Annotated in this window: 53 protein-coding genes and 4 tRNA genes (1 of these 57 cut by a window edge); 18 read left to right on the top strand and 39 right to left on the bottom strand. The window is 72.9% G+C overall.

Annotation, left to right across the window (positions count from 1 at the left end):
* From ACFT5B_RS15465 to ACFT5B_RS15455, 3 genes are all read right to left on the bottom strand, one after another.
* Positions 1–256, bottom strand: partial view of an Rv2578c family radical SAM protein gene (locus ACFT5B_RS15465; RefSeq protein WP_386799791.1) — the 5' portion only. The gene continues 791 nt to the left of window position 1, outside the view; the window shows 256 of its 1,047 coding nt (coding positions 1–256); its start codon is at positions 254–256; the stop codon falls past the left edge of the window.
* Between the two features lie 58 nt (positions 257–314).
* Positions 315–1,718, bottom strand: coding sequence for a histidine--tRNA ligase (hisS, locus tag ACFT5B_RS15460; RefSeq protein ID WP_386799789.1), 1,404 nt, complete (start codon positions 1,716–1,718; stop codon positions 315–317).
* Positions 1,719–1,791: 73 nt separating this feature from the next.
* Positions 1,792–2,499, bottom strand: coding sequence for an MBL fold metallo-hydrolase (locus tag ACFT5B_RS15455; RefSeq protein WP_386799787.1), 708 nt, complete (start codon positions 2,497–2,499; stop codon positions 1,792–1,794).
* A 220-nt stretch (positions 2,500–2,719) separates the two neighbouring features.
* Between ACFT5B_RS15455 and ACFT5B_RS15450 the strand changes: the two genes are divergently transcribed.
* The gene (locus tag ACFT5B_RS15450) at positions 2,720–4,147 is read left to right on the top strand and encodes a DUF349 domain-containing protein (protein WP_386799785.1); all 1,428 of its coding nucleotides are present in this window, start codon (positions 2,720–2,722) and stop codon (positions 4,145–4,147) included.
* A gap of 110 nt (positions 4,148–4,257) precedes the next feature.
* Positions 4,258–4,848, top strand: coding sequence for a hypothetical protein (locus ACFT5B_RS15445; RefSeq protein ID WP_386799784.1), 591 nt, complete (start codon positions 4,258–4,260; stop codon positions 4,846–4,848).
* Here ACFT5B_RS15445 and ACFT5B_RS15440 read toward each other — a convergent pair.
* From ACFT5B_RS15440 to ACFT5B_RS15340, 21 genes are all read right to left on the bottom strand, one after another.
* On the bottom strand, positions 4,805–7,117 hold the full coding sequence (locus ACFT5B_RS15440; protein ID WP_386799782.1) for a RelA/SpoT family protein: 2,313 nt from the start codon (positions 7,115–7,117) through the stop codon (positions 4,805–4,807). The two genes, ACFT5B_RS15445 and ACFT5B_RS15440, sit on opposite strands and share 44 nt — an antisense overlap.
* Before the next feature lie 80 nt (positions 7,118–7,197).
* Entirely contained in the window at positions 7,198–7,746 is a 549-nt protein-coding gene (locus ACFT5B_RS15435; RefSeq protein ID WP_386799780.1) for an adenine phosphoribosyltransferase, read from the bottom strand.
* On the bottom strand, positions 7,743–8,831 hold the full coding sequence (gene secF, locus ACFT5B_RS15430; protein ID WP_386799778.1) for a protein translocase subunit SecF: 1,089 nt from the start codon (positions 8,829–8,831) through the stop codon (positions 7,743–7,745). Before secF ends, ACFT5B_RS15435 begins: the two co-directional genes overlap by 4 nt.
* Complete coding sequence (gene secD, locus ACFT5B_RS15425; protein ID WP_386799775.1) at positions 8,831–10,885, bottom strand: protein translocase subunit SecD; 2,055 nt, start codon at positions 10,883–10,885, stop codon at positions 8,831–8,833. Before secD ends, secF begins: the two co-directional genes overlap by 1 nt.
* 99 nt (positions 10,886–10,984) lie before the next feature.
* Positions 10,985–11,449 (bottom strand): preprotein translocase subunit YajC, encoded by a 465-nt coding sequence (gene yajC / locus ACFT5B_RS15420; protein ID WP_386799773.1) that lies wholly within the window; start codon positions 11,447–11,449, stop codon positions 10,985–10,987.
* A 157-nt stretch (positions 11,450–11,606) separates the two neighbouring features.
* Entirely contained in the window at positions 11,607–12,665 is a 1,059-nt protein-coding gene (ruvB, locus tag ACFT5B_RS15415) for a Holliday junction branch migration DNA helicase RuvB (RefSeq protein ID WP_386799771.1), read from the bottom strand.
* Positions 12,658–13,305: a Holliday junction branch migration protein RuvA gene (gene ruvA / locus ACFT5B_RS15410; RefSeq protein ID WP_386799769.1), complete on the bottom strand. Its 648-nt coding sequence runs from the start codon at positions 13,303–13,305 to the stop codon at positions 12,658–12,660. Before ruvA ends, ruvB begins: the two co-directional genes overlap by 8 nt.
* Positions 13,306–13,350: 45 nt before the next feature.
* Positions 13,351–13,929 (bottom strand): crossover junction endodeoxyribonuclease RuvC, encoded by a 579-nt coding sequence (gene ruvC / locus ACFT5B_RS15405; protein ID WP_386799767.1) that lies wholly within the window; start codon positions 13,927–13,929, stop codon positions 13,351–13,353.
* Between the two features lie 327 nt (positions 13,930–14,256).
* On the bottom strand, positions 14,257–15,015 hold the full coding sequence (locus tag ACFT5B_RS15400) for a YebC/PmpR family DNA-binding transcriptional regulator (RefSeq protein WP_386799765.1): 759 nt from the start codon (positions 15,013–15,015) through the stop codon (positions 14,257–14,259).
* Between the two features lie 3 nt (positions 15,016–15,018).
* Positions 15,019–15,633, bottom strand: a complete 615-nt coding sequence (pdxT, locus tag ACFT5B_RS15395; RefSeq protein WP_386799763.1) for a pyridoxal 5'-phosphate synthase glutaminase subunit PdxT — start codon at positions 15,631–15,633, stop codon at positions 15,019–15,021.
* Between the two features lie 35 nt (positions 15,634–15,668).
* Complete coding sequence (locus ACFT5B_RS15390) at positions 15,669–16,235, bottom strand: NUDIX hydrolase (protein WP_386799761.1); 567 nt, start codon at positions 16,233–16,235, stop codon at positions 15,669–15,671.
* Positions 16,232–17,173, bottom strand: a complete 942-nt coding sequence (gene pdxS / locus ACFT5B_RS15385) for a pyridoxal 5'-phosphate synthase lyase subunit PdxS (protein WP_386799804.1) — start codon at positions 17,171–17,173, stop codon at positions 16,232–16,234. The genes ACFT5B_RS15390 and pdxS overlap by 4 nt, the downstream gene beginning before the upstream one ends.
* A 56-nt stretch (positions 17,174–17,229) precedes the next feature.
* Positions 17,230–17,811, bottom strand: a complete 582-nt coding sequence (locus tag ACFT5B_RS15380; RefSeq protein WP_386799759.1) for a hypothetical protein — start codon at positions 17,809–17,811, stop codon at positions 17,230–17,232.
* Positions 17,812–17,822: 11 nt separating this feature from the next.
* A complete protein-coding gene (locus ACFT5B_RS15375; protein WP_386799757.1) occupies positions 17,823–19,043 on the bottom strand; it encodes a glycosyltransferase family 4 protein in 1,221 nt (406 codons plus the stop codon).
* A complete protein-coding gene (locus tag ACFT5B_RS15370; protein WP_386799755.1) occupies positions 19,040–20,029 on the bottom strand; it encodes a phosphatidylinositol mannoside acyltransferase in 990 nt (329 codons plus the stop codon). The genes ACFT5B_RS15375 and ACFT5B_RS15370 overlap by 4 nt, the downstream gene beginning before the upstream one ends.
* Positions 20,026–20,685 carry a phosphatidylinositol phosphate synthase gene (gene pgsA / locus ACFT5B_RS15365; protein ID WP_386799753.1) on the bottom strand — a complete coding sequence of 220 codons (660 nt, stop codon included), beginning with the start codon at positions 20,683–20,685 and terminating at the stop codon, positions 20,026–20,028. Before pgsA ends, ACFT5B_RS15370 begins: the two co-directional genes overlap by 4 nt.
* Complete coding sequence (locus tag ACFT5B_RS15360; protein ID WP_386799751.1) at positions 20,682–21,266, bottom strand: HIT family protein; 585 nt, start codon at positions 21,264–21,266, stop codon at positions 20,682–20,684. The genes pgsA and ACFT5B_RS15360 overlap by 4 nt, the downstream gene beginning before the upstream one ends.
* 3 nt (positions 21,267–21,269) lie before the next feature.
* Positions 21,270–23,282 (bottom strand): threonine--tRNA ligase, encoded by a 2,013-nt coding sequence (gene thrS / locus ACFT5B_RS15355; RefSeq protein WP_386799802.1) that lies wholly within the window; start codon positions 23,280–23,282, stop codon positions 21,270–21,272.
* A gap of 158 nt (positions 23,283–23,440) precedes the next feature.
* A complete protein-coding gene (locus ACFT5B_RS15350) occupies positions 23,441–23,650 on the bottom strand; it encodes a hypothetical protein (protein WP_386799749.1) in 210 nt (69 codons plus the stop codon).
* A 108-nt stretch (positions 23,651–23,758) separates the two neighbouring features.
* Positions 23,759–24,850: an aromatic acid exporter family protein gene (locus tag ACFT5B_RS15345; RefSeq protein ID WP_386799747.1), complete on the bottom strand. Its 1,092-nt coding sequence runs from the start codon at positions 24,848–24,850 to the stop codon at positions 23,759–23,761.
* Between the two features lie 229 nt (positions 24,851–25,079).
* Positions 25,080–25,859, bottom strand: coding sequence for an SDR family NAD(P)-dependent oxidoreductase (locus ACFT5B_RS15340; RefSeq protein WP_386799745.1), 780 nt, complete (start codon positions 25,857–25,859; stop codon positions 25,080–25,082).
* 165 nt (positions 25,860–26,024) lie between these two features.
* Here ACFT5B_RS15340 and ACFT5B_RS15335 point away from each other — a divergent pair, with 165 nt between their 5' ends.
* Positions 26,025–26,609, top strand: coding sequence for a TetR/AcrR family transcriptional regulator (locus ACFT5B_RS15335; RefSeq protein WP_386799743.1), 585 nt, complete (start codon positions 26,025–26,027; stop codon positions 26,607–26,609).
* A 36-nt stretch (positions 26,610–26,645) separates the two neighbouring features.
* Here ACFT5B_RS15335 and ACFT5B_RS15330 read toward each other — a convergent pair whose 3' ends face one another.
* From ACFT5B_RS15330 to ACFT5B_RS15315, 4 genes are all read right to left on the bottom strand, one after another.
* On the bottom strand, positions 26,646–27,368 hold the full coding sequence (locus ACFT5B_RS15330) for a hemerythrin domain-containing protein (RefSeq protein WP_386799741.1): 723 nt from the start codon (positions 27,366–27,368) through the stop codon (positions 26,646–26,648).
* 142 nt (positions 27,369–27,510) lie between these two features.
* Positions 27,511–27,582: transfer RNA gene (locus ACFT5B_RS15325), tRNA-Val, on the bottom strand.
* A gap of 92 nt (positions 27,583–27,674) precedes the next feature.
* Positions 27,675–28,529: an aminotransferase class IV gene (locus tag ACFT5B_RS15320; protein ID WP_386799739.1), complete on the bottom strand. Its 855-nt coding sequence runs from the start codon at positions 28,527–28,529 to the stop codon at positions 27,675–27,677.
* Positions 28,526–29,611, bottom strand: a complete 1,086-nt coding sequence (locus ACFT5B_RS15315) for a chorismate-binding protein (protein WP_386799737.1) — start codon at positions 29,609–29,611, stop codon at positions 28,526–28,528. Before ACFT5B_RS15315 ends, ACFT5B_RS15320 begins: the two co-directional genes overlap by 4 nt.
* Positions 29,612–29,804: 193 nt before the next feature.
* On the opposite strand from ACFT5B_RS15315, the gene ACFT5B_RS15310 reads away from it, so the two are divergent.
* From ACFT5B_RS15310 to ACFT5B_RS15300, 3 genes are all read left to right on the top strand, one after another.
* A tRNA-Gly gene (locus ACFT5B_RS15310) sits at positions 29,805–29,877 on the top strand.
* 49 nt (positions 29,878–29,926) lie between these two features.
* Positions 29,927–29,997 (top strand) — tRNA-Cys (locus ACFT5B_RS15305).
* A 27-nt stretch (positions 29,998–30,024) separates the two neighbouring features.
* A tRNA-Val gene (locus ACFT5B_RS15300) sits at positions 30,025–30,099 on the top strand.
* Between the two features lie 56 nt (positions 30,100–30,155).
* Here the strand turns inward: ACFT5B_RS15300 and ACFT5B_RS15295 are convergent.
* Positions 30,156–31,367, bottom strand: coding sequence for a glycoside hydrolase family 76 protein (locus ACFT5B_RS15295; protein ID WP_386799735.1), 1,212 nt, complete (start codon positions 31,365–31,367; stop codon positions 30,156–30,158).
* Positions 31,368–31,502: 135 nt separating this feature from the next.
* On the opposite strand from ACFT5B_RS15295, the gene ACFT5B_RS15290 reads away from it, so the two are divergent.
* Entirely contained in the window at positions 31,503–32,600 is a 1,098-nt protein-coding gene (locus tag ACFT5B_RS15290; RefSeq protein ID WP_386799733.1) for a substrate-binding domain-containing protein, read from the top strand.
* Between the two features lie 111 nt (positions 32,601–32,711).
* Here the strand turns inward: ACFT5B_RS15290 and ACFT5B_RS15285 are convergent, their stop codons facing one another.
* Positions 32,712–33,560 carry a sigma-70 family RNA polymerase sigma factor gene (locus ACFT5B_RS15285; RefSeq protein WP_386799731.1) on the bottom strand — a complete coding sequence of 283 codons (849 nt, stop codon included), beginning with the start codon at positions 33,558–33,560 and terminating at the stop codon, positions 32,712–32,714.
* 86 nt (positions 33,561–33,646) lie between these two features.
* Here ACFT5B_RS15285 and ACFT5B_RS15280 point away from each other — a divergent pair, with 86 nt between their 5' ends.
* Entirely contained in the window at positions 33,647–33,985 is a 339-nt protein-coding gene (locus tag ACFT5B_RS15280) for a hypothetical protein (RefSeq protein ID WP_386799729.1), read from the top strand.
* Positions 33,986–34,013: 28 nt separating this feature from the next.
* Here ACFT5B_RS15280 and ACFT5B_RS15275 read toward each other — a convergent pair whose 3' ends face one another.
* From ACFT5B_RS15275 to ACFT5B_RS15265, 3 genes are all read right to left on the bottom strand, one after another.
* Entirely contained in the window at positions 34,014–34,256 is a 243-nt protein-coding gene (locus ACFT5B_RS15275) for a hypothetical protein (RefSeq protein WP_386799727.1), read from the bottom strand.
* 47 nt (positions 34,257–34,303) lie between these two features.
* Positions 34,304–35,272: a sensor domain-containing protein gene (locus ACFT5B_RS15270; protein WP_386799725.1), complete on the bottom strand. Its 969-nt coding sequence runs from the start codon at positions 35,270–35,272 to the stop codon at positions 34,304–34,306.
* Positions 35,273–35,404: 132 nt separating this feature from the next.
* Positions 35,405–35,632: a hypothetical protein gene (locus tag ACFT5B_RS15265; RefSeq protein ID WP_386799723.1), complete on the bottom strand. Its 228-nt coding sequence runs from the start codon at positions 35,630–35,632 to the stop codon at positions 35,405–35,407.
* A gap of 172 nt (positions 35,633–35,804) precedes the next feature.
* Between ACFT5B_RS15265 and glgX the strand changes: the two genes are divergently transcribed.
* Genes glgX through ACFT5B_RS15245 form a run of 4 tightly spaced genes read left to right on the top strand, consistent with a single transcriptional unit; the run spans position 35,805 to position 43,233 of the window.
* Positions 35,805–37,994 (top strand): glycogen debranching protein GlgX, encoded by a 2,190-nt coding sequence (gene glgX, locus ACFT5B_RS15260; protein WP_386799721.1) that lies wholly within the window; start codon positions 35,805–35,807, stop codon positions 37,992–37,994.
* A complete protein-coding gene (gene treY / locus ACFT5B_RS15255) occupies positions 37,991–40,534 on the top strand; it encodes a malto-oligosyltrehalose synthase (protein WP_386799719.1) in 2,544 nt (847 codons plus the stop codon). Before glgX ends, treY begins: the two co-directional genes overlap by 4 nt.
* Positions 40,531–42,348: a malto-oligosyltrehalose trehalohydrolase gene (gene treZ / locus ACFT5B_RS15250; RefSeq protein ID WP_386799717.1), complete on the top strand. Its 1,818-nt coding sequence runs from the start codon at positions 40,531–40,533 to the stop codon at positions 42,346–42,348. The genes treY and treZ overlap by 4 nt, the downstream gene beginning before the upstream one ends.
* 9 nt (positions 42,349–42,357) lie before the next feature.
* Positions 42,358–43,233, top strand: coding sequence for a PPK2 family polyphosphate kinase (locus ACFT5B_RS15245; RefSeq protein WP_386799714.1), 876 nt, complete (start codon positions 42,358–42,360; stop codon positions 43,231–43,233).
* 48 nt (positions 43,234–43,281) lie between these two features.
* On the opposite strand, the gene zapE is transcribed toward ACFT5B_RS15245, so the two are convergent.
* Complete coding sequence (gene zapE, locus ACFT5B_RS15240) at positions 43,282–44,313, bottom strand: cell division protein ZapE (RefSeq protein ID WP_386799712.1); 1,032 nt, start codon at positions 44,311–44,313, stop codon at positions 43,282–43,284.
* A gap of 73 nt (positions 44,314–44,386) precedes the next feature.
* Complete coding sequence (locus tag ACFT5B_RS15235) at positions 44,387–45,079, bottom strand: NAD(P)-dependent oxidoreductase (RefSeq protein ID WP_386799710.1); 693 nt, start codon at positions 45,077–45,079, stop codon at positions 44,387–44,389.
* 51 nt (positions 45,080–45,130) lie between these two features.
* Here ACFT5B_RS15235 and ACFT5B_RS15230 point away from each other — a divergent pair, with 51 nt between their 5' ends.
* Positions 45,131–45,661, top strand: a complete 531-nt coding sequence (locus ACFT5B_RS15230; RefSeq protein ID WP_386799708.1) for a hypothetical protein — start codon at positions 45,131–45,133, stop codon at positions 45,659–45,661.
* Between the two features lie 63 nt (positions 45,662–45,724).
* Here the strand turns inward: ACFT5B_RS15230 and ACFT5B_RS15225 are convergent, their stop codons facing one another.
* Genes ACFT5B_RS15225 through gndA form a run of 3 tightly spaced genes read right to left on the bottom strand, consistent with a single transcriptional unit; the run spans position 45,725 to position 49,186 of the window.
* Positions 45,725–46,474 carry an aspartate/glutamate racemase family protein gene (locus ACFT5B_RS15225; protein ID WP_386799706.1) on the bottom strand — a complete coding sequence of 250 codons (750 nt, stop codon included), beginning with the start codon at positions 46,472–46,474 and terminating at the stop codon, positions 45,725–45,727.
* Entirely contained in the window at positions 46,467–47,753 is a 1,287-nt protein-coding gene (locus tag ACFT5B_RS15220) for a carboxylate--amine ligase (RefSeq protein WP_386799704.1), read from the bottom strand. Before ACFT5B_RS15220 ends, ACFT5B_RS15225 begins: the two co-directional genes overlap by 8 nt.
* On the bottom strand, positions 47,750–49,186 hold the full coding sequence (gene gndA / locus ACFT5B_RS15215; RefSeq protein ID WP_386799702.1) for an NADP-dependent phosphogluconate dehydrogenase: 1,437 nt from the start codon (positions 49,184–49,186) through the stop codon (positions 47,750–47,752). The genes ACFT5B_RS15220 and gndA overlap by 4 nt, the downstream gene beginning before the upstream one ends.
* Before the next feature lie 140 nt (positions 49,187–49,326).
* On the opposite strand from gndA, the gene ACFT5B_RS15210 reads away from it, so the two are divergent.
* From ACFT5B_RS15210 to ACFT5B_RS15200, 3 genes are read left to right on the top strand one after another with little or no spacing between them, the layout of a single operon-like run.
* Positions 49,327–49,920: a DUF3000 domain-containing protein gene (locus tag ACFT5B_RS15210; RefSeq protein ID WP_386799700.1), complete on the top strand. Its 594-nt coding sequence runs from the start codon at positions 49,327–49,329 to the stop codon at positions 49,918–49,920.
* The gene (locus ACFT5B_RS15205; protein ID WP_386799698.1) at positions 49,917–51,170 is read left to right on the top strand and encodes an HRDC domain-containing protein; all 1,254 of its coding nucleotides are present in this window, start codon (positions 49,917–49,919) and stop codon (positions 51,168–51,170) included. Before ACFT5B_RS15210 ends, ACFT5B_RS15205 begins: the two co-directional genes overlap by 4 nt.
* Positions 51,171–51,211: 41 nt before the next feature.
* Positions 51,212–52,210 (top strand): lipid II:glycine glycyltransferase FemX, encoded by a 999-nt coding sequence (locus tag ACFT5B_RS15200; RefSeq protein WP_386799695.1) that lies wholly within the window; start codon positions 51,212–51,214, stop codon positions 52,208–52,210.
* Between the two features lie 56 nt (positions 52,211–52,266).
* Here the strand turns inward: ACFT5B_RS15200 and ACFT5B_RS15195 are convergent, their stop codons facing one another.
* On the bottom strand, positions 52,267–52,728 hold the full coding sequence (locus tag ACFT5B_RS15195) for an SRPBCC domain-containing protein (protein WP_386799693.1): 462 nt from the start codon (positions 52,726–52,728) through the stop codon (positions 52,267–52,269).
* Positions 52,729–52,878: 150 nt separating this feature from the next.
* Between ACFT5B_RS15195 and ACFT5B_RS15190 the strand changes: the two genes are divergently transcribed.
* Positions 52,879–54,117 (top strand): thiolase family protein, encoded by a 1,239-nt coding sequence (locus tag ACFT5B_RS15190; protein WP_386799691.1) that lies wholly within the window; start codon positions 52,879–52,881, stop codon positions 54,115–54,117.
* 39 nt (positions 54,118–54,156) lie between these two features.
* Complete coding sequence (locus ACFT5B_RS15185) at positions 54,157–56,277, top strand: 3-hydroxyacyl-CoA dehydrogenase NAD-binding domain-containing protein (protein WP_386799689.1); 2,121 nt, start codon at positions 54,157–54,159, stop codon at positions 56,275–56,277.
* Positions 56,278–56,407 lie beyond the last annotated feature (130 nt).

Here is a 56,407-nt window from a genome sequence, read left to right as displayed (position 1 = left end):
TCAGGTCGAGGTACCGATGCGTTGCCCGAGCAAAGCAAAAACGACACTGGTGGCCACAGCCACGCACCGGGTTGATCGTCCACCGGAACGGCACGTGCGACGCGGCCGGGACGTGCGAGAGCGCACTCTTGCACAGCACCTCATGGAACGCCGTCCCCGCGAACTCCGGCGTCCGGACCGTGCGCACGAAGCCCGCGCGCTGCAGCCCGGGCAACGCGCCATCGTCGACGCCGAGCGCCTGACCGTCCCATCGCATGACTCGATTCGAACATGTGTTCGAACGAGGGTCAAGCGCTCGACGCTGCCCCGGCGGGTCAGTCCTGCTGCTCCCCCGCGACGACGGTCGCCCACCGGTCGGCGGCCGGCGGCTCCCAGGTCGCCGGCTCCGCCTCGACCTGCTCGCCGGACCGGATGTCCTTGACCTGGTGCGTGGTCGCGGTGCCGTCCGCCGTGACGCCGGCGGGGAACCACACGAACGGGATCCCCCGGCGGTCCGCGAACCGGATCTGCTTGCCGAACTTTGCGGCCGTCGGGGCGACGTCCGTCGGGATCCCCCGGGCGCGCAGCGCGGCCGCGACCCGGTCCGAGTCGCCGCGCGTGGCCTCGTCGGTCACCGCGACCAGGACGGCGGCCGGGACGGCCCGCGTCGCCCGCACGAGCCCCGCGGACAGCAGCCGCGACACGAGCCGCGAGACGCCGATCGAGAGCCCGACGCCCGGGTACGTGTTCGCACCGTCGGACGCGAGCGTGTCGTACCGGCCACCGGAGCAGATCGAGCCGAGGTGCTCGTGCCCGACGAGCACGGTCTCGTAGACCGAGCCCGTGTAGTAGTCGAGCCCGCGCGCGATCTTCAGGTCCGCGACGACGACGCCCGGCGCCCGCTCCGCCGCGGCGGAGATGAGCGCGCCCAGCTCCTCCAGACCGGTCTCGAGCAGCTCGGTCGACGCTCCGTGCGTCGCCGCCAGCGCGCGCACGCGCTCGACGACGCCTCCGTCCTCGCCGGAGATCGACGCCAGCTCGAGGCACGCCGCCGCCTGCTCGGGCGTCGCGCCCGACTCGGCGACGAGCAGCCGCGCGACCTCGTCGGGCCCGACCTTGTCGAGCTTGTCGATGCTGCGCAGCACCGCCTCGACGTCGTCGAGCCCGAGCCCACGGTAGAAGCCCTCGGCGACCTTGCGGTTGTTGACGAGGATCCGGACCGGCGGCACGCCGACCGACCGCAGCTCGCCGAGCGCCTCGGCCATGACGAGCGGCAGCTCGACCTCGTAGTGGTACGGCAGGTCGCCCGCTCCGACGACGTCGATGTCGGCCTGGACAAACTCCCGGAACCGGCCCTCCTGGGGACGCTCGCCGCGCCACACCTTCTGGATCTGGTAGCGCTTGAACGGGAACGCGAGGTGACCGGCGTTCTCGAGCACGTAGCGCGCGAACGGGACGGTGAGGTCGAAGTGGAGACCGAGCTGCTTCTCCGCACGGTCGCCGCGGGCCGCGCTCTCCGAGCCGTCGCCCTCCTCCTGCAGCCGGCGCAGGACGTAGACCTCCTTCGAGGTCTCGCCCTTGCGCAGCAGCTGGTCGAGCGGCTCGACGGCGCGCGTCTCGATGCCCGCGAACCCGTGGAGCTCGAACGTGCGCCGGAGCGAGTCGAGGACGTGCTGCTCGACGACGCGACCGTCCGGGAGCCACTCGGGGAAGCCGGAGAGAGGTGTGGGGCGTGCCATGTCCCGATCTTCCCAGATCCGGACCGGTCGACGGCGCCGCGCCCGGCTGACGGACCTCGCGTGGTGCCCGGCGTCAGCGCCGCGGCTGCAGGAACGGGTTGGTGCCGAGCTCCCGGGCGACCGTCGTGGCGGGCCCGTGGCCGGGCAGCACGGCCAGAGCGGGATCGAGACCCCCGACGACGTCGGCCAGCGTCCGCGCCATCGCCGCGGCGTCGCCGCCCGGCAGGTCCGTCCGCCCGACGCTGCCCGCGAACAGGACGTCACCGGTCAGCACGACGCCGTCCGTCAGGTACAGCGTCGACCCCGGTGTGTGCCCGGGCGCGTGCAGGGCGCGGATCCGCAGCCGCCCGTACTCCAGGACGGCCGCGCCGTCCGGTGTGGCGAAGGGTGCGACGTCGTCCGGCACGACGGCGGGCGCGACGCCGGACGCCTCGATCGCCGCTCGTAGGGCCGCACCGACCCCCGCCGACGCCGGGGTTCCACCGCTGAGCGCGTCGAGCACCGCACCGGGGTCCCCAGCCCACGCCGCATCCTCCTCGTGCACCACGAAGGGGACGCCCAGAGCCGCGCAGAGCCGCCCGGCGTCCCAGGTGTGGTCGGGGTGCCCGTGCGTCGCAAGCACGGCGTGGACGGTGAGGCCGCGCTCGGCCGCGTGCGCCACGACGGCCTCGGTCACCCCCGCGCCCGGGTCGACGACGACGGCGTGACCGGCCACCGCGAGGACGTGGCACGCCGCCCCGAACGCCGGGGAGAGGACGGTACGGGCGGTCGGATCAGGCATGCCGCCGAGACTAGTCGTGACCGGATCGTAATGACACGAACCGCCCCACGGCCCGAAATAGCCCGGGTCGAAGGTGTCACGGCTGCCTAGACTGGCAGACGACTACGCCTCAGCCCCTCGGGCCGGCGTCGTCGGGTCCCTGGTCCGGCACCGTCCGGACGGTCGTTGACGCGGGCCGGCTCCCCGCCGGACGCCACGTCACCATCGAAGGAGTTGAGTCGTGAGCGAGACGCCCCCGAGCACCCCGCCCGCACCGCGTCCCACGCCGCGCCCCGTGCCCCGCCCGGCACCACGGCCCGCGCCCCCGGCGGGCGCCGCCGCGCCGGCCCCCGCACCGGCCCCGACGACGCACGACGTCGCGCCCATCCCCGTCCCCGACGACGCCAAGGCCGTCGCCGAGGCGTCGACCTTCGGTCGCGTCGACGAGGAGGGCAACGTCTACGTCCGCGAGGCGTCCGGCGAGCGCGTCGTCGGCCAGTTCCCCGGTGTCCCGGACGAGCAGGCGCTGTCCCTCTACGTCCGCCGCTACCTCGACCTCCAGGCCAAGGTGGCGCTGTTCGAGGCCCGGCTCACCCAGACGGACCTGTCCGTCCGGGAGATCGACACGACGCTGACGCACCTGACCGAGGACCTCGCCGAGCCTGCCGCCGTCGGCGACCTCGACACGCTCCGCACGCGGCTCGAGTCCGCGCGCACCGCCGCGCAGGAGCAGCGCAACCGCATCGAGGCCGAGCGCGCGGCCGCCAAGGAACAGGCTCTGCAGGCCCGCACCCAGATCGTCGAGCGCGCCGAGGCGCTCGCCGCGACGGACCCGTCCCGCGTCCAGTGGAAGTCGGCCGGCGAGGAGCTCCGTTCCCTGCTCGACGAGTGGAAGAAGGCGCAGCACGACGGCCCGCGCCTCGACCGCCCGACCGAGGACTCCCTCTGGAAGCGGTTCAGCCACGCCCGCACGGCGTTCGACCGGGCGCGGCGGCACTTCTTCGCGGAGCTCGAGCAGCGCAACGCCGGGGCCCGCGCCGCGAAGGAGGCCATCGTCGTCGAGGCGGAGCAGCTCTCGGCCAGCACCGACTGGGGCGCCACCGCAGCCCAGTACCGGGACCTCATGACCCGGTGGAAGGCCGCCGGCCGCGCCAACCGCAAGGACGACGACGCCCTCTGGGCCCGCTTCCGTGCCGCCCAGGACCAGTTCTTCCACGCGCGCGACGAGGCGAACGCGGTCGTCGACGCGGAGTACGCGGCAAACCTCGAGGTCAAGGAGCAGATCCTCGCCGAGGCCGAGACTCTCGTCCCCGTCACCGACCTGGCACGGGCCAAGGCCGCGCTCCGGGACATCCAGGACCGCTGGGAGGCGGCGGGCAAGGTGCCGCGCGCCGACGTCCAGCGCGTCGAGGGCCGGCTCCGCGCCGTGGAGAACGCCGTCCGCGGCGCGGAGGACGCCGAGTGGCGCCGCTCCAACCCGGAGACCCGGGCGCGCGCGGAGGGTGCGCTGAGCCAGCTCGAGACGGCGATCGCGGGCCTCGAGTCCGAGCTCGCCGATGCCCAGGCCGCGGGTGACAACCGCAAGGCGTCCGAGCTCGAGGCCGCCCTCGACGCCCGCCGCGCATGGCTCGAGCAGGTCTCCCGCGCCGCCGAGGACGCGCGCGGCTGACGCACCAGCCCGACCAGGCCGTCTTCGTAGGCCGACGGGACGACGGCACGTCGTCCACAGCCTGAGCGCCGAGCGTGCGCGAACCACGCACGCTCGGCGAGGCTTGTCCCGTGCTGCCCGAGCTCCTCTCCCCCGCCGACGTCGGCGGCCTGGTTCCCTGGCGAGCGTTGTGCCGTGACGGCGCGCTCGTCCCCCTCTGGAACCTCGTCGCCCACCGCGCGACCGTGCCCGCCTCCCCGGAGCTGCGGGCGCGCGCGCTCGCGACGGTGCTCCGTGGTCACGTCGTCGTCGGCGGGACGTCGGCCGCCTGGGTGCACTGCGGCGGCCCGCCCCCGCGCCGCGTGACCGCCGTCCACCAGGCGCACGCCCACCGGCCGTGGCCCGATCCCGCCGTGCGCACCGTGCAGGCGTCGCTGCTCGCCGACGAGGTCGTCGACGTCGGCGGCGTGCGGGTCACCTCGGTCCGGCGGACCGGGCTGGACGTCGCCCGCGAGGACCCGTCGATCGCCCTGGCATGGCTGGCGCGTCTGACGCGCGCCGGGTTCGACGTGCGGTCGGCGCGGCTCGCGCTCGAGCGGCGTCCGCGCTGGCACGAGCGCAACCGGATCCGGGCCACGCTCGACGCGTTCGAGCGCGTGTACCCGCCGCGGGCCGACGTCAGACGGGCAGCTGCGGCGTCTGCTCTGCCCGGGCCCCGGTGATGCGGTAGACGTCGAAGACGCCGTCGACCTTACGGACCGCGGAGAGCACGGTCGCGAGGTGGGCGGGCTCCGCCATCTCGAAGACGAACCGCGACAACGCGACCCGGTCGTTCGACGTCGAGACCGTCGCCGACAGGATGTTCACGTGGTTGTCCGAGAGCACGCGCGTGACGTCGGACAGGAGACGCGACCGGTCGAGCGCCTCGACCTGGATCTGCACGAGGAACAGGGTGTTCGAACCGGTCGTCCACGACACGTCGACCATCCGCTCGGGCTGCGAGCGGAGGCTGCCGACGTTCGCGCAGTCGGTGCGGTGGACGCTCACGCCCTGGCCGCGGGTGATGAAGCCGACGATGTCGTCACCGGGGACGGGCGTGCAGCACTTCGCGAGCTTGACCCACACGTCCTCGACGCCCTTGACGATCACGCCCGGGTCACCGGTTCGCACGCGCCGGGCCGTGTGCCCGGGCAGAGCGACCTCCGCGACGTCCTCGGTGGTGCCGTCCTCGCCGCCGAGCGCGTGCACGAGCCGCTGCACGACGGTCGCGGCCGAGACCTGCCCCTCGCCGACGGCGGCGTAGAGCGCCGACACGTCGGGGTACCGCATCTCGGAGGCCAGCACGACGAGCGACTCGTGCGACAGGAGCCTCTGGATCGGAAGGTTCTGCTTGCGCATCGCCTTCGCGATCGCGTCCTTGCCGTGCTCGACGGCCTCCTCGCGGCGCTCCTTGGAGAACCACTGGCGGATCTTGTTGCGGGCACGCGGGCTCTTCACGAACGCGAGCCAGTCGCGGCTCGGGCCCGCGCCCTCGGCCTTCGAGGTGAGGACCTCGACGACGTCGCCGTTGTCGAGCTGGGAGTCGAGCGGGACGAGGCGCCCGTTGACGCGTGCGCCCATGGTCCGGTGCCCGACCTCGGTGTGCACGGAGTAGGCGAAGTCGACCGGCGTCGAACCGGACGGGAGCGCCTGGACCTCGCCCTTGGGCGTGAAGACGTAGACCTCGGACCCGGCGATCTCGAACCGGAGCGAGTCCAGGAACTCCGTGGGGTCCGCCGTCTCCTTCTGCCAGTCGACGAGCTGCCGGAGCCACTGCATCTCCGTGTTCTCGGAGGCGCCGCCGCCCGAGCCCTTGCCCATCTCCTTGTACTTCCAGTGCGCCGCGACGCCGTACTCGGCGCGACGGTGCATCTCGTGGGTCCGGATCTGGATCTCGACGGGCTTGCCGCCCGGGCCGATGACCGTCGTGTGGAGCGACTGGTACATGTTGAACTTCGGCATCGCGATGTAGTCCTTGAACCGGCCGGGGACCGGGTTCCACCGCGCGTGCAACGCACCGAGCGCCGCGTAGCAGTCGCGCACCGTCTCCACGAGGACGCGCGTGCCGACGAGGTCGTAGATGTCCGCGAAGTCGTGCCCGCGCACGATCATCTTCTGGTAGATCGAGTAGTAGTGCTTCGGCCGGCCGGTGACCGTGGCCTTGATCTTGGCGCTGCGCAGGTCGGACCCGATCTGCTCGCGGACCACGCCGAGATACTCCTCGCGCGCCGGGGCTCGCTCGGCCACGAGGTGCACGATCTCCTCGTAGACCTTCGGGTACAGCGTCGAGAACGAGAGGTCCTCGAGCTCCCACTTGATCGTGTTCATGCCCAGGCGGTGCGCCAGCGGGGCGTAGATCTCGAGGGTCTCGCGCGCCTTGCGCTCCGCCGACGACGACGGCACGAACTTCCACGTGCGCGCGTTGTGCAGGCGGTCGGCCAGCTTGATGACGAGGACCCGGATGTCGCGCGCCATCGCGACGATCATCTTGCGGACGGTCTCGGCCTGCGCGGCGTCGCCGTACGTCACCTTGTCGAGCTTCGTGACCCCGTCGACGAGCATCGCGATCTCGTCGCCGTAGTCCGCCCGGAGCTGGTCGAGCGAGTAGTCCGTGTCCTCGACCGTGTCGTGGAGGAGCGCAGCCGCGAGCGTCGACGGCGTCATGCCGAGCTCCGCGAGGATGGTCGCGACCGCGACGGGGTGCGTGATGTACGGGTCGCCGCTCTTGCGGAACTGACCGCGGTGGGCCTTCTCCGCCGTGACGTACGCCCGCTCGATCACGCCCACGTCGGCGCGCGGGTGGTTGGTGCGCACGGACTGCAGCAGGGGCTCGAGCGCTGGGACGCTACCGCCTCCGCGCGAGCCGAACCGGACCAGGCGCGACCGGACGCGGGCTCCCGCCGACTCCTCCGTCGTCTGCGCGCCGCGCGTCTCGGGGCTCGTGCTGCTCATGCGCGCCTCCCGTCCGCTCCGGAACCTCCCGGTCCGTCCCCCCGACCCCGCGTCGTGCGGGGCGGCAGGGTCCACCAATCCTACGACCCGGCGGTCAGCAGCGAGTCCACCACCAGGCCTGACAGCGCGTCACGACCACCCAGCCCGTCGAGCTCGAGCAGGAACGCGGCGCCGACGACGTCGCCCCCGCAGGCCTCTACGAGACGGACCGCCGCGGCGGCCGTCCCGCCCGTCGCGAGCACGTCGTCGACGATGAGAACACGCGAACCCGGGGTGACTGTTCCCGTCCGGACCTCGAGGGTCGCGGTCCCGTACTCGAGGTCGTAGGTCACCGACTCGACGGGTGGCGGAAGCTTGCCGGCCTTGCGCAGCGGGACGAAACCGACCCCCAGCCGGACAGCGAGGGCCGCGCCGAGCACGAAGCCACGCGCCTCCATCCCCGTCACGGTGTCGACCGGGCCGTGGTGGGCGACCAGGTCGGCCAGCGAGGCGACGGCCCCGTTGAACGCGGGGCCGTCCGCCAGGAGCGGCGTGATGTCACGGAACGTCACGCCGGGGGTCGGGTAGTCGGGCACGGCGCGCACGAGCGCGCCGAGCCCGTCCAGCTCCCCGGGGCCGGGCGTCGTCAACGCTTCCGCCGCGGCTGCGCCTTGATGCCCTGGTGCGCGCCCGGCTGGAGCTGCGCCGAACCGACGGTCGCGACGAGGTCGGGATCGTCGCCCTGCGCGGCAGCCTGGGCCCGCGCGGCCAGGATCTTGGCGGTGTTCGCCTTGATCGCGGGCTCACGCTCGCGCAGCGTGACCTCGAGCGGCGTCGCCAGGAAGATCGACGAGACCGTGCCGACGGCGATGCCGACGAACAGCGACAGGGCGATGTCGCGCAGCGTCCCGGCGCCGAGCAGGAAGCCACCGACGAAGAGGATGCCGCCGACCGGCAGCAGCGCCACGACACCGGTGTTGATCGACCGGACGAGCGTCTGGTTGACGGCGAGGTTCGCCCGCTCCGCGTACGTCGCGCGGGTCTGGTCGACGATGCCCGCGGTGTTCTCGCGGACCTTGTCGAAGACCACGACCTTGTCGTAGAGCGAGTAGCCGAGGATCGTCAGGAAGCCGATCACCGTGGACGGCGTGACCTCCCACCCGACGACGGCGTAGACGCCGGCCGAGATCACGAGGTCCGCCATGAGCGCGATGATCGCGGCGAGCGACATCCGCCAGTTGCGGAAGTAGATCGCCATGAACGCTGCCACGAGCAGGACGAACGCGATGACGCCCTGGATCGCCTTCTTGGAGACGTCCGAGCCCCAGGTCGGGCCGATGAACTCGGCGCCGACGTCCTTGGCGGGGTCGACGTCGAACGTCGTGGCGAGCTTCGTCTTGATCTCGTCCGTCTGGTCCTTGGACAGCGTCGAGGTGCGGATCTGCAGCGCGTTGCTGCCGACGTTGACGACCTCGGGCTGCTCGGACGGCGCGACGGACTGGACCGCGGTCACTGCCTTGTCCTGCGACGGGTCGGCGGCGTTCGTGACGGTGAACTCGGACCCGCCCTCGAAGTCGATGCCGAGGTTGAAGCCCTTGGTGCCGAGCACCAGGAGGGACAGCGCCACGAGGGCGCCGGTGATCCAGAACCACAGGGCGCGGCGCTGGACGATCTTGTACGAGCGTCGACCCGTGTACAGGTCGTTGCCCCACTGGGCCATGCTCCCCGCGGCCATCAGCGGTTCTCCTCGGTGGTCGAGTCCTGCGTGGGGGCGTCCGTGCCGGCCGCGGCCGCGCGCTCGGCGGCGCGTCGCTCGGCGATCGTCATGCGACGGCCGTCGGGCGTGGCCGCGGGGGCCGCGCTGCTCGCGGACCGCGTGCTGCGCTCGGGGCCGGCCGGCACGAGGGCGCCCTCGTCGGGCTCCTCCTCCACGTCCGCACCGGACTCGGGTGGCGGCGCCGTGGCCGCCGCCGCAGCGGCGGCGGTCTCGAACTTGCCGGCGCCCTTGTACCGCGCACCGCGCTGCACCTGGTACGTCTCGGGCGACAGGCCCGAGCCCTTGTGGCCGTCGCGGAAGTACGGCACGCGGGTGAGCAGCTCCATCATCGGGTGCGTGAACCAGAACACCACGATGACGTCGATGATCACCGTGAGCCCGAGGGTGAACGCGAAGCCCTGGACCCCACCGACCGCCAGGTAGTACAGCACCACGGCGGAGATCAGGTTGACGGTCTTCGCCGCCAGGACGGTGCGACGCGCGCGCTCCCAGCCACGCTCGACTGCGCCTACCAGGGGTCTGCCGTCACGCAGCTCGTCTCTGATGCGTTCGAAGTAGACGATGAACGAGTCGGCTGTGAAGCCGATCGCGACGATCAGACCAGCGACGCCGGGCAGCGAGAGCCGGTAGCCCATCCGCCACGACAGCAGCGTGATCACGCCGTAGGTCAGGACGCCGGCGACGACGAGGGACGCGATGGTCAGCAGCCCGAGCATGCGGTACTGGAACATCGAGTAGATGACGACGAGCACCATGCCGATGAGGCCGGCGAGCAGGCCCTTCTGGAGCTGCTCGGAGCCGAGCGTCGCGGAGATCTGCTCCTGGCTCTGCACCTCGAACGTCAGCGGCAGCGCGCCGAAGTTCAGCTGGTTCGCGAGGGTCGCCGCGCTCTGGCGCGTGAAGTTGCCGGAGATCTGAGACGAGTCGCCGGTGATGCCGGTGCTCGCGTACTGGGCGTCGACGCTCGGCGCCTCGATCACGAGACCGTCGAGGACCATGCCGAACTGGTTGCGCGGCGCCTGACCGGCCTGGTCGAGCTGGGCGAGACGCTTGGTCATCGCCGTCTGCTTCTTCGCGCCGTCGGACGTGAACTTGATGTTGACGACCCAGTTGTTGGTCGTGACGCCCTGCGACGTGGTCTCGAGACCCGAGGTCGCGCTCTTGATCTCGGTGCCCTCGATCTCGACCGGGCCGAGGATGTACTTGGCCGAGCCGTCCTGCGAGCAGGTCACGAGCGGCTTGTCGGGGTCGTCCCCGCCGCCGCCCTTGAGGTTCTTCTGGTCCGTGCAGTCGAGCTCGTCGTACTTCTTCTGGTCGGCGTCCGTGATCTGCGAGAGCGAGCTGAGACCGTCACCGCCGCTGAGCGAGTCCGAGCCGGAGCCGGAGTCCGACGTCGCCGTCGGGCTGGGGGTCGGCGTCGTGGCCGCGCCCACGACCTTCGCGCTGTTCTTCACGTACGTGGCGTTCCCGACGTGCGCCGTCGGGCCACCCTCGTAGGCCGAGTTCTTGTTCGTCGCGGTCGGCGTCGACTTCGGCGCGGACGTCGACGTGGGCGCCGGGGTGCTCGTCTCGGTGGGCGTCGTGGCCGCGGCGGTCTGCTGGGCGGCGGTGAGCGGGCTGCCGATCACGAGGACCGGGCGGATCCGCATCTGCGCGGACTTGCTCACGAGGTCGATCGTGTCCTGCGACGGGTTGCCCGGCATCGCGACGACGATCTGCTTGCTGCCCTGCTTGCTGATCTGCGCCTCGGACACGCCCGACGAGTCGACGCGCTGGCGGATCACGTCGATCGCCTGGTCGAGCGCCTCGGGCGTGACCTTCGAGCCGTCGGTCGTGGAGGCCTCGAGGGTGAGCTGCGTGCCGCCCTCGAGGTCGAGCGCCAGCTTGGGCGTCCACGACGCGTCCGAGACGGCCGCGCCGACGCCGATCGTGCCGAACAGCGCGGCGGTGAGGATCAGCAGGATCAGCAGGATGCGGCCCGGGTGGGACTTCGCGTGGTTGGTGGTGGCCAACGGTGTGTCTCTTCTCGTGCGCGCCGCCGGGGCGACGTCGATGGCGGGGAGTCGAGCGGGACGGCGCAGCCGCGCGGTCCGGTGGTGCTCCGGGGCGGGCTACTTGGCCCCGTCGCCCTTGCCGGAGTCGTCCGGGCGGGTGTCGTCCTTGAGCTTGCCGTCGTCGGTGAGGCCCGACAGGTCGTCCGGGACCTCGAGGACGTCGTCGCCCTGCGTGTCCGACGCGGCGGTCACCGCAGGCGCCTCGGTCGTGGCGGTCGGCTCGACGACCTTGGCGATCGCGGCGCGCACCCAGCGCGACCGGACGCCGGGGGTCGACTCGATGGTGATCTCGTCGCCGTCGACCTCGACGATCGTGCCGAGCATGCCCGACGCGGTCATGACGTCCTGGCCCGGGGTGAGGTTCGAGCGGAACGACTGGGCGTCCTTCTGGCGCTTCTGCGTGCGGCGCGAGAGGAAGAACAGGCCGACGAGCAGCACCAGGAGGATGATCAGGAACGTGTAGTTGCTGCCGCCGGACTTGGCGGGCTCAGCGGCGCTGACCGCTGCCTGGATGTGCTGCATGTGTCGCTGCTCCTCGCGGGCGTGCGGCTCTCACCGCACCAGGGTTTGGCCCGGCACCCCCGCGCGCTCACGCCGTCCGGCGCGGTCGTCGCCTCGAGGGGCGTACCGCAGCACGGTCGGCGCCGGCACGCGTCTGCGCCGACAGGTCCGGATCAGTCTAGGCCCTGAAAAGGGCAGGCTGGTCCGCCGGTGGCTCGAGGCCCAGATGACGCCAGGCCGCCGGGGTCGCGACCCGCCCGCGCGGCGTGCGCGCCACGTAGCCCTCGCGCACGAGGTACGGCTCCGCGACGGTCTCGACGGTCTCCGCCTCCTCGCCCACGGTCATGGCGAGCGTGCCGAGCCCCACCGGACCTCCCCCGAACCGGCGGCACAGGGCGTCGAGGACAGCCCGGTCGAGGCGGTCGAGGCCGACAGGATCGACCTCGTAGACCTCGAGCGCAGCACGCGCCGCGGGCAGGTCGAGCTGGCCGTCCCCGCGCACCTGCGCCCAGTCGCGCACGCGCCTGAGCAGCCGGTTCGCGATGCGGGGCGTGCCACGGGAGCGGCGGGCGATCTCCGCCGCCGCGTCGGCGGTGAGGGGGACGTCGAGCAGACGGGCCGAGCGGTGCAGCACCTTCTCGAGCTCGGTCGCGTCGTAGTAGTCGAGGTGCCCGGTGAAGCCGAAGCGGTCGCGCAGCGGCGCCGGCAGGAGCCCGGCGCGCGTCGTCGCACCGACGACCGTGAACGGCGGCAGCGCGAGCGGGATCGCGCTCGCGCCGGCGCCCTTGCCGACGACGACGTCGACCCGGAAGTCCTCCATCGCGACGTACAGGAGCTCCTCGGCGGGCCGTGCGAGCCGGTGGATCTCGTCGAGGAAGAGCACCTCCCCCTCCTCGAGGGAGCTGAGGACCGCGGCGAGGTCGCCGGCATGCTGGATCGCGGGGCCGCTCGTGACACGCAGCGACGAGCCGAGCTCCGCGGCCACGATCATCGCGAGGGTCGTCTTGCCGAGCCCGGGGGGTCCCGACAGGAGTACGTGGTCGGGTGGTGCCCCGCGCGAGGTCGCGGCCTCGAGCACGAGCGAGAGCTGCTCGCGCACGACGTGCTGCCCGACGAACTCGTCGAGCCGCCGTGGGCGGAGGGCGGCCTCCGCGGCGCGCTCGACGTCGTCGGCCGAGGCGGTGACGAGGCGCTCGGTGCCGAGGTCGCGCTCGTCGTCGCGAGCGAGCTCAGCCACGCCTGCCCCCGAGGAGCCTCAGCGCGGCACGGAGCGTCGACGCGACCTGCTCGGACGGGGTGCCGGCGGCCCCGGCGTCGGGGTCGGAGGTGGCTCCGCCCTCGCTGACCGTGTCGACTGCGTCTTCGGCGACCTTCTGGGTCCAGCCGAGGCCGACGAGCGCGGCGACGACCTCGTCGCGCCGCGCGTCCGCGCTGCCTGCCGTGGCTCCTGCCGCCGCCGCGGCGCCGGTCCCGACGGGGGCGCCGAGCTTGCCGCTGAGCTCGAGGACGATGCGCTGCGCGGACTTGCGGCCGATGCCGGGGACGCGCTCGAGGGCCTTGAGGTCCTCCCCCGCGACGGCGGCCCGCAGCGCCTCCGGGCTGTGCACGGCGAGCATCGCGAGGGCGAGCCGCGGGCCCACGCCGGAGACCGACTGCACGGTCTCGAAGACGGCGCGCTCGTCGTCGTCGGCGAACCCGAAGACGGTCATGGCGTCCTCACGGACGACGAGCGAGGTGAAGAGCGTGACGGTGGCGCCGTGGCGCAGCGTGCCGAGGGTCCCGGGGGTCGCGTGCACGAGGTAGCCGACGCCGTTCACGTCGAGGACGGCGGAGTCGAGGCGGATCCCTGCGACGGTCCCGGTCAGGTGTGCGATCACCGCTGGCTGGCCCCTCTACGAACAGGTGTACGAACGGCCACCACCCTAGCGTCCCTGCACCCCCGACGGTGCCCGACGCGCCGCCTGCTCGGCGGCGGCCCAGGCGCGCTGGGCGGGGGTGAGCTCGTGCCGGTCGCCGCCCTGCAGCGCGCCCGCGGGCCGCCACAGGTGGCAGATGGCGAGAGCGAGCGCGTCGGCGGCGTCGGCGGGCTTCGGCAGGTCCGCCAGCCCGAGCAGCCGCGCCACCATGCGCTGGACCTGCTCCTTGCCGGCCCGGCCGTTCCCGGTGACGGCGGCCTTCACCTCGCTGGGGGTGTGCAGGGCGACGGGGACCTTCCGCCGGGCGGCGGCCACCATGGCCAGACCGGCGACCTGCGCGGTCCCCATCACGGTCCCGACGTTGTGCTGCGCGAACACGCGCTCGATGGCGACCACGTCCGGTACGTGTGCGTCCATCCACCGGTCGAGCGAGTCGGCGACCTCGGCGAGCCTCAGGTCAACCGTCACTGTCGGCGCGGTCGTGATGACCCCGACGTCGACCAGCACGGCCTTCCGGCTGCCGGCGGAGTCGACCACGCCGATCCCGCACCGGGTCAGTCCAGGGTCCACTCCGAGTACGCGCACGCGCCCACCCTCTCACCGCCCACCGACGAACGGAGGGACCCACACCGCCGCGCACCGCAGGACTGGCCGCGCAGGCGAAGGGCCGCGCACCCCGGGGACTCGCCACGCTGGCGAAGGCCGGCACTGGACGTGACGCGGTGCAGCAGGGCGCGAGGGGACGCCCACGTCACGAAGGCAACGGCGACACGGTGCACTGAGGTGGCGCGGGCGGACGGACCCGACGTGTGCGAAGGTCGTGGCGGGCCTGGCGGGAGCGGCGCGAGGAACGAGCGACGCGGATGGTAGACCGAGCACACGTCGGGTCTGTCCGCCCGCGCCGCCGGACGACTACTCCTCGTCGAGCTCCGCCATGACCTCGTCGCTCGCGTCGAAGTTCGCGTAGACGTTCTGCACGTCGTCGCTGTCCTCGAGTGCGTCGATGAGCCGCATGATCTTCCGCGCACCTTCGACGTCGACCTCCACCTCCATGGAGGGGTGCCAGATCGAGTCGGCGGAGTCGTACTCGATGCCGGCCTCCTGGATGGCGGTGCGCACGGCGACGAGGTCAGTGGCCTCGCAGAGGACCTCGATGACCTCGCCGGCGTCGGTGACGTCCTCGGCGCCGGCGTCGAGCGCGGCGAGCATGACGTCGTCCTCGGTGACGCCGCCGGCCTTCGGCACGACGACGAGGCCCTTGCGGGAGAACAGGTACGACACCGAGCCCGGGTCGGCGAGGTTGCCGCCGTTGCGGGAGAACGCGAGGCGCACCTCGGAGGCGGCGCGGTTCTTGTTGTCGGTGAGGCACTCGACGAGGACGGCGATGCCGCCGACGCCGTAGCCCTCGTACATGATGGTCTGGTAGTCGACGGCGTCGGCGCCCTCACCGGAGCCGCGCTTGACGGCGCGGTCGATGTTGTCGTTGGGGACCGAGGTCTTCTTGGCCTTCTGGATGGCGTCGAAGAGCGTCGGGTTGCCTGCGGGGTCACCGCCGCCGGTGCGCGCGGCGACCTCGATGTTCTTGATGAGCTTGGCGAAGAGCTTGCCGCGCTTCGCGTCGATCACGGCCTTCTTGTGCTTGGTCGTGGCCCACTTGGAGTGACCTGACATCGACTACGACTCCTTGACGATCTGGACGAAGTGCTCGTGCACGCGCCGGTCCCCCGAGATCTCGGGATGGAACGAGGTCGCGAGCAGCGAACCTTGGCGAACTGCGACGATCTTACCGGCGACGGGTTCCGGGTAGTCGTCGGGGATGCGGGCGAGGACGTCGACGTCGTCGCCGACGTCCTCGATCCAGGGCGCCCGGATGAAGACGGCGTGCACGGGGGCACCGTCGAGGTGCGCGAACGGGAGGTCGGCCTCGAACGAGTCGACCTGCCGCCCGAAGGCGTTACGGCGGACGGTGGCGTGGAGCCCGCCGAGGGTCTGCTGGTCGCTGGTCCCCCCGAGCACGCGGTCGGCGAGGAGGATCATCCCGGCGCACGAGCCGTAGACGGGCAGCCCGTCGGCGATGCGCGCCTGCAACGGCTCGTACAGCTCGAAGATGCGCAGGAGCTTGTCGATGGTCGTCGACTCGCCACCGGGCAGGACGAGCCCGTCGACGGCCGCGAGCTCCGCGGCCCGGCGCACGGCGACGGTGCGCGCGCCCGACGCCTCGAGGGCTGCGCGGTGCTCGCGGACGTCGCCCTGGAGGGCGAGGACGCCGATGGTGGGGGTGCTGCTCACTGCGGGTGGTGCTCCTTCTGCTCGCGACGCCGAGCTCAGTCGTCGTGCTCGGTGCCGAGGTGGCGGACGGTCCCGTCCCAGCCGGTCGCGAGCTGCTCGACGACGTCGGGCAGGGCGGTCGGGAAGTACTCGAGGGGTTGGGCCCGGAGCTCGTCGGGGGTGAGCCAGGCGAGCTCGTCGAGGAGCTCGCGCTCGACGTCCGTCCAGCCGGCGGTGTCGGGCCCGACGTGCGGGACGACGGCCGCGTAGAACACCTCGTCCTGCCGGCAGGTCTCCTTGAAGAAGTCGAAGATCCCGACGCGGGTGAGCACGGGGCCCACGAGCTGGGCGGGCTCGAGCACGATGCCGGTCTCCTCGCGGACCTCGCGCAGCGCGGCCTCGGCGGGCGTCTCGTCACCGTCGATCCCGCCGCCCACGGTGAACCACCACGAGCGTTCGGGCTGGTCGGCGTCGTGCCCGCGGACGAGGAGGGCCCGCCCGGCGTCGTCGAGCAGGATGACCCGCGCGGCGCGACGGGAGCGGACGCCGTCGGGTCCGACGGTCCAGTCCGCACCCAGCGAGGACGCGCGCGGCGCGCCGGCCTCCTCGGCCCCGGAGATCACCAGCCGCGCTCGGCGAGGCGGTGCGGGACGGGGATGTCGTCGACGTTGATGCCGACCATGGCCTCGCCGAGGCCGCGGGACACGTTCGCGATGACGTCGGGGTCGTCGTAGAACGTGGTGGCCTTGACGATCGCGGCCGCCCGCTGGGCGGGGTTGCCGGACTTGAAGATGCCGGAGCCCACGAACACGCCCTCGGCGCCGAGCTGCATCATCATGGCGGCGTCCGCGGGCGTGGCGATGCCCCCCGCGGTGAACATGACGACGGGGAGCTTGCCGGTCGCGGCGATCTCCTTGACGAGCTCGTACGGCGCCTGCAGCTCCTTCGCGGCGACGAACAGCTCGTCCTCCGGGAGCGACGTGAGGCGCTTGATCTCCGCGCGGATGGTGCGCATGTGGGTCGTGGCGTTCGAGACGTCGCCGGTGCCGGCCTCGCCCTTGGAACGGATCATGGCAGCGCCCTCGGTGATGCGACGCAGGGCCTCGCCGAGGTTGGTCGCGCCGCACACGAAGGGCACGGTGAACTGCCACTTGTCGATGTGGTTCGCGTAGTCCGCAGGGGTGAGCACCTCGGACTCGTCGACGTAGTCGACGCCCAGGCTCTGGAGGACCTGCGCCTCGACGAAGTGGCCGATGCGAGCCTTCGCCATGACGGGGATGGAGACGGCCGCGATGATGCCGTCGATCATGTCGGGGTCGCTCATGCGGGACACGCCGCCCTGCGCGCGGATGTCCGCGGGGACGCGCTCGAGCGCCATGACGGCGACGGCGCCGGCGTCCTCGGCGATCTTGGCCTGCTCGGGGGTGACGACGTCCATGATGACGCCGCCCTTGAGCATCTCCGCCATGCCGCGCTTGACGCGGGCCGTCCCGACGGCGGCCGCGGGCGTGCCCTGCTGGTCGGTCTGCGGGGCGGAGGACGGGGAAGAAGAGGACGGCACAGACGACACGGTGGAACCTCGCGGTGTGGGGCGGGATGCGGCTGGACTGCCAGGGCTCACTCTACGCCGGGGACGCCCTCGGCCGACGCGGGCGTCTGCGTCTCGAGCGGACGCAACGTCGCAGGTGAGGCGTCGTCGAGCTCGGCCGTCTGCGGCATCGCCGCGTGCCCGGCGAGCCGCAGCAGGCGGACGTACCAGCGGCGCCGGCGACGTTGCGTCTGGTCGACGGCCTCGTTGTGGAACCGTCGCGCGAGCTGGGCCCGGTACCAGGCGCCCGCGAGCTCCCCGAGGACGACGTCGCCGTCGGGCTCCTGGCGCCACCGACGCACGTCGTCGGGGTCGTCGAGGACGGCGCGCAGCGTCGCGGACAGGTCGCTCTCGGCGCGCTCGCGGTCGAGGCCGGGCAGCTCCCCCGCCCCGAGCACCCGGTAGGCGGCGGTCGCGACGAGCACCGAGCTCGCGGGGTCGAGCAGCCCCGACGACGCGAGGTCCCGCGCGGCGGCGGCCCGGCGGACGAGCTGGGCGTCGAGCGCGAGACGCGACGAGTAGACCTTGCGGTGCAGCCGGTCGATGTGCGAGGCGCCGGCCCACGCGAGCCAGAGCACGAGGAACAGGACCAGCACGCCGATGATCAGCATGTCGCTCCACCTCATCGGGCACCTCCCTCACGCCGGGAGTCGCCGACGAGCCGGGGCCACAGCCCGGGTCGTCCGTCGTGCAGCGCCCCGGGGTCCTCGTGCACCCGGCCCGCGGCCGCCTCGGCGGCGAGGACCATGTCGTAGACGGCGAGCACCTGGCCGGTGACGGTCGCCCAGTCGTACTGGCGCACCCACTCGTGGGCGTGCGCGACGAGGCCCGACCGGCGCTCGGTGTCCTCGAGGACGCGGACCACCGCCCGCCCGAGGGCCTCCGGGTCGCCGACGGGGAAGAGCACGCCCGCGCGGCCGTCGTCGAGCACGCGACGGAACGCGCCCAGGTCGCTCGCGACCACGCACGAGCCTGCGCTCATGGCCTCGACGAGGACGATCCCGAAGCTCTCACCGCCGGTCTGGGGCGCGACGTACACGTCGGCGGAAGACAGCAGCGCGGCCTTCTCGTCGTCGGACACGCCCCCGAGGAACTCGAGCGCGGACGCCTGCGGGCCGAGCGTCTCGATCGCGTCCGCCCTGCCCTGGTCGCCGCGGCCGGCGACGAGGATCCGGGCGCCGGGGAAGCGCTCGAGGATCGTGGGTACCGCGCGCGCGAGGATCTGCAGGCCCTTGCGAGGCTCGTCGAGCCGGCCCAGGAACGCGACCGTCGGCGCCTCGGGCGTCCCCGTCCAGCGCGGGTCGGTCGGTGCCGACTCGAACGCGTCCACGTACACGCCGTTCGGGATCACGACGGCGTCCCCGCCGAGGTGCTCGGTGAGCGTCCGGCGGGCGTCCTCGGAGACCGCGATGCGTGCGGACACCTTCTCGAGGCTCTGCCGCACGAGCGGGTACGCGGCCTGGAGCGCGCGGGACCGGACGAGCGACGAGTGGAACGTCGCGACGATCGGGCCCTGCGCGAGCCACAGCGCCAGCATGCCGAGCGACGGCGTGACCGGCTCGTGCAGGTGCAGGACGTCGAAGTCCCCGCTCACGAGCCACCGCCGCGTCCGGGCAGCCGTCCGGGGGCCGAAGGTCATGCGGGCAACCGCGCCGTTGTACGGGACCGGGACGGCCTTGCCCGCCGGGGTGACGTACTCCGGGACGGGGGTGTCGTCGTCGGCGGGCGCGAGGACGGAGACCTCGTGACCCCGCGCCATGAGCGCCTCGGCGAGGTCGCGCACGTGGAACTGCACGCCGCCCGGCGCGTCGAACGAGTACGGACAGACGATCCCGACCCTCACCTGGTTCCCCCCTCGGCCGCCGTCGCCTTCTCCTTCGCGACCGTCCGCGCGTAGCGGTCGGCGTCGAGGTCGGCGACGAACAGCTTCTGCAGCATGTGCCAGTCCTCCGGCTTGCGCCGGATCTCCGACGCGACGAAGTCGACCCACTGCTGGGTGCCTTGGGCGATGCGCTCGCGCCGCGTCAGGGCCGGGTCCGTCTCGATCGGCGGCCCGAACGTGGCCACGATCCCCCACGGCGTCCCCGCGGCGCGACGCCGTTCCCCCTCCAGCCGCTCGTACGTGAGCGACGTCCCGAGCAGCGGAGCGCCCGTCATGACCGACAGCGCGGCCGGACCTGCGGCGACGCGCACCCGCTCCCCGAACATGTCGACCTCCACGCCCTGCGAGCTGAGGTCGCGGTCGGCGAGGAGCGGCACGAGCCTGCCGCCCTCCTGCGTGCCGCGGACCAGGGAGCGGAACACGCCGTCGTCCCCGAAGGCCAGGATCTTCATCCCCAACGACTCGCGGAACGAGACGAACTCCTCGAACAGGCTCGGTGGCTCGAGCCGCTCCGCGACGGTCAGGACGGGCGCGAGGTTCCGCGTGCCCCAGGCTCCGGCGAGGTCCCAGTTGCCGAGGTGCCCGAGCGCGAGCAGGACGGACCGTCCCTCGTCGAAGTACGGCTGGACGGCCTCACGGTTCGCCACCCGCATGCGCGCCTGGATCTGCTCCGGCGTCGCACCGCTGAGCGTGAACGCCTCCCGGAAATAGCGCATGTACGACCGCATCCCGGCGCGCGAGAGCCGCCGCAGGTCGCGTCGGTCGAGCCCCGGTGCGACGCGCTCGAGGTTCCGCTCGAGCTGGTCCACGCCGCCCTTGCGCAGCGCCCACGACGTGTCCGCGATCGCAGTGAACGCGCCGCGCAGCACGGGCTCGGGCACCTTCGGCGCGAGGCGCCACGCGGTGGCGTACAGCTTCCCGACGTCGATCCCCATGCGGCGCGTCACGCTCCTTCGTCTGGTCCGTCGGCCGGGGTTCCGGCGGTCGCCGCCTCGGCGCGCGTCTGGCGACGCACGGCGGCCATGCGCTGCACGACCGTCACCGCGCTGGCCGCGGCCAGCAGGTAGAGGACGACGACGAGCACGACCTGCGGCAGCCCGAGGCCGACGAGGCCGGCGGCCGTGAGCGAGACCACCAGCCGCTCGCCGCGCTCTGCGATCCCGACGTTGGCGTCGTAGCCGAGGGACTCGGCCTTGGCGCGCGCGTAGGGCACGACACCCCCGATGGCGAGGCAGGCCAGCGCCGCGACCACGCCCCACATCGACAGAGACGCGTCGGCGTGCCGGACGAACCAGATCGTCATGCCCGCGAAGATCGCACCGTCGACGACGCGGTCGAGCGTCGAGTCGAGGAACGCCCCCCAGGGCCCGACCCGGTTCGCGAGGCGCGCCATCGTGCCGTCGAGCGCGTCGGAGAGCGTGAGGATCCCGATGACGATGCCCGCGGCCACGAGGTGCCCGGTCGGGTAGAGCCAGAGGGCCGCGACGACGGCACCGAACGCACCCACGAACGTCACCGTGTCCGGGCTGACGCCGTGGTCCAGGAGGAACTGGGCGACGGGCCGGAACAGTCGTCCGAACCCGGCGCGAAGCTTGCTGATCACAGGGTGTCCCTCTCCTGGGGCTCGGCGGGCCACGCGGCCGCGAGCCGGGCACGGGTGTCGGCGAGCAGCTCGGGCACGGCCTTGGTCTGCGCGACGATCGGCAGGAAGTTGGCGTCGCCGACCCACCGCGGCACGACGTGCTGGTGCAGGTGCGCGGCGATCCCCGCACCCGCGGCGACGCCGAGGTTCGTCCCGAGGTTGAAGCCGCCCGGCCGGTAGACGGTGCGCAGCGTCTCGATCGCGGTCCGCGTCCACGCGCTCAGCTCGTCCTGCTCGTCGGCCGTGAGCTCCGTGTAGTCGGAGACGTGCCGGTACGGCAGCAGCATGAGGTGCCCCGCGTTGTACGGGTACAGGTTGAGGATCGCGAAGACCGTCCGGCCGCGCGCGACGATCAGGCCGTCCTCGTCGCTGCCCTGCTGGGCGCGGCAGAACGGGCACTCCTCGCTCGTGCCGTCGGCGGGCTTGTCCTGGCCGCCGATGTACACCATGCGGTGCGGCGTCCACAGGCGCTGGAAGCCGTCGGGGTCGCCCGGGTGCTCGGCGACGTCGTCGACGCGCGGGGCGTCGTCGGGGGTGCCCACGCCTCAGACCTGCGCGTGGTCGCGGACGGCCGCCACGATCCGTTCGACGGCTTCCGAGACGGGGATGCCGTTCTCCTGGTGACCGTCCCGGTACCGGAACGACACCGCGCCGGCCTCCGCGTCCTCGCCGCCGGCGATCAGCACGAACGGCACCTTCTGGGTGCTCGCGGTGCGGATCTTCTTGGCGAAGCGGTCCGAGGAGTCGTCGAGCTCGGCCCGGATTCCCTGCGCCTTCAGCTGCTCGACGACGCCCGCGAGGTAGTCGTTGAACGGCTCGGCGACGGGCACGGCCACGACCTGCACCGGGGCCAGCCACGCGGGGAACGCGCCCGCGTAGTGCTCGACGAGGATCCCGAAGAACCGCTCGATCGAGCCGAACAGCGCGCGGTGGATCATGACGGGGCGCTTGCGGGTGCCGTCGGAGGCCGTGTACTCGAGCTCGAACAGCTCGGGCTCGAAGAAGTCGAGCTGGATCGTCGACAGCTGCCAGGTGCGCCCGATCGCGTCCTTCACCTGGACGGAGATCTTCGGCCCGTAGAACGCCGCGCCGCCCGGGTCGGCCACGAGGTCGAGGCCCGACGCCGTCGCGACCTCGCGCAGGGTCTCGGTGGCGATCTCCCAGGTCGCGTCGTCGCCGACGGACTTCTCGGGGTCGCGCGTCGACAGCTCGAGGTAGAAGTCGTCGAGCCCGTAGTCGCGCAGCAGGTCGAGCACGAACGTCAGCAAGGACGCGAGCTCGTCGCGCATCTGCTCCTGGGTCGTGTAGATGTGCGCGTCGTCCTGGGTGAAGCCCCGGGCGCGGGTCAGGCCGTGCACCACACCGGACTTCTCGTACCGGTAGACGGTCCCGAACTCGAACAGCCGCAGCGGGAGCTCCCGGTAGGAGCGGCCGCGCGACCGGAAGATCAGGTTGTGCATCGGGCAGTTCATGGGCTTGAGGTAGTAGTCCTGCCCGGCCCGCTTGACGTTGCCCTCGTCGTCGAGCTCCTCGTCGAGGTGCATCGGCGGGTACATGCCGTCCTTGTACCACTCGAGGTGCTTGGAGGTCTCGAACAGGTTGGCCTTGGTGATGTGGGGGGTGCTCACGAACGAGTAGCCCGCCTCCACGTGCCGCTTGCGGGAGTAGTCCTCCATCTGCATGCGGATCATGGCGCCCTTGGGGTGGAACACCGGCAGGCCGGAGCCGATCTCGTCCGGGAACGAGAACAGGTCCAGCTCGTTGCCGAGGCGGCGGTGGTCGCGGCGCTCGGCCTCGGCCAGGCGCTCGGTGTAGGCGACGAGCTCGTCCTTGCTCGGCCACGCCGTGCCGTACACGCGCTGCAGCTGCGGGTTCTTCTCACTCCCCCGCCAGTACGCCGCGGCGGACCGCATGAGCTTGAACGCGTTCGGGACGATGTACCGGGTGCTCGGCACGTGCGGGCCGCGGCACAGGTCCTTCCAGGCGACGGTCCCGTCGCGCCGGACGTTGTCGTAGATCGTGAGCTCGCCCTCGCCGACCTCGACGGCCGCGCCCTCGGCCGCAGCAGCGGTCGCCTCGCCCTTGCCCTTGAGGCCGATCAGCTCGAGCTTGAACGGCTCGGTCGCGAGCTCGTCGCGGGCCTCGTCGTCGGTCACCACCCGGCGGCGGAAGGTCTGGCCCTCCTTGATGATCCGCTGCATCCCCTTCTCGAGGGCCTTGAGGTCCTCGGGGGTGAACGGGGTGTCGACGTCGAAGTCGTAGTAGAAGCCGTCGGTGATCGGCGGGCCGATGCCGAGCTTCGCGTCGGGGTTGACCTGCTGGACGGCCTGCGCGAGCACGTGCGCCGCCGAGTGCCGCAGCACCGACAGCCCGTCGGGCTCGGACACGGTCACGCCTTCGACGACGTCGCCCTCGACGACCTGTGCGGACAGGTCCTTGAGCGCGCCGTTGACGCGCTGCACGACGACGTCCCGGCGGTCCCCGAACAGGTCGAGGCCCGTCGTGCCCGTCGTGACCTCGCGCTGCTCCCCGTCGACGGTGATGGTCAGCTGCGACACGGGCACGGAGGTCACGTCAGGTCTCCTCTAAGGATCGGGGGGCCGCCGCCTGCTGGCAGCGACCCCCCGATGGTACCGACTGACCGCCGCACGTGACCGCCGCATTCTCGCGGGTCCTTCGTGTCGGCCGAGGTCCCGCACCCTCCAGGGCGGCGAGGTCAGCCGTTGAGCTTCTTGGCCTGCTCCGCGGCCTTGTCGACGAACGAGTCGACGGAGTCCGGCGTGAGGCCCTTGATCTTCTCCGCGGCGCTCTCGACGTTCTCGTCCGTCATGAACTCCTTGGCCTTGTCGAGCAGCCCCTCGATCCCGTCCTTGGCCTTCTCGGCGGCACCCTCGAGCCCGTCCTTGGCCTGGTCCTCGGTCCCCATGACTCACCCTCCTGCGTGGACGCGGTCGGCGCGGCTGCGCCCCTTCTCGACGCTACCGACCGAGGGGGGACCTGCAACCTCGGCCGGTCAGCGGTCCGCGGTCCGTGGTCAGCCGTCGCGAAGGAGCGCCAGCGAACCGCGCCGGAGGACCACGAGGATGGCGCTCGCGACGAGGTGGTCGTCCCCGGACGTGGTGCGCGCGTGCCGCACCTCGTCCCGCAGCCCGTCGACAGCGTCGCCGAACTGTTCCTCGGGGCTCGGGTCCGGGCCTTGGGCCGCGGCCCGCAGGTCGTCGTAGCCGGGGGCGCGCAGCGCGGCGACGAACGCGCGCAGCGCCGTGGCGAGCTCGGGACGGAGATCCGGACCCAGGGCGACGCGCTCACGGCCCTCCGACTCCCAGCCGACCAGCAGCCTCACAAGCTCGTCCACGACCTCCGCCGAGGTCACGACCACGTCGGCGCGGCGAGCCAAGGTGGTGACGCGCTGACCATGGTGCCGCGCCCGGAGGTTCCCGCGTCGGGCCTCATGGGTGCGCGCGACGGCCCGCCGCGCGCCCTCGACCGTCGGCCAGAGTGCCCGCCGTCGTCGCTCCCACTCGCCCGGATCGAGCGGCCCGCGGTGCTCGAGCCAGTCGGCGAGGTCGTCCACCTGTTCGACGAGCGCGTCGCGCAGGTCGTCGAGGGCCGCGTCCGAAGGTGTGAGCGGCAGCGGCGGCAGGAGGAAGTTGACCGCGATGCCGATCAGGGCCCCCACGAGCACCAGCCCGGCGTACGCCCCGATGTATTGCGTGCTGTCTCCCTGACCGAGGACGAGCACGAAGATGGCCGAGTTGGCCACCCACGCGCCCTTGTCGCCCAGCACGCGCCACCCCCCGCACAGCAGCGCCAGGCCGACGACGACGGCGACCGAGAGGGCGTCCGGCGCCAGCACGGCATCGGTCCCGACGGCGACGGCCGCGCCGAGCAGGAGGGCGCCGACCGTCTGCAGCGACTCGCGTACCGACCGGACGAGGGTGCTCGTCGTCGCGACCACCGCACCGAGCGGCGCGTAGTAGGGGAACTCGGACAACGGAGCAGGGGCCAGCATGCCCACCGCCCAGGCCAGGGCGGCGGCGATCGCACCCCGGAGCGCCAGGGACCAGCGGGGGTGAAGCAGCCACGCGCGCCGGAGCCGGTCGCGGACGTCCCGAGCCGCCGTCATGCGCGCACCCCGTGAACCGGTGGACGTGCCCGGCTCTGTCTCGTCCGCCGCGTGGGCGTGGTCCGTGTGCTGCTCTGGTCCATGGGCCTCCTCTCGCGGTCACTCGTCGCGCGTGCGCGAAGGGCGCCCCCCGGTCGGCCCGGAGAGCGCCCTGACGTGCGGTGACGCCGGTCGGCGCTACGCCGTCCTCGACGCTACCGACCCGGGATCCGCTCGCAACCGCGGCGGCTCAGCGGCTCGTGTAACCGGCGTCGACGTGCAGCGTCGTGCCGGTGACGTACGACGAGAGGTCGGACACGAGCCACAGGCTGGCCTGAGCGATCTCGCGCGGCTGACCGAACCGGTTGAGGAGGCTGAGCTGGGGTGCGTACTCGGCCGGGTCGAAGCCGAACTGCTCGAGCGCGCCCCGCAGCATCGGGGTGTCGATGGCTCCGGGCGCCACCGAGTTCACGCGGATGCCGTGCGGGCCGTTCTCCATCGCCGCGACCTTCGTCATGCCGACGACGCCGTGCTTCGCCGCGACGTACGCGATGTTCTCGGGCTGGGGTCGGAACCCGGACACCGACGAGATGTTGACGATCGAGCCGCCGTCGCCCTGCGCGAGGAGCTGGCGCAGCTCGTACTTCATGCTCAGGGCGGTGCCCTTGAGGTCGACGGCCATGAGCCGGTCCCAGTAGTCCTCGTCGAACTCGCTGGCGAGCTTGTCGTCCGGGGTGAGTGCGGCATTGTTGACGGCGCCGTCGAGCCGGCCGAAAGCCTCGACCGTCTGCGCCACCATGGCCTCGACCTGGTCCGCCTTCGAGATGTCGACCTTCACGAAGCGCGCCGCCTCGCCGATCGACTCCGCGACCGCACGGCCCTTCTCCTCGTTGAAGTCCGCGACGACCACGCGGGCTCCGGCCTCCGCGAACAGGCGGGCGGTCGCCTCCCCCATGCCCATCGCCGCGCCGGTCACGATGACGACCTTTTCGTCGAGCACGGGGAAGGTCGTGGGGTCTGTCGTCGTCATGGTGTGTCTCCGCTCTGCTGATGCGGTCCGGTGGGCCCGGACCGGGCTCCGGGCGTCGCTGCCGGCGCGAGAAGCACCTTCGAGGCTACACCTGTAGCGGCTACAGGTGTAGCAGAGCGCGCCCAGCCGCGAGACACTGAACCCTCACCACACCAGGGAGACGACATGGCGGACACCACCGACGACCCCGGCCCCACCCGGGACCGACTCCTCGCCGCCGTCCGGGCAGCCGTCCTCGAACGACCGCTCGCCGAGCTCACGCCCAGCGAGGTCGCACGGCGCGCCGGTGTCCACCGCGTCACCTTCTACCGCCACTGGCCCGACCTCGACGCCGCCACCCTCGACGCGTTCGCCGAAGAGCTCGACCGCCTCTCCGCCGTCGACGACGACGCCGTCGCCGGACGCACCGACCCCGCCGGGCTCGCCCAGGTCTACGACGGCACCCTCGAAGGCGCCCTCACCACGATCCTGCGCGAGCGCGCCGCCTACCGGCGCCTCTTCGCCTGGCCCGCCTTCGCCGAACGCGCCCGCACCACCCTGCGCGCCCGCGCCCAACGCATGGTCGACACCCTCACGGCCGCCGGGCACGACGTCCCCGGCGCCGACGGCGTCGCCGCCGACGTCCTCGCCGGCGCGTCCACCGCGGCGCTCGCGGGCTGGGCGGCGAGCGACGACGACGACGTGGCCCGGCGCCGGGACGAGATCGTCGCCCAGCTGCCGTCGTGGTGGCCGCGAGCGGGAACGCTCTGACGGCCCGCCGCGCGCCGAGCGTCGGGTGCGCCGTCGTCAGGGGGTCCGCGGCACCGGCTGTCCCGGGAACAGGAGCCGGTACTGCTTCTCGAACTGCCGCCGCCCGAACAGCCGGTACATCACCCGCACCGGCCTGGGCATCCCCTCGACGAACCCCGGGCGCTCCTGCGCCGGCGTGCTCGCGAGCAGCATCCCGAGCTGCGGCATGAGGCGGGAGCGCGGGATCGCGCCCAGCCCGTGCTCGGCGAGCTGCTCCCACTCCTGCTGCGACACGACCTTCTCGGCCACCGGGACCACCTCGACGACCTCGCGGCGCAGGTGCGTCGAGAGCACGCCGAGCAGCTCTTCGTACGCGGTCGCGAGGGCCTCGCCGATGTCGGGGTCGGCCGTCCGTGTCCAGGCGACGAGCATCGGAGCAGCCTGGCGAAGGAACTCCTGGACCTGGGCGTGCTGCGCGCGCATCTGCCCGACGTGCAGGGCGCACGCCGGCGCCCTCTGCTCGAGCTTGTCCCAGAGAAGCTGGTCCTCGCCCTCGTGGTGGACGTGCAGCGTCGCGTCGAGGTCGCCGAGCCAGCGCCCGACGAACGCGCTCCGAGCGGTGTCGCCCGGCGCGACGTCGCGGACGAGAACCGGAGCCTGCTGGTACCCCCACAGGAACGCGTTGTGCACGATGCGCATGTCACGCCCGTCGCACAGCATCGGGCCCCGGGGCACCGGCGGCGCGACCTCCCCGGGCGCCGTCACGTAGAAGTCGTTCATACCGTCCTCCGCTGGTCACGGCGACGGAACTGGCTCCCTCGCCCCTCCACGGAGAGCCCGAAGACGGGCGACGTGATACCCCGGCCGGGGAACAGAAAAGCCCCTGCCCAACATCTCCGCTGGTCAGGGGCATTTCTCGGGGTGGGCGATACTGGGTTCGAACCAGTGACCTCTTCGGTGTGAACGAAGCGCGCTACCACTGCGCCAATCGCCCAGGTCACACGCTGGACCTCACCGGCAAGGCCGGTGCACCAGGTGCGCGCTCAAGAATAGCGGCTCGCGCGCGTGGTGCGAAACCGACACCCCTCACGGATCGACGTGCTGCCCCCGACGGCGCACGAACAGCTCCGCCGCGCGCTCGCTGAGCGGCCCTGCGGCGACCTCGACACCGTCGAGACGGACCACGGGCGTCACGTTGCGCACGCTGCCCGTGACGAGGAGGTGCGCCCGGCCGGCCGTGACGTCGTCGAGCACGGAGAAGCGGAGCTCGCCCGGGTCGGCCTCGCGCACGGGCAGCCCCTCGGCGGCACCCCACTCGAGCAGGAGCTCGCGGGTGATGCCCGCGAGGCAACCGCTGCTGAGCGGCGGAGTGACCAGCTCGCCGGCGCACTCGACGAACACGTTCGCGCCCGTCCCCTCGCACAGCTCCCCCACGGTGTTCGCGAGGAGCGCCTCGTCGGCGCCCCGCGCCGTCGCGTGGGCGAGGGCGACGACGTTCTCGGCGTACGACGTCGTCTTGAGGCCGGCGACCGCCGAACGTTCGTTGCGCACCCAGGGCGACCGCACGACCGACGACGTCACGTGGTGCAGGCCCGGCGACGCGGCGACGATCACCGTCTGCGCCCCGGGCGTCCGGCCCGAGCCGAGCGGCCCGCGGCCCGCGGTGACCGTGATGCGCAGCCGGGCGGCCTCGGGCCCGGCGGCCTCCAGGACCTGCCCGACGGCGTCACGCACCAGAGCCTCGTCGGGCGCCTCCAGACCGAGTCCGGCCGCGGAGCGTGCGAGGCGGCGCAGGTGCCGGGTCAGCGCGAACGCCTGCCCGTCCTGCACGCCGCACGTCTCGAAGACCCCGTCACCGACCGTGAGCCCGTGGTCGAGCGCACCGATCGTCGCCTCGTCGGGGCCGACGAGCCTGCCGTCCACCCACACCGTCGTCGTCATCCGTCCTCCTTGCTCTGCCTCGTGCCCGACGACGCCAGCCCCACCAGGCGCCGCGCCTTCAGCTCCGTCTCGTCCCACTCGCGCGCGGGGTCGGAACCCCACGTGATCCCGGCCCCGGTCCCGAACCGCAGAACGCCGTCGGACCACCAGAACGTCCGGATCCCCACGGCGAGCTCCGCGCGACCTCGCGCCGGGTCGACCCAGCCGACCGCCCCGCAGTACGGACCACGCGGCGTGGGCTCGAGCCTACGGATCGCGCGGAGCGCGGACGACTTCGGCGCGCCCGACACCGAGGCCGGCGGGAACGTCGCCGCGAGCACGTCCGCCCAGCCCACGCCGGGCCGCACGCGCCCGGCCACGCGCGAGACGAGGTGCACGAGCCCCGGGTGCGCCTCCTCGGCGAGAAGGTCGACCACCTCGACCGTGCCCGGCTCGCACACGCGCTGCAGGTCGTTGCGGACAAGGTCGGTGATCATGACGTTCTCGGCCCGGTCCTTGGCCGTCAGACCGTCCGGCGTCGCGGCGGTCCCCTTGATCGGCCCGGACGTGAGCACGCCGTCGCGCAGCGACAGGAACAGCTCGGGCGACGCCGAGACCACCCACACCGGGTCGCACCCGCTGGTCGCCGGCACGTGCACGTAGCCCCCGTACGGCGCCGGGTTCCCCGCTGCGAGGACGCGCGCCAGTGCGCGGGCGTCGGGCTCGTGCGCACCGTCGGCTGGCAGCGGGGCCTCGAGGACCCGGCACACGTTCACCTGGTAGACCTCGCCCTCGCGGACCGACTGACGGACCTCTGCGACCGCGTCCTGGTAGGCGCGCTCGTCCAGGGACGTGCGCCAGGCACCCGGGAGCGGTCCCGCCCAGGACGCCGGGGCGTCGTCGGGCGCGGGCGACGGCGTGGTGCCGACGTCGCGGAAGCGCCACGCCCTCCCGCCGCCCTCGAAAGGCACGACGACGAACCAGGGGCCGCCCGTGTCGAGCGCGTCCGGGGCGGCCGCGAGGTCGACGGAGTCGACGACGTCGCGCCCCGCGAGGCCCGCGAAGGCGGCGGTCCCCCAGGTGTCGTGCTGGTCCTCGGTCACGGCGCCACCGTAGCCACGACGTCGCCGGAAGGGTGCACGAGGTCCAGGATCCGCAGGATTCCGGGCCGCAGAGGACTTCAGGCGTGTCACCTGCGGACACATCGGGGAGCCGGTTTGGCTCCGGGGCCCAAAGTCGTCTAAAGTTCTGAACGCGCCGAGAGGCCGGGGAAAACCCCCGGAGCTCAAGCAGCGTGCGGACGTGGCTCAGTTGGTAGAGCATCACCTTGCCAAGGTGAGGGTCGCGGGTTCGAGTCCCGTCGTCCGCTCGGAGGAACGAATCCTCGTGGCTCCAGGGCCTGTGGGTACGAGTCTCAAGGTGGAGTGGCCGAGAGGCGAGGCAGCGGCCTGCAAAGCCGTATACACGGGTTCGAATCCCGTCTCCACCTCGCAGCAATCGGATGCTCCGCATCCCTGGGCGATTGGCGCAGCGGTAGCGCGCTTCCCTGACACGGAAGAGGTCACTGGTTCGATCCCAGTATCGCCCACCAGCTTCACCACGAGAGGCGCTTCCCGGAAACGGGAAGCGCCTCTCGTGCTTATGAGCTCAGTAGAGGATCGTCGCCTTGCCCTTCGGCCAGGCGAGGGTCGCGTAGAGCTGCACGACCGCCGCCTGGTCGAGCAGCGTGGTGGCGGTCCCGCCGACGGGGAACAGGTCGGTCGCAGGGTCGCGCACGGCGGACCACAGGCCGTCCGCGTACGCCTGCTGGGCGTCGCGGTACACGTGCCCGCCGGTGACGGACTCGAGCAGCTGCAGGTTCTTGAAGTAGATCGAGTTGAAGTAGATGGGCTGGGCCTCGAGCCGCCCGTCCGCCTGGTAGTACGCGAGCGACGCAGCCGCGATCGCCTGCGCCTTCTTCAGGTACGAGCGGTCCCCGGTCGCCTCGTACAGCAGCGTGTACGTGCCGATCGGCGTGCCCTGGTTGTACGACCACTGGGTCTTGTCGATCGTGCCGTCGAGCTTGACGTTGTCCCAGTACAGGCCGTTGGGGGCCAGCAGGTTCGCATCGGTCCACGCGACGCTGCGCTTCGCCCACTCGAGGTACGACTGGTCCTTCGTGATGAGGTACAGCCGGACCGCGAGCTCGGCGCCCGGGATCGTCGAGACCGTGTTGCGGTCGGTGCTCCAGGGCGCCTGCGTCCAGAAGACCCCGCCAGGAGCGGCGTGCGTCGTGTCGGTGTCCCAGGCCGTCTCCACGAGCGAGAAGATCTGCTTCGCGCGCCCGAGCGCCGAGCGGTCACCGGTCTGCAGGTATTCCTGGACCTTGGCGAGAGCGACCCACTCGTTGTCGTCGTAGAACATGTCGCCCCCGTCGCCGTAGGGTGCGCGCGCGTAGGAGTCGTAGCCGGGCTTGCCCGTGGTCCCGCCCGCGGCGTTCCAGTACCGCTCCTGGCCGGCCTTCCGGTCGGCCAGGTCGTCCTCGAAGCTCCGCCCGACCCGACCCGGTATGCCCGTCAGGTCGAGCGTCGCGACGTGCGCCTGCGAGAACGGCCACTCGAACGAGTAGGTGCGGTCGTCCGCCGTGGGCACCGTCCGCTCGAGATAGAGCTGCGAGCCGTCGCCGGCGTACAGGTGCTCCTGCATCGCGCGGTAGGCGGCGACCGCGCGGTCGACGTCGCGCTGGCGAGTCTCGGCGTTGCGCGCGTCGGCGTGCCCCTCGCTGTGCTCGTGGGCGACCGCCGGGACTGCCCCGAGCGTCAGCGCGACTGCGGCGCTTGCGAGGACCGCGGTGGTCCGGGTGAGTCGTGTCAGCTTCATTGCTCCACTTCCGCTTGTGCTCCGATGGAGCTCTCAGCATATCGACCACGCTCAATATGCCAAGACCTCCGTCGCACGGATGTGCTAGGTATACCCAGGGAGGCGGCGCCGCCGCCGGGGCGAGGAGCCTGGATCGTGAATGCACCTTTGTACGCTCGGGTCTTCGACGGGCTCCGCGAACGGATCGAGCGCGGCGACCTCGGCGTCGGCACCCGGCTCCCCCGGCAGAACGACCTCGCCACGGAGTTCGGCGTCTCTGTGATCACCGTGAAGCACGCGCTCGGGATGCTTCAGGAGGCCGGCTACATCGAGCGGCGGCCGCGGATCGGCTCCGTGGTGACGAGCGCGACGGCCACGACGGGTCGCACCCGCGCCCTCCCGACGATCGGTTGCATCGTCACCAACTTCGACGACAGCTTCGGTACCCGGATGCTCCACGGGCTGCTCGACGCCGCCGTGGGCCGCGCCGACGTCGTCCTGTCGCGGAGCGAGGGACGGCACGACCGTGAGCAGCAGCTGCTCGACCAGTACCGCCAGCTGGGAGCCGACGGGCTCATCCTCCTGCCCGGCTCGTCGGGCTGGATCCCACCCGCCCTCTTCGACCTCGTCCACCGTCAGCACCCCCTCGTGGTGCTGGACCGGGACCTCGTCGGGCTGCCGATCTCGACCGTCAGCTCGGACAACGTCGAGGCCGGCGGGCTGGCAGCCGAGCACCTGTTCCAGCTGGGTCATCGCGCCATCGGGCTGGTCACCTCCGCCGGCGAGGTGACGTCCCTCGACGACCGGCACACCGGCTTCGTCTACGCCCACGCGGCCCACGGTCACCCGTACGACGCGCGTCACGAGTTCCGTGACGTCCGCTCGACCGTCCCGCACCCCGAGGTCTCCGTCGACGACGACGTCGCCGCGCTCACGGAGTACCTGCGAGCGAACCCCGAGCTCACGGGCTTCGTCGGAGGCGAGTACTCGGTGAGCCTCCTCCTGCGGCGCGCATGCCTGCGACTCGGCAGGCGCGTCCCGGAGGACGTCTCCATCGTCTCGCTCGACGCCCCCGACCACACCTACGACGACGCCGTCCAGTCGTTCACGCACGTCGCCCAGGACGAGCACGGGCTCGGTCGGGCCGCGCTCGACGCCGTCCTGGCACAGCTCGCGGCGCCGGGGTCCGTCGCGAAGACCGTCCTGCCGACCACGCTCGTGGTCGGCGAGACGACGGCGCCCGTCCGGCCGTGACGAGCTGAGCCCTCCCCGGCCCTCCAGCCCTGACGCCGAACGACGCGGCCCGCGACAGCCGGCCGGGGCCACGTCACGGGCTCCGAGGCGGTGCGCCGCAGCGACAGCCGCTCACGCCACGACGAGCGACATCGTCGCCAGGACCTCGGGGTCGGCGATGAGCTCGATCTCCCGCACCCGACCCTCGGAGACCTGGAACGCGAACGCGACCCGGACCTCGTCGCCGGCGACCCACGCGAGGCCCGGCTCGCCGTCGACCCACGTGAGCCTCGCTCCCCGCGCTCCCCCGCGGAAGCGTGCCGCGACGGCCCCCGCGCCGTCGTAGACGGGGCGCGCGCCCATCTGCTGGCCGACCTCGTCCGCCCGCATGACGACGTCGGGGGCGAGCAGGTCGAGCAGCTCCCCCAGCTCCCCGCCGTGCGCGGCCGCGAGGAACGCATCGACGACCTCGCGGCTCGCAGCACGCGCCTTCCGCTCGGCGACGGGCTCGGGTGCGCCGCGCAGCTTGCGGCGGGCACGGCTCGCGAGCTGACGGACCGCGGTCTGCGACCGCCCGAGGAAGCCGGTGATCTCGTCGAACGAGTAGCCGAACACGTCGTGGAGGACGAACGCCGCCCGCTCCGCGGGCGCCAGCGTGTCCAGCACGAGCTGCATCGCGTCGCCCACCTGGTCGGCGAGCAACGCGTCGGCCTCCGGGTCGACGTGTGCCGCCTCGTCGATCGACCTCCGTCCGGCCGCCCCCTCGGCCGCGCTGCGGGTCTGGCGACGGCGCAGCCTGTCCAGGCACAGCCGCGTCACGACGGTCGTCAGCCAGGCGGGCGGGTCCTCGACTCCCTCCGCCTGGTCGAGACGCAGCCACGCCTCCTGGACCACGTCGTCCGCCTCGGCGTTCGCTCCGAGGATCCTGGTCGCCACAGCTGTCAGGCGCGCCCGCTGGGCCTCGAACCCGGTCGTGTCCATCGTGTTCACAGTGCCCTGACGCGCGCCGGCGCCGCAACGTGACCGGGCCGCGCGGCCGCGCTCGCCGGGTCCCGTACGCTCGGCGTGTGACGACCTCCGCGACACCCGACCGCCCCGACGACCTCGTGCTCGGGGACGCGACCGACGGCGTCGCGGTCGCGGTCTCCCCCGCGATGCGTCAGGCCAAGCAGGAGGCGCAGGCGTCGCACGTCACCATCGGGACGGCGGTCGATCACGCGGACGGCCGGATCACCATCGGCTGCTCGTGCGGCATGACGCTCACGAACGGTCCCGGCTGGTCGCTCGACGAGCACATCCGCCTGCACCGGGCCGAGGCGCGGTACCTGGCCCTGAGCCACGCCGCCCCGGCCGGGATGCCCCGGCTCGTCCCGGTCGGTGCCGACCGGTTGCCGGTCTCCCGCTGACGCCGGCGCGTGAACCCTCGCCGGAGGGTCAGCCGCGGCGCGTGCCGTGGAGCAGGCGCGTCCGGACGAACGACACGACCACCCACAGCACGAGCGCGAGGGTGACCATGCCGATCGCAAACCCGGCCCAGGTCCAGTTGTCCTGGATCAGGAAGTCCAGTCCTCGCGCCAGCTGGAGCGCGACGTTGGCGAGTCCGAGCACGATGATCAGCGCCCAGAGCACCGGCGACGCGTAGGCGGGACGAGCGGAGCGGGTCTGCGGTGTGTTCATGACCGCGACCGTACGGACGGCGGCCCGCCGCCTCGACAGTGCTGGCGCTACCTCGGCCCCGGAGTAGCGCCAGCGCTACCGCTCCGTTCGGCGGTGAGGTAGTCGAGGACGGCGAGGACGCGCCGGTGCCCGCTCTCCCCGGGCGGCAGGTCGAGCTTTCCGAAGATCGAGCGGACGTGCTTGAGGACGGTGGCCTGGCTGACCACGAGCCGGTCCGCGATCGCCGTGTTGTCCATGCCGGACGCCATGAGGGCGAGCACCTCGGTCTCGCGCGGGGTGAGGCGCTCGACGCGGGCGGCACGCCCGGGGGCGACGCCGCCGGAGACGAGGTGGGGCTGGTCGGTGCCCGGGGCCGGTGCCGTCGCGACTCTCGTGGCGCGGGTCGGGGCCGTGCAACCGAGCACCGCGGCGCACAGCCTCGCCTGCCCGACGGCGACCTGGGGAAGCACCCACAGCGCGAGCGCGAGATAGATCGGCGCGGTGGCCGTGGTGGCGATCGCCTCGGACCAGGTGCCGATGGGCATCCCCAGCGCGGAGTTGGCGTGCCCCGGCGGCACGGCCCACCACCACAGGGGCACCGTGAGCTCGCGTGCGAACGCGAAGACGGTGAGCACCACGAGCGAGCCGACGACGACGCCCGTGACACCCATGACGACGGCCCACAGGAGCATCCGGTAGGTCGCGGGCGAGCAGACGGTGCGGGTGAACCGGTGCCAGACCGAGCCCGTCCCGGCGCCGCGGGCGGGGAGCTCCAGGCGGTGGCCGACAGCCGGCCCCGCGCGGTCCGCGAACACGCGGGCGACGCGGTCGAGCCAGCCCACGGCGAGCGGGAGCAGGAGCAGGCCGGCACCCACGACGACGATGCCGACGGCGAGGACGACGAGGTAGAGGAGCCCGAGGACCGCGGCGCCGAGGAAGCCGGCCCACAGCCCGTACGCCAGGCCGCGGCCCGATCGGTCGAGACTCGTCACGGCCGGAGGCCCGGGGACGCCGGCCGCCGCGGGGTTGTCGTACACGCCGACCCACGGTAGCGGCGTCCCGTGGGCGGCTCTCGGCGAGGCACGGACCGAGGGCTGCGAAGCTCCTCGGCGGACTTCGCGAACCTCTGTCAGGGGTGGGTAGCGGTCACGCGCACTCCTGAGAGAGCGTCACAGCTCGTCAGGGTCGTCCCAGGACGTGCCGGAGGAGTCCCCCTCGATCGGGTGGAGCTCGGTCTTGGACAGCGACTGCGGGGCGCGGGAGGCGTCGCCGCCCGCCAGGAGCTCGCGCCGTCGTTCGCTCGACAGCCGGCTGTCGTCGTCGGTGGCCAGGGTTCCGTGCGCCTTCTTCGCGCGCTCGGTGACGGCGGCGCGGTCGGCGGTCCGTTCGGTGCTCATACCTCGGGTCTACCAGGTCGGGCGGTGCCCCGCACGCATCCGGCGCGCGGGGCCGCGGACCGTCACGCAAGGTTCACCCGCGCGTGACACGGCCGACGCAACCGGGCGGCGCGGCGCGCGAGCCGTGCCGTTCCCCCGTCGTAGGAGCGGCCGGGATGGCACGCTGAACCCCATGGAACTCTGGCCTGGCCGCGCGTACCCGCTCGGCGCGACTTTCGACGGCACCGGTACGAACTTCGCGCTCTTCTCGTCGGTGGCCGACGAGGTCGAGCTGTGCATCCTGCGTGACGACGGGACCGAGGAACGCCTCCCGCTGCGCGAGGTGGACGCGCACGTCTGGCACGGGTTCCTGCCCGGCGTCGGGCCGGGGACGCGCTACGGGTACCGCGTGCACGGGCCGTACGACCCGGCGTCGGGCGACCGGTGCAACCCGGACAAGCTCCTGCTCGACCCGTACGCCAAGGCCATCGACGGCATGATCGACGGCGACGAGTCGCTCTTCTCGTACCGGTTCTCCGCGCCCGAGGAGCGCAACACCGCCGACTCCGCCGAGCACACGATGCACTCGGTCGTCATCAATCCCTACTTCGACTGGGGCCACGACCGGCCGCCGAACCGCGACTACCACGACAGCGTGATCTACGAGGCGCACGTCAAGGGCATGACGATGCAGCACCCCAAGGTTCCCGAGCACCTGCGCGGCACGTACGCGGGCATGGCGCACCCGGCCGTCGTCGAGCACCTGACGAAGCTGGGGGTGACGGCGATCGAGCTCATGCCCGTCCACCAGTTCGTCGACGACCCGGTGCTGCGCGAGCGCGGGCTGTCGAACTACTGGGGCTACAACACGATCGGGTTCTTCGCGCCCCACAACGGCTACACCGCCTACGGGACGCGCGGCCAGCAGGTCCTCGAGTTCAAGGCGATGGTCAAGGCGTTGCACGAGGCCGGGATCGAGGTCCTGCTCGACGTCGTCTACAACCACACGGCCGAGGGGAACCACCAGGGCCCGACGTTGAGCTTCCGTGGGATCGACAACGCGGCCTACTACCGCCTCGTCGACGGGGACGAGGCGCACTACTTCGACACCACGGGCACGGGGAACTCGCTCCTGATGCGCTCGCCGCAGGTGCTGCAGATGATCATGGACTCGCTGCGGTACTGGGTCGAGGAGATGCACGTCGACGGGTTCCGCTTCGATCTCGCAGCGACCCTGGCCCGGCAGTTCCACGAGGTGGACCGGCTCTCGGCGTTCTTCGACATCGTCCACCAGGACCCGGTGGTCTCCCAGGTCAAGCTCATCGCCGAGCCGTGGGACCTGGGCGACGGCGGCTACCAGGTGGGCGGCTTCCCCCCGCTCTGGACGGAGTGGAACGGGAAGTACCGCGACACGGTCCGCGACTTCTGGCGCGGGGAACCCTCGACGCTGCCCGAGTTCGCGAGCCGGCTCACTGGGTCGTCCGACCTGTACGAGCACAGCGGGCGCAAGCCGATCGCGTCCATCAACTTCGTGACGGCCCACGACGGCTTCACCCTGCACGACCTCGTCTCCTACGACGAGAAGCACAACGAGGCGAACGGCGAGGACAACAAGGACGGCGAGTCCTACAACCGGTCGTGGAACTGCGGTGTCGAGGGCGAGACGGACGACCAGGAGATCGTCCGCCTGCGCCGACGCCAGCAACGGAACTTCTTCGCGACCCTCATGCTCTCCCAGGGCGTCCCGATGATCAGCCACGGGGACGAGATCGGCCGGACCCAGGGCGGGAACAACAACGGCTACTGCCAGGACAACCCGACGACGTGGGTGGACTGGGACCTGGACGACGACCGGCGCGCGCTCCTCGAGTTCGCGCGCCAGGCGGTCGCACTGCGCCGCGACCACCCGATCCTGCACCGGCGGGGCTTCTTCACGGGCCGTTCGGACATCGAGCCGGGCTCGGGCGACGTCGGGCCCGGGGGCGTGCTCGACGACGACGCCGGGACCGCGGGGCGCGCCCCGTCGTCCTCCGCGGAGCCCGCCGACATCGAGTGGCTCGACCTCACCGGGCAGCGGATGGACTCCACGGACTGGGAGCAGAGCTTCGCCCGGACCGTCATGGTCTTCCTCAACGGTGCCACGATCCCCGAGGCGGACCGCCGCGGGGAGCCCATCGTCGACGACTCGTTCCTGCTCCTGCTCAACGCCCACTCCGACGTCCTGCCCTTCCATCTGCCCGACGAGTCGTTCGGGGAGGCGTGGACCGTGCGCCTCGACACCGACGGGACGACACGGCCCGGTTCGCGCGTGCTCGCCGGCGCCACGCTGCGCGTCACCGGCCGCAGCGCGATCGTCCTCTCGCGCCCGTCGGCGGCGGCGTGAGCGGCCCTGTCCTCGCCCGCCGCCGGCCCGCCGCGGATCGACCCGTCCCCGTCTCGACCTACCGGCTCCAGCTCGGGCCCGACCTCACCTTCGACGGCGCCGCCACCCAGGTGCCGTACCTGGCCTCGCTCGGCGTCACGCACCTGTACCTGTCCCCCGTGCTCCAGGCCGCACCGGGGTCGACGCACGGGTACGACGTCGTCGACCACGCCCGGGTCTCCGACGTCATGGGCGGGCGGGACGGCCTGGCGCGCCTCGCCGCTGCGGCGCACGAGCACGGCCTCGGGATCGTGCTCGACGTCGTCCCCAACCACATGGCGGTACCCGTGCCCGCGTGGCACAACCGCGCCCTGTGGTCGGTGCTCGCCCACGGGGCGGAGTCCGAGTACGCGCACTGGTTCGACGTCGACTGGTCCGCGGCCGAGGGCGCGGTGCTCCTGCCCGTGCTGGGCGCCCGGCTGCCCGACGTGCTCGCGGAGGACCAGCTCGCGCTCGACGAGCTCGTGCTCCCGGGGGGCGAGGAGCCGAGCACGGTGCTGCGGTACTTCGACCACGTGTTCCCGGTCCGCGCCGGGACCGAGTCCCTGCCCCTCACCGACCTGCTCGAGCACCAGCACTACCGGCTGGCCTACTGGCGCGTCGGCGACGAGGAGCTCAACTACCGGCGGTTCTTCGACGTCGGCTCGCTCGTCGCCGTCCGCGTCGAGGACGAGCGTGTCTTCGACGCCACGCACGCCCTCGTGCTCGAGCTCGTCGCGGACGGCACGGTGGACGGCCTGCGGATCGACCACCCCGACGGGCTCGCCGACCCGGGCCGCTACCTCGAGCGCCTCGCGGAGCGGACGGGCCGCTCGTGGGTCGCGGTCGAGAAGATCCTCGAGGGCGAGGAGACCCTCCCGCCCGACTGGGAGACCGTCGGCACCACCGGCTACGACGCGCTGTGGCGGCTCCAGGAGCTGTTCGTCGACCCGCGCGGCCGCACGAACCTGGGACGCCTCCGGCGTGCCGCCGAGCCGGACGCCGCCGAGGGCCTCGAGCCTCTGGTCGCACGCTCCAAGGCGGAGGTGCTCGACGGCGCCCTCTACGCCGAGCTGCACCGCCTGACGGACCTGGCGCGCGCCGTCTGCCAGGACGACCCCCGCCTGCGCGACCACGCCTGGCGAGGGCTCCACGAGTGCCTGAGCGCGCTGCTCGTCGAGTTCGACCGCTACCGCGCTTACGTCGTGCCCGGGGTCGAGCCGCGACGCGAGGCCGTCGACGCCGTCGAGGCCGCAGCGGCCCGGGCTCGCCTCCGGCTCGCCGCCGACCGCGCCGAGACGCTCGACGTCGTCGTCGCACTTCTGCTCGGTCGCGAGGTCGGCAGCGCCGGCCGGACCCGCGGACCCCGCCGCGACGAGCTGGTCGTGCGCTTCCAGCAGGTCTGCGGCGCCGTGATGGCCAAGGGCGTCGAGGACACCGCCTTCTACCGGTGGACCGAGCTCACGAGCCTGTGCGAGGTGGGCGCCGACCCGGCACGCTTCGCGCTCGACCCGCACGCCTGGCACGCGTTCGCCGGGGCCTTCGGCGCCCTGACGCCGCTCGCCCTCACCACGGGGTCGACGCACGACACAAAGCGCAACGAGGACACGCGCGCGACGCTGGGCGTCCTCTCCGAGCGCGGCGCAACCTGGGAACGCACGGTCGGCGAGCTCGAGGCCCTCGTCCGCGCACGACGCCAGGCGCTCGTCGACGGCCACGCGGCCACGCTCCTGTGGCAGACGCTCGCCGGGACGTGGGACCCCGACGCGGCCGACGGCGTGGGCGCGCCCATCGACCCCGACCGGCTGGCCGCGTACCTCGTCAAGGCGCTGCGCGAGGCGAAGCTCCGCACGTCCTGGACGGACCCTGACACCGCGTACGAGGACGCCGTCGTCGACCTGGCGCGCACCACCCTGGCCGACACGGCCTGCGTCGACCTGCTGCGGGACTGGGCCCACGCCGGCGAGCGGGCGCTGCGCGCCGCGTCGCTCGGCATCAAGCTCGTCCAGCTCACGATGCCCGGCGTCGCGGACGTGTACCAGGGCACCGAGGCCTTCGCCCCCGCCCTCGTCGACCCCGACAACCGTCGACCCGTCGACCACACCGCCCTCGCGGGCCGCCTCGCCCGGCTCGACGACGGTGCCGGCGCACGCTCGCTCACGGACCAGAAGCTCCTCGTCACGTCCCGGGCGCTCCGCGTCCGCCGCGCCGACCCCGAGGCGTTCGTCGGGGAGGGCGCGGGCTACCGGCCGCTGCCGACCTCGTCCCCGTGCGCCGTCGCGTTCGCACGCACGCGCGACGGCGAGGCCCGCGCGGTCACGGTCGTGACGCGGCTCGCGACCGAGCTCGAGGAGACCGGCGGCTGGCACGAGCACGCGGTCGTCCTCCCGGGCGGGGACTGGCGCGACGTCCTCACCGGGGCACGGGTCGCCGGCGGCGCCGTCCGGCTCGAGGACCTCCTCGCCGCCCTCCCGGTCGCGCTCCTCGTGCCGGACGACGGCGCGCCCGGAGGCCCGTCGTGAGGCCTGCGGTCTGGGCGCCTCGCGCGCGGCGCGTCGAGCTCGTGCTGCCCCGCGGCCGGGACGGGTCCTTCGCCGGTGCCGAACGGGTCCCCCTGGCCGCGGACCCCGGCCGCGACGGCTGGTGGCGCGCCCCGCTCAGCCTCGGAGCCGGCACCGACTACGCCTTCGCGCTCGACGACGGGCCGCCGCGCCCCGACCCCCGCAGCGCCCGCCAGCCCCACGGGGTCGACGGGCCGAGCCGCGTCGTCGACACCGGCGCCTTCGAGTGGACCGATGACGCCTGGCCCGGACGAGACGTCCGCGGGCAGGTCGTCTACGAGCTGCACGTCGGCACGTTCACCGCCGAGGGGACGCTCGACGCCGCGGTGGGACGGCTGGACCACCTGGCCGACCTCGGCATCGGGGTCGTCGAGCTCATGCCCGTCAACGCGTTCGGTGGCCGGTGGGGCTGGGGGTACGACGGCGTCGCCCTGTGGGCGGTCCACGAGCCGTACGGCGGCCCGGAGGCCCTCGCCCGCTTCGTGGACGCCGCGCACGCGCACGGTCTCGCGGTCGCGCTCGACGTCGTCTACAACCACCTCGGCCCGGCCGGCAACTACCTGCCGGAGTTCGGGCCCTACTTCACGGAGGCGCACCACACGCCGTGGGGGTCCGCGGTCAACCTCGACGGCGACGGCAGCACCGAGGTGCGGGCGTGGATCGTCGAGAACGCGTGCCGGTGGCTGCGCGACTTCCACGTCGACGCGCTGCGCCTCGACGCCGTGCACGCGCTCGTCGACGACTCCCCCCGCCACCTGCTCGCCGAGCTCGCGGACACCGTCGCCGCGCTCGCCACCGAGGTCGGCCGCCCGCTCTCGCTCGTCGCCGAGTCCGACGAGAACGACCCCGCCACGACCGCACCCACGTCCGCGGGCGGCCGCGGCATGACCGCCCAGTGGGCCGACGACGTCCACCACGCCGTCCACGCGTACCTCACCGGCGAACGGCACGGGTACTACGTGGACTTCGGGTCGGCGCAGGTGCTCGCGAAGTCGCTCACCGGTGTCTTCGTCCACGACGGCACCTGGTCCACCTTCCGGGACCGGACGTGGGGCCGGCCCCTCCCGCCCGGCCGCGACGGCCACGCCTTCGTCGTGTTCGACCAGGACCACGACCAGGTCGGCAACCGGGCCCTCGGGGACCGGCCCTCGGCCCGGCTCGACCCCGGGGCGCTCGCGGCGTCGGCCGCGCTCGTGCTGGTCTCGCCGTTCACGCCGATGCTGTTCATGGGCGAGGAGTGGGGAGCGAGCACCCCGTGGCAGTTCTTCACGGACCACGAGGACCCCGAGCTGGGCCGGGCGATCCGGGAGGGGCGGTCGCGCGAGTTCGGCGGCCACGGCTGGGACGCGCTCTACGGAGGCGAGATCGAGGTGCCCGACCCGCAGGCCCGGGCGACGCGCGACGCCTCCGTCCTGGACTGGGCGGAGAAGGACGAGGGCGTGCACGCGGCGCTGCTCGCCTGGTACCGCACCTTGGTCGCGCTGCGGGACGAACCGGCGGTGTCGTCGGGCGACCTCGCCGCGGTCGAGGTGCGCGCTCAGGACGACGACGCGACCGTCGTCGTCGTGCGGCCGGGGGTCGTGGTAGCGCTCACGCGGGCGGCGACGGAGGTCGAGGTCCGGCTTCCCGCGGGGACGTGGCGCCTCGCCGCCGCGTGGGAAGACGCCGCGCGGCTCCTCGACGACGGGCCGAGCCAGGTGCTCCTCCTGGGCGCACGGTCGGTCGCGGTGCTGCTCGCGGCTCCTCGCGCTGCCACCGGCCCGCCGCGTCCGTAGGCTCGCGACATGGGCCACTCGAAGAAGAACGCCGCGAAGCACCCGGGGTGGAAGAAGCCGCCGCTCGAGGCGCTCCGTGCGCCCGCCGGGCTGGACCTGGCCACGTTCGACCGCGCGTCGACGCCGGGCTGGAAGCACGGCAAGCAGGCGGGCGAGGACATGGTGACCCGCCACGCGGCCGAGCTGTCCGAGCTGCAGGAGCGGCTGTTCGCCGAGGGTCGCTCGGGAGGCTCGAGGTCCGTGCTGCTCGTGCTGCAGGGCATGGACACCGCGGGCAAGGGCGGGATCGTCCGGCACGTCGTCGGTCTCGTGGACCCGCAAGGCGTCGCGCACCGGTCCTTCGGCGTCCCGACGCCCGAGGAGGCGCGGCACCACTACCTGTGGCGGATCCGGCGCTCGCTCCCCCGTCCCGGCTACATCGGCGTCTTCGACCGGTCGCACTACGAGGACGTGCTGGTGGCGCGGGTCGACGGGCTCGTCCCGCCCGAGGTGTGGGAGAAGCGGTACGACGAGATCAACCGGTTCGAGGAGCGCGTCGTCGAGGCGGGGACCCGGATCGTGAAGGTCGCGCTGCTCCTGTCCCCCGAGGAGCAGAGGGCACGTCTGCTCGAGCGACTCGACCGGCCCGACAAGTACTGGAAGTACAACCCGGGCGACGTCGACTCGCGGCTGAAGTGGCCGGCCTACCAGGAGGCGTACCAGGCGGTGCTCGACCGCACGAACACCGAGGTCGCGCCCTGGTACGCCGTGCCGGCCGACCGCAAGTGGTTCGCGCGGCTCGCGGTGTCGGAGCTGCTGCTCGACGCGCTGCGCGGCTTCGACCTCGGCTGGCCCCCGGCCGACTTCGACGTCGACGCCGAGCGCCGTCGGCTGCTGGCGACCTGACGCCGTCGCACCAGGCCCGCGTCCGGGCCCGCGCCCGGGCGCGCGGGCCTACGCGGCGAGCGCGGCGACGCGCGTGCGGCCGTCCTCGGCGAGGGAGCCGAGCCGCGACAGCGCGCGGAAGTACTTCTTGCGGTACCCACCGGCGAGCATCTCTGCCGTGAAGAGGCCGGCGTCCCCTCCGCCGAGCAGGACGGGCACGTCCCGGTCGTAGAGGCGGTCGACGAGCACCACGAGGCGCAGCGCGACGTTCTGGTCCGTCACCGGGTGGACGCCCGTGAGCGCGAGCAGCTCGACGCCGTCGAGGAGGGCCCCGTACCGGCTCGGGTGCACGTGGGCGAGGTGCGCGACGAGCGTGTCGAAGTCGTCGAGGCGAGCACCGGTCACGGCGCCCGCGGCGGCGCGGACCGCGTCGGCGGGCACGTCGGGGGTCTCGGTGACGGTCGGGCGGTGCCGGTAGTCGGGGCCGTCGATCCGCAGCACCTCGAACCGGGAGGAGAGCGCCTGGATCTCGCGGAGGAAGTCCTCGGCGGCGAACCGGCCCTCGCCCAGGGACTCCGGGAGCGTGTTCGACGTCGCGGCGAGGGCGACGCCGCGGTCGGCCAGCTCGCGCAGGAGCCGCGACATGAGGACGGTGTCACCCGGGTCGTCGAGCTCGAACTCGTCGATGCAGACGAGGGTCTTCGCGGCGAGCGCGTCGACGGTCTGGCGGAAGCCCAGGGCCCCGACGAGGTTCGTGTACTCGACGAACGTCCCGAACGCGACCCGCTCGAGCCCGACCTCGTGCGCGAGGGACGCGAGCAGGTGGGTCTTGCCGACACCGAAGCCCCCGTCGAGGTACACGGCGGGCGGGGTCTGCTTCTTGGTGCGCTTGAACAGGCCGCCGGAGCGGGGCCGGACGAGCGCCTGGCCGACCTCGGCCAGGCGGGTGAGCGCGGCCTGCTGGGTCGGGAAGTCCGGGTTCGCCCGGTACGTGGAGAACCGGGCGGCGGCGAAGTGCCGCGGCGGGACGAGGTCGCCGAGCAGGCGGTCCGGCGAGACGTGCGGGACGACGTCGCTCAGCGCGGGGACGGGAGTGGTCACGACCGTCCAGGGTACGTCGGCCTGGCGCGACGGCGCTGTGACGCACGTCTCGGCAGCCGGCGCGGACCGTCGATCAGCGGGCGCCGCGGGGCACGACCCGGACGAGCTGCGGGGTGCGGGGGTCGTCGAGCACGCCCCGGACGGCGTCCGCGACCTCGCCGTGCCCGAGCTCGGCCTCTGGGTCGAGGTTGCGGTCGTCCCCCGCGACGGCCGCGAGGAACGAGACCTCGTGGAACCGGACGCCGTCGGTCTCCTCCGCGGCGACGACGCGCAGCAGCATGCGCTGAGCAGCGCCGGTGACGTTGATCGGGCCGGACCCCGCCATGGGCTCGTCCGCGGCCGCGCCGTTGGTGGTCACGTAGACGGGGTCGTCCTGGCCGGCGAGCAGGGGGACGTAGGCCTGCATCGCGCGCAGGTGCGCGGTGAGGTGGTCGTCGAGGGCGCGCTGCCAGGCGTCCGGTGCGACGGCGAGCAGGCGCGGCCCGATGCTCCAGCCGCCCAGCGCCGCGACGACCGCCGACGGCGCCGGGTCGAGCCGGGCGAGGGCGGGTGCGGCGCGCGCCGGACCGGCGTCGTCGAGCGGGACGACGACGAGGTGTCCCGGGGTTCCGGCGAGGTGCACGGCAAGGTCGTCGAGCGAGGTCGGGCGGCGGGTGGGCACCGCGACCGTGTGGCCGCGACCGACCAGGTCCGCGACGACGATCCTGCCCAGGAACCCCGCACCTCCAGCGGCCACCACCGTCCGCTTCGTCGTCTCACCTGTCACGGCGCCAGCCTAGGCAGGCCGCGGGGGCGGCTGCCCGGCTAGGGTGACGCCATGACCGAGAACGCCCCCGCCCCGCAGCCCGCCGCGTCGTCCGCGCCCCGGACCGTCCTCGTCCTCGCGGAGGACGCGCTCGGCCGGGCCGACGTCCAGCACGTCGTCGGCATGCACCCCGACGAGGTCCTGCGGTACGAGGTCCTGATCCCCGCCGACTCCGAGCGCAACTTCGCCGTCGAGCTCATCGACCACCTCAGCGTGGGCGAGCTCAAGCAGGCCTGGCACGACCTGCGCCGCGACGTCCCGTCGCAGCCGCAGGCCGAGAAGACTGCCGAGGAGCAGGTCGCGGAGACCGAGGCCCTGTTCTCCGACGCCGGGCGCGAGGCGAGCGGCGTCGTGACGGCCGACGACCCGCTGCCCACGGTCCGCGAGCGGGTCGCGCGCGGCGACGTGCTGGAGCTCGTCGTCGTGACCTACCCGCACGCGGTCGAGGACACGTTCCACCGCGACTGGGCGTCGCGTGCCCGTGAGGAGCTCGACGACCTGCCCGTCCTCCACCTGTACGCGGGCACCAGCGAAATCGGCTGACCCCGGACGCACGTCGCCCGCCGCCCCTCACGGGGACGGCGGGCGACCTGTACCCGGCCGGACTCAGCCCGCCCGGACCTCGTGCCCTGCGCGGACGATGGTGGCGCGCGCGAGCTGGTCGAGCGAGTCCACGTACAGCGGGTCTGCGAGCAGGTCGTGGTCGACGGCCGCGACCGAGAGCTCGGTACAGCCGAGGACGACGGCGGCCGCGCCCCGGTCCGCGAGGCGCGCCACGACGCCCTGCAGCGCGGGCAGGTCGACGGGCCTCCCGGCCTTGACCTGGTCGTAGATCACCGCGGACACCACCGCCTGGTCGGCGTCGTCGGGCACGATCGTCTCGACCCCGTGCGCCGCGAACGCGTCCTGGTAGACGCGCGCCGCGACGGTGCCCTCGGTCGCGAGCAGCCCCACCGTCGTCCGGCCGGCGATGCGCGCCCGGACCGCGTCGACCGTCGTGTCGACGATCGACACGAACGGCACGCCCACGGCGTCGACCACCTGCTGCGTGAAGTGGTGGGCCGTGTTGCACGGCATCACGAGGAACGCGGCCCCGAAGGCCTCGAGGCGGCGCGCGTCGCGCGCGAGCACAGGCCCCGGATCCTCGGGCGACCGGCCGAGGACGAACGCCGTCCGGTCCGGGATCGTCGCGTGGTCGAGCACCACCATGTCCAGGTGGTCCTGGTCGCGCTCGGCCCGGGTCAGCTCGATCACCCGCTGCAGGAAGTACGCCGTGGCCAGGGGGCCGACGCCGCCGAGCACCCCGACGAGGGGCTCCTCGCCGGGGTTCTCGGCGGACGGCGTCGGCTCAGCCACGCGGCGCCCCCGTGGCGGTCGGTGCACCCGCGCCGCGGTACGCCGTGGCCCGGGCCTCGGAGACCGGGTAGAACCGGCGGAACTTGCGGACCTGGTTGAGCTCCGAGAGCCACACCCACGCGTCGCGCCGCAGGGACCGGTCGCGCCCGTACCGCAGCGGGTGCGCGACCCGGCGCACCTGCTTGAGACGCGTGCGGACCTCCGGGTCGTCCGCCGCCTTGACGTACTTGCGGAGCAGGAACCCCGGGACGATCCGGTACAGCACCTGCTGCCGGATCGGCACCGGGATGTTGCCGTGCAGCACGTGCTCGGTGACCCACAGCTTCGCGGGGTTCACGCCGCTCGCCGTCATGTAGTAGTTGGAGCGGCCCGTGCGCGGGTTGAGCTCGAAGAAGTAGCCCTTCCCGTCCCGCGGGTCCAGCTTGATGTCGAAGTTCGCGAACCCCGTCCACCCCAGGTGCTCGACGAGCTTGCGGGCGTCGGCCTCGATCTGCGGCAACGGCCCCGTGAGGATCGCCGCCGGGTTCCCGAGGGTGCCGGGCGTGTGCTCCTCGACCAGGACGTGCCCGCCCACGGCCGTGCGCACGTAGCCGCGCTGGTCGGAGAACGTCGTCATGATCCGCATCTGGGCGTCCGAGCCCGGCACGAACTCCTGGACGATGAACGCGCCCCGGTACCCGGCCTCCCCCGCGGCCGTGAGCAGCCACTGGAGGTCCTCGACCTTCGACAGCTCGTGGACCTTGCGCTTGCCCCGGAACTTCACGTGGTGCCACGCGGCGTTGTCGCCCGGCTTCGCGATGATCGGGAACCGCAGCCCCAGCTCGCCCACCTGGTCGCCGCCGTGACGCACGACCGTGCGCGGGTGCGGCACGCCCAGCTCGACGCACAGCTCGGAGAACCGCTGCTTGTCCATCACCCGGTCGAGCAGGTCGAGCCGCGTGTAGGGCACGATCGCGACGTCCTCGATCCGCGCCCGGTGCTCGGCCAGCGCCCGCACGTACCAGTCGACGCACGTCACGACCATCACCGGCACGTCGGACCCCGCCGCCAGCTCGCGGACGGTCCGCACCATGACCTCAGGGTCGTCCAGCTCCGGCACGACCAGGTTGTCGAGGATCTTCGAGTACCGGACGTTGCGCGTCGGCACGATCGTCACGACGGTCGCGCGGACCCCGTACGCCTCGTGGAACGCGCGGGCCAGGCTGTACGCGCCCGCGTCGCCGCCCAGGACGATCGGGCGGACGACGGGGGCGACCTGCGCGCTCGCGCGCCGGCTCACGCCTCGGTCTCGCTGCGGTCGGCCGACCACTCCGTGTGGAACGTGCCCTCGCGGTCGACCCGGCGGTACGTGTGCGCGCCGAAGAAGTCGCGCTGCGCCTGGATCAGCGCGGCGGGCAGTCGCTCCGCACGCACGCCGTCGTAGTACGCGAGCGACGACGCGAACGCCGGCGTGGGCACACCGTTGAGCGCGGCCTGCGCCACGATCCGGCGCCACGCAGCGAGCCCCTTGCCGACGACGTCCGCGAAGTACGGGTCGGCGATGAGCAGCGGCAGGTTCTCGTCGCGCTCGTACGCCTCGGTGATCCGGTTGAGGAACTTCGCGCGGATGATGCAACCGCCCCGCCAGATGCGGGCCATGGCGCCACGGTCGACGCCCCAGCCGTACTCGGCGCTCGCGGCGGCGATCTGGTCGAAGCCCTGCGAGTACGCGACGAGCTTCGAGGCGTAGAGCGCGAGGCGGACGTCCTCGACGAACGCGTCGCGGTCGTCGATCTGCCAGGTGCCGGCGTCGCCGGGCAGACCGGCGCGGGCGGCCTCGCGCTGCGGGACGGACCCCGACAGCGCGCGGGCGAAGGTGGCCTCGGCGATGCCGGTGATCGGGACGCCGAGGTCGAGGGCGTTCTGCACGGTCCAGCGGCCGGTGCCCTTCTGCTCCGCCTGGTCGAGGACGATGTCCACGAACGCCTTGCCGGTCGCGGCGTCCACGTGCTGCAGGACGTCGGCGGTGATCTCGATGAGGAACGACTCGAGGTCGCCGGCGTTCCACTGCTCGAAGATCTTCCCGATCCCGGCGGCGGACTCGCCGAGCCCGTGCTTGAGCAGGTCGTAGGCCTCGGCGATGAGCTGCATGTCGGCGTACTCGATGCCGTTGTGGACCATCTTCACGAAGTGGCCGGCGCCGTCGGGCCCGACCCAGGTGCAGCACGGGGTGCCGTCGACCTTGGCGGAGATGTCCTCGAGGATCGGGCCGAGGGTCGTGTACGACTCCTTGGGGCCACCGGGCATGATGCTCGGGCCGTTGAGGGCGCCCTCCTCGCCGCCGGACACGCCCATGCCGACGAAGTGCAGGCCGAGCTCGGAGAGCTTGTGCTCGCGACGGATCGTGTCGGGGAAGTGCGCGTTGCCGCCGTCGATGACGACGTCGCCCTCCTCGAGGTGCGGGATGAGCTCGTCGATGACGGCGTCGGTCGCGGCGCCCGCCTTGACCATGATGACGATCTTGCGGGGGCGCTCGATCGAGGCGACGAAGTCCGCCGTCGACTCGGACGGGACGAAGTCGCCGTCGGTGCCGTGGTCGGCGATCAGCGACTCCGTCTTCGCGTAGGAGCGGTTGTGCACCGCGACGGTGTACCCGTGCCGGGCGAAGTTCCGTGCGAGGTTGCGGCCCATCACGGCGAGGCCCGTGACACCGATCTGTGCGCGTGCGGACATGCTTCAGACTCCTAGGCGGTGGTCGAAAGATACGTCGGAGATGCTCAGCGGCTCCGTGGTCAGCGTAATCCAGACATGCCCGACGGCGGCACGCCGTCCACCTCCACGAGAACGGGCCTACCAGCACCTACAGTGCCCGTGTGAGTCCGGCCGGCGACGTGCACGTGCCCGAGGAGTTCCAGCGCGCGCTCCGCTCCTTGCGGGATCTGCGGGTGCGCGCGGACGTCTCGTTGCACGAGATCCCCGCCCCCACCCGGGTGGCCCCCTTTGCCCTCGCGCTGACCGGTGAGCTCGCGGGTCACGGCGCGCACGCGACCGACGCCGCGTCGGGACGGTTCGTGGTGCTGTACGACCCGGCGGGCCAGGAGGTCTGGCAGGGCAGGTTCCGCGCCGTCACGATGGTCCGCGCGCCGCTGGAGCGTGACCTGGTGCGAGACCCGCTCCTGTCGGAGGTGGCGTGGACGTGGCTGCGCGAGGCCCTGGTCTCGGCGGGTGCGGGTTCGCGCGCCCACGGCGGTACCGTGACGCGGGTGATCTCCGAGAGCTTTGGTTCGCTGGCCGACACGCCGGAGGCGGACGAGATCGAGATCCGCGCGTCGTGGTCGCCCACGACGGCGGACCTCGCGCCCCACGTCCACGCCTGGGCCCACCTCATGGGGTCGGTCGCGGGCCGGCCCGCGCTGCCCGAGGGCGTGACCCCGTTGCGCGCGCGCCGCGCGGGGAGCGGCTCGTGACGCAGGGCACCACCGACGGCACCCCCGTGGCCGAGGAGCCCGCGGTCACGCCGCTGCGGGAGCCGGCCGCGGGCATCCCGCCCGTCGTGGCGACGCCGGCCGCCTACCGCGACGCCGTCGACCGGCTGGCAGCGGGCACGGGCCCGGTGGCCGTCGACGCCGAGCGCGCGTCCGGGTACCGGTACGGCCAGCGCACCTACCTCGTGCAGATCCGGCGTGAAGACGTCGGCACGGTCCTGGTGGACCCGGTGCCGTTCGAGGACCTGCACGAGCTCGGCGACGCCCTCGGCGACGCGGAGTGGGTGCTGCACGCGGCGACGCAGGACCTGCCTGGTCTGGCGGACCTCGGGATGCGCCCGCAGCGGGTGTTCGACACGGAGCTCGCGGCCCGCCTGCTGGGGTACGAGCGCGTGGGCCTGGGGGCCGTCGTCGCGCAGGTGCTGGGCCTCGGGCTCGCCAAGGAGCACTCGGCTGTGGACTGGTCCACCCGCCCGCTTCCTGAGGACTGGCTGCGGTACGCGGCGCTCGACGTCGAGCTGCTGGTGCCGTTGCGCGAGCACCTGCTGGGCGAGCTCGCGGAGCAGGGCAAGGCCGACTGGGCGGCTCAGGAGTTCGAGGCCGAGCGGCTCGCTCCCCCGGCGCCGCCGCGTGTGGACCCGTGGCGGCGCACGTCCGGCTCGCACACGCTGCGGGACCGGCGCAGGCTCGCCGTCGTCCGTGGGCTGTGGGAGGCGCGGGACGCGAACGCCCGGCTTCGTGACCTGTCGCCGGGGCGCGTGCTGCCGGACCGTGCGATCGTCGCCGCAGCCCAGGCCCTCCCCCGTACGGTCGCGGACCTGACGCGGCTGCCCGAGTTCGCGACCAAGGGCGCGAAGCGCCGCGCGCCCGTGTGGCAGCGGGCGATCTCCGAGGCGCTGGCGCTGCCCGTGGACGAGCTCCCGTCGCTGCGCGGCCCCGGCACGGACGCGCCGCCGCCTGCCCGCGCGTGGGCCGACCGCGACCCGGCCGCCTGGGCGCGTCTCGAGATCGCCCGGCCGCTCGTCGCCGGGATCGCGGAGGACCACCACCTGCCCACCGAGAACGTGCTGCAGCCCGACGCGCTGCGCCGCCTGTGCTGGACGCCGCCCGACCCGTTCACGGTCGACACGGTCGGCGACTTCCTGCGCGGACGTGGTGCCCGCGAGTGGCAGATCGAGCTCGTCGCGGCGCCGCTCGTGGCGGCCCTCACCGGGGTCACCGGAGCGGCCTGAGGCGGACCGAGCGGCGCCCGGCGCCGGGTAAGGTTCAGGCCATGCCCGGTTCCTCCCCTCTCGTGACCGTGATCGACGACCAGGCCCTCTGGGACTCCGAGATCGACCGGCTCGGCGGTCACCCGCTCCAGCTCTGGGGCTGGGGCCAGGTCAAGGCCGACGGTGCCTGGACCTCCCACCACGTCGAGATCTCCCTGGGAGACCAGACGATCGGCCTCGCGCAGGTCCTCGTCCGCCAGCTCCCTTCGCCCTTCCGTTCGCTGGCCCACGTCCCGCGCGGCCCCGTCGTCCCCGACCCCGCGCTCCGCGGGCTCGTGTGCGATGCGGTCGCCAACTGGTGCCGCAAGGAGATCGGCGGCATCTCGGTGACGTTCGAGCCCGACTGGGACGCGGTCGACCCGCTCGAGGTCGCCGGCGCGGTCCCCTCGCCGAACCCGATCCTCTACCCCAAGACGCTGATCCTCGACCTGTCGAAGACCGAGGACGAGCTGCTCGCGGCGATGTCCCGCACCACGCGCTACGACATCCGCAAGGGTCTGCGCACCGGCCTCGACGTGCGGCGCGTGGAGACCGAGGACGAGGTCCGCGGCGTCCTCGACGTCTACCACGAGACCGCCGCCCGGGCCGGGTTCGCCCTGCACGACGACGAGTACTACCTCGCGATCCACCGGTACCTCGGCGAGCGGTCGCTCCTGGTCGCGGCGTTCGACGGCGACGGCAAGCCGTGCTCGTTCGTGTGGGACGTCGTGTCCGCCACGACGGCGTTCGAGCTGTACGGCGGGCAGAACGACGCCGGCCGCTCGCTGCGCGCCAACGCGCCCGTGAAGTGGAAGGCCGTCACGATCTCCCGCGACGCCGGCCTGCGCCGCTACGACATGAACGGCCTGCTCAACGACGGGATCTCCGAGTTCAAGAAGTCGTTCGCGCAGCACGAGGACGAGCTGACCGCGTCGTTCGACGTCCCCTTCTCTCCCCTGTACAGCATGTGGAACAAGGCGCTCCCCCTCGCCAAGAAGGCGGTGCGCAAGGTTCGCGGCTGACCTTCCCCGCTCCTCCGACGGCGGCGCTCCCCACCCGGGGTGCGCCGCCGTCGTCGTCACCGCTCGTCGGCCAGGACGGCGTCCAGCTTGCCGAACGTCCTGCGCCACCCGGGGGCGTAGTCGTGCGCCGAGACCCCGACCAGCTCGCCGTGGACGAACCGCATCGCGGTGGCGTCGCCGGCACGCGCGAGCTCCACCGTCACCCGTGACTGGGCGCCCGGCTCGGACTCCCACGACCACGTGAAGTCCAGGACCCTCGGCTCCTCGACGCGGAGGTACTCGCCGCGGGACGTGTGCGCGTCGCCGCTCGGGTCCCGGAACGAGATCTCGAACCGGCCGCCGACGCGGACGTCGAGCTCGGCGGACGTCACGACGCCGTCAGGATCCGATCCCCACCACCTGCTCACGCGCTCGGGATCCGTCCACGCACGCCAGACGACGTCGAGCGGAGCATCGAACCGGTGCTCGATCTCGACGGAGGACACGGACGCTCCCGAGGGCTGCTGTCGGCCGGTCATGCACGCACCGTAGTGCGCCGCACCGACAACGCCGTGGCGCACGTCACCTCGGCGCGCGCTGGTGTGCGTAGACTTTCCTAGGACTGGCGGTATCGTGTTTCTCGCGTCGACGGACCGCCCAGGACACCGCAGTCCAGATCAGGAGAAGCAATGACCACCGCCTCCACCCGCCCCACCGTGCGTGACGTCGTCTTCGTCGACGGCGTACGCACCCCGTTCGGCAAGGCCCGACCCGACGGCCTGTACGCCGGCACCCGCGCCGACGACCTCGCCGTCAAGACCGTGCGCGAGCTGTTGCGCCGCCACCCCGAGCTCCCGCCCGAGCGCATCGACGAGGTCGCGATCGCCGCGACCACGCAGCAGGGCGACCAGGGCCTCACCCTCGGCCGGTCCGTGGCCGTGCTCTCCGGCCTCCCCAAGACCGTCCCCGGCTACGCCATCGACCGCATGTGCGCGGGCGCGATGACCGCCGTCACCACCACGGCGTCCGGGATCATGGCCGGCATGCAGGACGTCGCCCTCGCAGGCGGCGTCGAGCACATGGGCCACCACCCCATGGGCTTCGACGCGGACCCCAACCCCCGCTTCCTCACCGAGCGCCTCGTCGAGGGCGACGCCCTCGTCATGGGCGCCACGGCCGAGAACCTCCACGACCGCTTCCCGCACCTGACCAAGGAGCGCGCCGACGCCTACGGCGTACAGTCCCAGGCCCGGTACGCCCAGGCGCTCGCGGACGGCAACATCGCGCCCGACCTCGTGCCCGTCGCGGTCCGCTCCGAGCTCGGGTGGGGCCTCGCCACCGCCGACGAGCTCCCCCGCCCCGGCACGACGGTCGAGGCGATCGCGAACCTCAAGACCCCGTTCCGCCCGGGCGGCCGGGTGACCGCCGGCAACGCGTCCCCGCTGACCGACGGCGCGACCATGTCGCTCGTCGCGTCCGGCGAGACCGCCGACGAGCTCGGCCTGGCCCCGCGCATGCGGATGGTGTCGTTCGCGTTCGCGGGCGTCGACCCCGAGATCATGGGCTTCGGACCGATCCCGTCCACCGAGAAGGCCCTCGCCAAGGCGTCGCTCACGATCGACGACATCGGCCTGTTCGAGATCAACGAGGCGTTCGCCGTCCAGGTGCTCGCGTTCCTCGACCACTTCAAGATCGACGACGACGACCCCCGCGTGAACCCGTACGGCGGCGCGATCGCCGTCGGGCACCCGCTCGCGTCGTCGGGCGTGCGCCTCATGACGCAGCTCGCCCGCGAGTTCGAGCAGCACACCGACGTCAGGTACGGCATCACGACCATGTGCGTCGGCCTCGGCATGGGCGGCACCGTGATCTGGGAGAACCCGAACCACGCCGACTACTCGGGCCACTCCGACGCCACGCGCCGCTGACTGCGCACCCCACGAACTCGAACCAGGGACGGATCACCGATGACCGACACCACCACGCCCCGCGCCGAGCGGGTCACCCACTTCCTCGTGCGCGACGTCGCGCTCCCCGGCGACCTCGGCACGCTCGCCCTCGTCACCCTCGACAACGGGCTCGACCACACCAAGCCCACGACCCTCGGCCCGCAGGGCATCGCCGAGCTCCAGTCCGTCGTCGAGCGCCTGCACGAGCGCGCGACCGCCGGCGAGATCGTCGCCGTCGGCGTGACGGGCAAGCCGTACTTCCTCGCCGCGGGCGCCGACCTCACGCAGGTCGCGTCCGTGACCTCGCGCGACGACGCGCTCTCCCTCGGCCGGGGTGGCCACGCCGCGTACCGGGCGCTGTCCGAGGTCGGCGTCCCGACCTTCGCGTACATCAACGGGGTCGCCCTCGGCGGCGGCCTCGAGATCGCCCTCAACTGCGACTACCGGACCGTCGCGTCCGACGCCGGCGCGATCGCCCTGCCCGAGACCGGCCTCGGCCTCGTCCCCGGCTGGGGCGGCGCCTACCTCGTGCCGCGCCTGCTCGGCGTGCAGAAGGCGCTCGACGTCATCCTCACGCGCCCCGCGCAGAACAAGCCCTTCAAGGCCGCCGAGGCCTACGAGATCGGCCTGGCCGACGCCATCTTCGACGCCGCCGACTTCCTCGAGGAGTCCATCCGCTGGACCGCGGCGATCCTGCGCGGCGAGATCGTCGTGGAGCGTCGTCCCCTCGACGACGAGGCCACCTGGAAGGCGGTCACCGACGCCGCCCGCCAGCGCCTCGACGCGACCGTCCACGGCTCCCGCCCCGCCCCGTACCGGGCCCTGGACCTCGTCACCGCGGCCCGCGACTCCGACCGGACGACGGCCTTCGCCGCCGAGGACGAGGCGCTCGCCGACCTCATCATGACCGACGAGATGCGGGCGAGCGTCTACGCGTTCCAGCTCGTCTCGCACGGCAAGAAGCCCGCCGGCGCCCCCGACGCGTCGCTCGCGCGGCCCGTCACGCGGGTCGGCATCGTCGGCGCCGGGCTCATGGCGGCGCAGATCGCGCTGCTGTTCGCCCAGCGCCTCCAGGTGCCCGTCGTCATGCGCGACATCGACCAGGAGCGCGTCGACAAGGGCCTCGGGTTCGTCCAGTCCCAGCTCGCGCGCCTCGTGTCGACGGGGCGCATGTCCAAGGACACGGCCGCACGGATCACCGCCCAGGTGCACGGCACGACGGACGTCCAGGACTTCGCGAGCTGCGACTTCGTCATCGAGGCCGTCACCGAGGTGCTCGGGCTCAAGAAGAAGGTCTTCGCGGAGCTCGAGGGCATCGTGTCCCCCGAGACCATCCTCGCGACCAACACCTCCGCGCTGTCGATCACCGAGATGGCGGCCGACCTGCAGCACCCCGAGCGCGTCGTCGGGATCCACTTCTTCAACCCGGTCGCCGCGATGCCGCTCGTCGAGGTCATCCACGCCGAGAAGACGTCCGACGAGGCCCTCGCGACCGCGTTCGCCGTCACCAAGAAGCTCCGCAAGACGTCCGTGCTCGTCAAGGACCGTCCCGGCTTCGTCGTCAACCGGCTCCTCGTGCTCGTCATGGGCAAGATCGTCGAGGCGGTCGAGAACGGGACGCCCGTCGACGTGGCCGACCACGCCACCGACCCCCTCGGCTTCCCCATGCCGACGTTCGAGCTGTTCGACCTCGTCGGCCCCGCCGTCGGCCTGCACGTGCTGCAGTCGCTGCGCGAGGACCTCGGCGACCGCTTCCCCGTCTCCCCCGGACTCGAGAAGCTCGTCGCCGACGGGACCCGCGTCGTCCTCGACGCCCCCGCCAAGGGACTCCCGAAGCCTGTCAACCCCGAGATCCAGGCGGTCTTCGACGGCGACGGCACCACCCGGACGGACGAGGCGCTCGACGCCGCCGGCGTCCTCGACGCGACCCTCACCGCCCTCACCAGCGAGATCGGGCTCATGCTCGACGAGGGCGTCGTCGCCGGCCCGCAGCAGATCGACCTCTGCATGATCCTCGGCGCCGGGTGGCCCTTCCACCTCGGCGGGATCACGCCCTACCTGGACCGCACGGGCTACTCCGAGCGCGTCCTCGGCAAGCGCTTCCTGCCCGACGGCGTCGCCAACGTCCCGCGCGGCTGACGCACCCCGCGCGCACGACGACGGCGCCCGCAAGACGGCCGTGCTGCGGCGCCTCATCGACACCGATGTGGCCGGCGGTCTGTCGAACGACCGCGAGATCGCGCGCTTCCTGGAGCGCTCCGACATGGCG

Origin of the sequence: Luteimicrobium sp. NPDC057192 (genome assembly GCF_042670205.1) — a bacterium.
Classification (GTDB): Bacteria; Actinomycetota; Actinomycetes; order Actinomycetales; family Cellulomonadaceae; genus Luteimicrobium.
Note: the sequence above shows the minus strand (reverse complement) of the source record. Positions and strands in the feature narration are given on the sequence as shown.

Excerpts from the sequence above, each read along its gene's own strand:
- ACFT5B_RS15195 (WP_386799693.1), bottom strand. The coding sequence starts at position 52,728 with ATGACCGGCCGACAGCAGCCCTCGGGAGCGTCCGTGTCCTCCGTCGAG.
- ACFT5B_RS15380 (WP_386799759.1), bottom strand. The coding sequence starts at position 17,811 with ATGCTGATCATCGGCGTGCTGGTCCTGTTCCTCGTGCTCTGGCTCGCG.
- ACFT5B_RS15400 (WP_386799765.1), bottom strand. The coding sequence starts at position 15,015 with ATGTCAGGTCACTCCAAGTGGGCCACGACCAAGCACAAGAAGGCCGTG.
- ACFT5B_RS15245 (WP_386799714.1), top strand. The coding sequence starts at position 42,358 with ATGGGCCACTCGAAGAAGAACGCCGCGAAGCACCCGGGGTGGAAGAAG.
- ACFT5B_RS15455 (WP_386799787.1), bottom strand. The coding sequence starts at position 2,499 with ATGCCTGATCCGACCGCCCGTACCGTCCTCTCCCCGGCGTTCGGGGCG.
- ACFT5B_RS15200 (WP_386799695.1), top strand. The coding sequence starts at position 51,212 with ATGCCCGGTTCCTCCCCTCTCGTGACCGTGATCGACGACCAGGCCCTC.
- ACFT5B_RS15340 (WP_386799745.1), bottom strand. The coding sequence starts at position 25,859 with ATGACGACGACAGACCCCACGACCTTCCCCGTGCTCGACGAAAAGGTC.
- ACFT5B_RS15350 (WP_386799749.1), bottom strand. The coding sequence starts at position 23,650 with ATGGGGACCGAGGACCAGGCCAAGGACGGGCTCGAGGGTGCCGCCGAG.
- ACFT5B_RS15190 (WP_386799691.1), top strand. The coding sequence starts at position 52,879 with ATGACCACCGCCTCCACCCGCCCCACCGTGCGTGACGTCGTCTTCGTC.
- ACFT5B_RS15295 (WP_386799735.1), bottom strand. The coding sequence starts at position 31,367 with ATGAAGCTGACACGACTCACCCGGACCACCGCGGTCCTCGCAAGCGCC.
- ACFT5B_RS15440 (WP_386799782.1), bottom strand. The coding sequence starts at position 7,117 with ATGAGCAGCACGAGCCCCGAGACGCGCGGCGCGCAGACGACGGAGGAG.
- ACFT5B_RS15185 (WP_386799689.1), top strand. The coding sequence starts at position 54,157 with ATGACCGACACCACCACGCCCCGCGCCGAGCGGGTCACCCACTTCCTC.
- ACFT5B_RS15230 (WP_386799708.1), top strand. The coding sequence starts at position 45,131 with ATGACCGAGAACGCCCCCGCCCCGCAGCCCGCCGCGTCGTCCGCGCCC.
- ACFT5B_RS15265 (WP_386799723.1), bottom strand. The coding sequence starts at position 35,632 with ATGAGCACCGAACGGACCGCCGACCGCGCCGCCGTCACCGAGCGCGCG.
- secF (WP_386799778.1), bottom strand. The coding sequence starts at position 8,831 with ATGGCCGCGGGGAGCATGGCCCAGTGGGGCAACGACCTGTACACGGGT.
- hisS (WP_386799789.1), bottom strand. The coding sequence starts at position 1,718 with ATGGCACGCCCCACACCTCTCTCCGGCTTCCCCGAGTGGCTCCCGGAC.
- ACFT5B_RS15285 (WP_386799731.1), bottom strand. The coding sequence starts at position 33,560 with ATGGACACGACCGGGTTCGAGGCCCAGCGGGCGCGCCTGACAGCTGTG.
- yajC (WP_386799773.1), bottom strand. The coding sequence starts at position 11,449 with ATGCAGCACATCCAGGCAGCGGTCAGCGCCGCTGAGCCCGCCAAGTCC.
- ACFT5B_RS15345 (WP_386799747.1), bottom strand. The coding sequence starts at position 24,850 with ATGACGGCGGCTCGGGACGTCCGCGACCGGCTCCGGCGCGCGTGGCTG.
- ACFT5B_RS15275 (WP_386799727.1), bottom strand. The coding sequence starts at position 34,256 with ATGAACACACCGCAGACCCGCTCCGCTCGTCCCGCCTACGCGTCGCCG.
- gndA (WP_386799702.1), bottom strand. The coding sequence starts at position 49,186 with ATGTCCGCACGCGCACAGATCGGTGTCACGGGCCTCGCCGTGATGGGC.
- glgX (WP_386799721.1), top strand. The coding sequence starts at position 35,805 with ATGGAACTCTGGCCTGGCCGCGCGTACCCGCTCGGCGCGACTTTCGAC.
- ACFT5B_RS15330 (WP_386799741.1), bottom strand. The coding sequence starts at position 27,368 with ATGAACGACTTCTACGTGACGGCGCCCGGGGAGGTCGCGCCGCCGGTG.
- ACFT5B_RS15335 (WP_386799743.1), top strand. The coding sequence starts at position 26,025 with ATGGCGGACACCACCGACGACCCCGGCCCCACCCGGGACCGACTCCTC.
- ACFT5B_RS15320 (WP_386799739.1), bottom strand. The coding sequence starts at position 28,529 with ATGACGACGACGGTGTGGGTGGACGGCAGGCTCGTCGGCCCCGACGAG.